Origin of the sequence: Saccharibacillus alkalitolerans, from assembly GCF_011090185.1 — a bacterium.
Classification (GTDB): Bacteria; Bacillota; Bacilli; order Paenibacillales; family Paenibacillaceae; genus Saccharibacillus; species Saccharibacillus alkalitolerans.
Genome location: NZ_JAAFGS010000003.1, coordinates 172439 through 230109, shown reverse-complemented (window position 1 = coordinate 230109; position 57671 = coordinate 172439). Strand labels below are relative to the sequence as shown.

Here is a 57671-nt window from a genome sequence, read left to right as displayed (position 1 = left end):
AGATTTGGGGCTCGACCTGATCCGTACCTACTCGATCGATCAGGAAGCCGGCAAGCTGGTTCCGCAGGGCGACACGCGCACGGCCAAAGGAGCGGGACCTCGCCATCTGGCTTTCCACCCGGGCGGCAGATTCGCGTTCGTCATCAACGAACTGAACTCGACGATCGCCTCGTACCGCTATAACGCGGAAGACGGGTCGCTGAGCGAGATCGAAGTCGTGCCGACGCTTCCTTCCGATTACACGGGAGAGAACGGCTGCTCGGAAATCGCGGTATCGGCCGACGGGCGCTTCGTTTACGGAGCAAACCGCGGTCATGACAGCATCGTCGTGTACGCTTTCGACGAATCGGGCGAAAAGCTGACGCTGGTGCAGCACATCTCGACCGAAGGCGGACATCCCCGCCATTTCGCGCTGACGCCAAGCGGTGACCATCTGCTTGCGGCGAACCGCGACGCCAACAACATCGTCGTGTTCGCCGTCGACAAGGAGTCGGGCCGCTTGACGTCGACGGGCAATACGGTAAGCGTATCGAAGCCCGTCTGCGTGCGCCCTTACTACGTATAATTGCTCGAAGCCGGGCTTCGGATCGGCCGCGCGCCGACATCGGACGGTTTCTCCGCACCGCGGAGAGCCGTCTTTTGTTTTGCGGCTAACTTTCGGTCGATAAAAAGGCCGGAATCATGGTACCCTGGATAAGGCGCGAATGAAACGATTTCGCGAGAAGAAGCATAAGGAGGGGTTGGAAAAGATGGACAGTTTGCCGACCCATGCGCCGAATTGGGCACATATTGTCGACGAGCTTAGATCGTCGGTTACGATTACGGACGCGACCGATCCGGAGCAGCCGCTTATTTTCGTTAACGAGCATTTTTTGCGGCTGACGGGTTATTCGCGCGAAGAGGTCATCGGACGGAACTGCCGTTTTTTGCAGGGTCCGGATACCCGAAGCGAAACGCGCCGGGAGATTCGCGAACGGTTGGAGCTCTGCCTGCCGGTACGCACCGAGATTTTGAATTATAGGCGGGACGGAAGCCCGTTTTGGAACGAAATCAACATCGATCCGATTTTCGACGCGGAAGGACGCTGCATTATGTTCGTCGGCCTGCAGTACGACGTGACCGACCGCAAGCTGCTGGAAGAAGAAGCGGCGCGCACGGCGCAGGTCGCTCATGGCCAGAGCCGCAAACTGCTCGAATTTTTGGGCAAGCTTAACCATGAATTGCGAAATAACCTGAACGGCATGCTGGGCCTGCTCGACATTGTGCTGATGGACGAAAGCCTGCCGGACGATGTCCGCGAACATCTTCGGCTTGCCCGGGGAAGCGGCGATACGATGCTTACGATCGCCAACGATGCGCTTGATCTGGCGCGCGCCGCCGACGGACGCATGAAGCTGGAGCGGATCGAGTTCCGCTTGAGACAGATGCTGGAGTCGATTCTTTACATCCATCGGCTGCGGAGCGAAGAGAAGGGACTGGAACTTCGTTTGGAAGTCGGAGAAGAGCTGCCGCAGCGCGTGTACGGCGATCCGCACCGTCTTCGGCAGGTGCTGGACAATCTCATCGGCAACGCTTTGAAGTTCACGGAACGGGGAAGCGTAACGTTATCCGTCGAAGAATTGGAAGGAGCGCCGGAAGGGAATGCGCGATTGTTCCGTTTCACGGTCCGGGACACGGGAATCGGCATTTCCGCCGAACGGATGGACGGGCTCTTCGAAGCGTTCAGCCAAGCGGACGTTTCCCATGCGCGCCTCTACGGCGGCGCGGGGCTCGGTCTCAAAGTCTGCGAAGAGCTGGTGACTTTGATGGGCGGAACGCTGTCCGCCGAAAGCCGGGAAGGCGAAGGCAGCGTATTCCGCGCTGACATTCCGCTTCTTCCGGGGGAAGAAAACGGCGCGCTCGCTTAACGGCCTGCGTCCCATCGGCGAAATGAAGCGGCCGCAGGCGGACCTTTTACATAGCGAGAAAGGTTGATCGGATAGAAAAAAGCCCGTCCTCCGTGGACGGGCTTTCGGTATTTTCGGTCCGGGAGACGATTTCAGGGCGCCGTCCAGACGAGCAGCACCGGCAGCAGAGCGAACGAGGCTAGCGTCGTCCAGAGAATGCAGCGCGAGACGAACTTCGGCGACGCGCCGAACTGTTCGGCGAGAATGACCGCGTTGACGGCCGTCGGCATGGAGGCCAGCACGAGCAGCACCCCGAGCAGCAGCGGCTCCGCGCCGAGCAGCAGCAGGATCAGCCAGCTCAGCAGCGGAGCGACGAACAGACGAAGCGCAAGCCCGGCGCGGAACGCCTTTTGCAGATTGGGCTGCCATTCGCCGTGCGCCGCCCCGATCATCTGCGCGCCCAAAATGATCAATACGACGGGCGAGTAAGCGCCGGACAGCAGATTGATGCCGGTCTGCATCACGTCGGTCAGCTCGATCCCGGTCAGCCGCAGCAGGCCGGCCAGCGCGGCGACATAGAGCGCCGGCAGCTTGAGCATGGCGGCCCCCGCTTTTCGGACGGAAAAGTGAGAACGCGCCGCAAAGAATACCCCGACCGTGTTGACGATAATGATCTGCATCACGACATAGACGGCCGCTTTGTCGAGTCCCGCCTGCCCGAAGGCCAGCAGCACGAGCGGCAGGCCGTAATTGACGCAGTTCGTGAAGGAGGCGACCAGCGTCAGACCGGCTTTTTCCGCGTCTTCGAGTTTCAGCAGGCGGCCGAGCAGCAGCGACACGCCCCACATTGCCAGCAGATTGATTACGCTGAACGCGATCGTGATTCCGACGTCGCCGGCGGAGACGCGCGCGTTGATCAGCGTCGTGAAGATGATGGCGGGGCTCAGCACATAGAGCGAGAGCACGGACAGCGGCTTGGTGTCGAGCCCTTTGAAGCGGCGCAGCAGAATGCCGGCCAGCACCGGAAGGGACAGCGGCAGAAACACGTGATACAGCGTAACGAGAAGAGACAGCAGCATGGGCAACCTTCCTTCGATGGCCGGACGGGTTCGGAAGCGGCCGGAATTCGCCGATGCGAGCCGCTTGCCGGGGGCCCGGCGTAATGAACTTTACTTTAACGCGGCAGTGGGGATTCGTCCAATATTCGCTGCCTATGCGGTTATAGGCTTAACGGCTTCTGCGCTCCACGAAACGCTCGAGCTGGCCGAACAATCCTTCGCGCCGCAGAATCTCCGCCTGCTTGGCTCCGATCAGGTCGAAGTGCGGATAACGGTCGCGGCGGTGAATATAGGCGGGGCTGAGTCCGTTGTCCAGACACCAGCGGGACAGCCGGCCGAGATCCGAGCAGCCGACTTTGGTCACCGACGTGACGCCGGGAAAACGGGGGTCGAGCCAAAAGTGGGTAATATAAGCGATTTCGCCGCGTTCGACGGCTTCTTTCCAACGGGCGAGCTCCTGTCTGTCGATTCCGAATGCCATGGCGTTCCCTCTTTTCTTCAAACGTTCTTCCATTATAACAGCGCGCCGCGTGCCGGAACCACCGCCGGAGGCGATAGGCTTGTCCGCAGGGAATTTAGCGCGTAAACTGGAAGAAGCTTGATGATAACGCATTCAAAAATGGCGAGGCATCGGCTGCGGCCGCAGGACAGCAGCGTCGGACGGTGCCGAAGGAGGAGACAAAGCATAATGCGAAGCAATCGGGTAGACGTGGTCACGCTCGGGGAAAGCATGATTTTGTTTCAATCGTACAACCAGGGGGCGCTGCAGTACGAGCCGTTGTTCACCAAGTCGCTGGCCGGAGCCGAATCGAACGTGGCCATCGGATTGTCGAGGCTGGGCAAAAAAGTGCGCTGGATCGGCCGTCTCGGCGGCGATCCGTTCGGCGATCTGGTGCTGACTACGCTGGCGGGGCAGGGGGTCGACGTATCGCATGCGGTTCGCGATTCCGAGGCGCCGACCGCCGTTTACTTCAAGGATTTCAAGCGCTACGGCGATCCGGCGGTCTATTATTACCGGAAAGGCTCCGCGGCAAGCCGGCTGACGCCGGACATGATCGACGAAGCCTGGCTCGAAGGGGCGGGGCATCTGCATGTGACGGGCATTACGCCGGCGCTCGGCGAGCATACGGCGGCCGCGACGCGCAGGCTGATGGAGCTGGCGCGGGAAAAAGGGCTGACCGTTTCGTTCGATCCCAACTTGCGGCGCAAGCTGTGGAGCGAGGAACTGGCGCGGAAGACGCTGCTGTCGCTGATCCCGCTGTGCGACATTTTCATGCCGGGCGACGAAGAAGCGGAGTTTTTGCTCGGGGGAATGGAGATCGAAGCGTACGGAAAGGCGTTTCTGGACATGGGACCGAAGCTTGTGGCGATGAAGCTGGGCGCGGAAGGTTCCATCGGCTTTACGGAAAAAGCGTGCGTGCGCGCGGAACCTTTTGCGGTAGAGCGGCTGATCGATACGGTCGGCGCGGGCGACGCGTTCGCTTCGGGTCTGCTGTCGGTGCTGCTGGAGCATCGGGAGGAATTGGCGGGCGGACTCGGCGAGGAGGCGCTGCACGAAGCGCTGCACCGCGCCAATCTGCTCGGTTCGATGGCGACCCAATTCAAGGGAGACTGGGAAGGGCTGCCGACGCTTTCGGAAGTGCGCGCGATTCTGGACGGGGAGAAGCATGTTACGCGCTGAGCCTGCGCCGGATAAATCGATTTGTTGAACGAAGGGGAGGAGTTACATAATGACGCAAAACGTGCTGGTTCTTGGAGGAACGCGTTTTTTCGGCAAAATTTTGGTGGAAAAGCTGATCGGGGCGGGACATGCGGTCACGATCGCGACCCGGGGAAGAACGGAGGATTCTTTCGGAGACCGGGTGGAACGCATCAAAGTGGACCGAGCGGACGAAGCCGCGCTCGCCGCCGCGGCGGAAGGGCGGTATTGGGATGTGGTCTACGACAACATCTGCTATACCGCCGACGAAGCGCGCGCGGCGATCCGCGTATTCGACGGCAAAGTCGGCCATTACGTGCTGACGTCCAGCCTGTCGGTATACGGAGCGGGCTCGGCCGACATGCCGGAAGAGCGGGTGGATACGGCTTCTCTCGACGTTCCGCCGAGTCCGGTCGGCAAAGTGCCGTACGGCGAAGGCAAGGCGCAGGCGGAAGCCGTCTTTTTCCGCGAAGCGCCGTTTCCGGCGGCGGCGGCGAGGTTCCCGATTGTGCTGGGACCGAACGATTATACGAAAAGACTGCACTTTCACGTGGACCGAATCAAAAACGGCGTTTCGTTCGTGATGCCGAACACGCAGGCTTGCATCTGCTTCATTTATGAGGAAGAAGCCGCCGATTTCCTGAAGTGGCTCGGCGAAACGGGTCAGACCGGGCCGTTCAACGCAGCGTCGGCCGGCAAGCCGAAGCTGCGCGAACTGCTGGCGCTCATCGACCGGGAAACGGGCGGTTCCGCGATCGTGATGTCGGAAGGGCCGGAAAGCGAGGCGTCGCCGTTCGGCATCGAAGACGACTGGGCGATGGATACGTCGCGCGCCGAATCGGCGGGCTTCGTCTTCCGCAGTCTGGACGACTGGCTGCCGCCGCTGGTGCGCGAGCTGGCGGCGCCTGAAGCTTAAGAGCTCCCTTTACCGCTGCCCGGTCAGGCATCCAGCCGACCGGGCAGCGGAGCGATCGGAGCGGCGGAAGCCCAGGTGCTGCGCCATCTCAGCTGCATGACGACAAGCAGACCGAGCGCGAGCAGGACGACTCCGCTGAGGCAGACGAATCCGGGCGTGTAGCTTCCCGTCATCTGATACAGCTTGCCGAGAAGCATCGGAAGGGCATAGCCGCCCAGACCGCCGGCGGCGCCGACAATGCCGGTCATTAAACCCAATTCGCTGCCGAAGCGCTGCGGCACGAGCTGGAACACCGCTCCGTTGCCGGCGCCCAGACACATCATGCCGACGAACAAGATGACGATGACCGCGGCCAGAGGCGGCATGGGAGCGACCAGGGCGAGCATGATGCCGGCGCCGCAGTACAGGACGGTCAGCATCCGGATGCCTCCGAAGCGATCGGACAGATAACCGCCCAATGGGCGGAAGAAGCTTCCCGCAATGACGCACAGCGTCGTGAAATCGGCAGCTCTGACGGCGGACAATCCGTACTGGGCGTTGAAGAAGATGGTCAGATAGTTGGAAAGCCCGATGAATCCGCCGAACGTGACGGCATAGAAGAGGCAGAACACCCAGGCATCGCCCTGCCGCAGCACCGACGCGTACTGGGACATTTTTTTGGGAGCGGGACGGTGCGGACTGTTGCGGGCGAACAGAGTGAACAGAATGAAGACGACGGAGATCGGGATAATGGCCAGTCCGAACACGACTTCCCAGCTTCCGAAATGCTGCGCGATCCGGTTGGCGAACAGCGTGGAAATGACCGTTCCGCTGTTGCCCGCTCCGGCGATCCCCATGGCCAATCCCTGATGCTCCTTCGGGTACCACTGGCCGGCGAGGGGCAGCGCCGCGGCGAACGAAGCTCCCGCTATGCCTAGCAGAAGAGCGACGATATACAGCTGATCGAGCGAGTGGACGAACTGCCATCCGATAACGAGAGGGATTAAGGTAAAGACCATTCCGATTTGCCCCGTCAACTTAGGCCCTATGTAATCGGTCAAGGCGCCGAGCACAAGCCGCAGAATCGACCCGCCCAGAATCGGAAGGGCGACGAGCTGCGCTTTTTGCAGAGGATCCATCGGATAGTCGGCCGCAATGACGACAGCCAGCGGACCGATCATCACCCAGACCATGAAACTCATGTCAAAGTACAAAAACGCGCTTAACAACGTCGGGGTATGTCCGCTTTTCCAAAAACTTTTTTTCTCTGTCTCCATCGTCTCTCATCTCCTCGTGAATGGGTTGTAAGCTTTGACACATCCGAAAAAGGCCGCAATTCGCCCTTTGGGAGGAACGAATCGCGGCCTCGTTGCCGGATGAAGAGCGCACAGCGTTGTGCGGCCTTTGGAATAAGCAAAGTATAAAAATTTAAATGACTCGTGTCAATATACCTGACTAAAAAATAAAAGAAGCAAGTGATTTTTACTGTACAAGAGCCTTTTTGCTTTATTGAATCTCTATTTGTGTTAATTAATATAACATAATTATTGACTTCGCATGAATCATCGCCTACTCTATGAGTAGTCATTCGGTACAATGGAGTACCGTATTGCATCGGCAGCGCAGCCTACTCTTCTTTCCTTCGGGATAGGAGGTAGGCTTTTTGTGTCCGAATTTGCCGCAAGATGAATCTTTAAGGACAAGTGAGGGATGAAGCATGCTTAAGCAAAAACCCAGGCTGGTTGTCATCGGAAACGGCATGGCGGGAATCCGCTGTCTGGAAGAAATTCTGAAGCTGGATCCCGATCGGTTCGAAATTGCGGTCATCGGGGACGAACGTCGCCCCAATTATAATCGCATCATGCTGTCGAAGGTGCTTCAGGGGAGCGCTTCTCTCGAGGATATCGTGCTTAACCCTTACGAGTGGTACCGGGAACACGGCATTGCGCTGCATACCGGCGAACGGGCCGTCCGGATTCATGCCGGAGCATGCCGGGAGGTCGAGACGGCCTCCGGCATGAGACTGCCCTGGGATCGGCTGATCGTCGCCACGGGATCGTCCGCGTTTGTTCCGCCGATTCCCGGGACGGATAAAAAAGGGGTGATCTCTTTCCGGAACCTGGAAGACTGCAATGCCATGATCCGGGCGTCTGAGGCGGGAGGACGCGCCGCCGTGATCGGAGGCGGCCTGCTGGGGCTGGAAGCCGCGCGGGGGCTGCTGAATCTGGGCATGGAGACGGAAGTCGTCCACAACGCTCCTTTTTTGATGAATAGGCAGCTTGACGAGACGGCCGCGAAGCTTTTGCGGCGGGAGCTGGAGAATCAGGGCATGCGTTTCCGAATGGGAGCCCATACCGAAAGCATTACCGGGCCGGGACGGGCCAGAGGGCTTCTTTTTTCGGACGGAACCCGGATGCGGGCCGACCTGGTCGTTCTTGCGGTAGGCATAAAACCGAACACGGAACTGGCGGCCGCAAGCGGAATTCGCAGCAGCCGCGGGATTCTGGTCGACGACGAACTGGAGACGAATCTGCCGGGCGTCTACGCGATCGGCGAATGCGCCGAACATCGGGGAATCGCCTACGGACTTGTGGCGCCGCTTTTCGAACAGGCCAAAGTGCTGGCCCGCCGTTTGTGCGAAGCGCCGACAGAGCCGTACCGGGGTTCGATTCTGTACGCGCAGCTCAAAGTTTCGGGCGTCGACGTATTTTCGGCGGGCGAGATTCGCGAATCCGAAGCCGACGTGGCGCAGCGCTGGGAAGACGGAATTCGGGGCGTCTACCGGAAGGTGACGATGAAGGAAGGCCGGATCGTCGGGGCGATTCTGTACGGCGATACGGCCGAGTCGGGGACGCTTCTGAAGCAGATCCGCCAGGAAGCGTTCGTCTCGGCGCTGCCCTCGGGCTCCGGCGGGCAGGGCGGTGCGCGGGAGGCGGCGGCCGCGCTGCCGGAAGGGGAGCGGATCTGCGCCTGCGGCGACGTCAGCAAAGCGGAGATCGTGCAGGCGGTCATGCGGGACGGATTGACGACCGCCGACCAGGTGAAGCAGGCCACGGGCGCTTCCGGCTCCTGCGGAGGCTGCCGCCCGATGGTCGCCGCCCTGGTCGAATACGCGAAATCGGGCGGGGCGGCGGCCGCGGCGCCCGCGGAAGAGCCGGAAGAAGAAGCGGTATGCGGATGCGTGCCGTTCGGGCGGTCCGGACTCAAGTCGGCGGCCAAAGCGGCGGGGCGCTCCCTCCCTGCGAACATAGGGGCCGCCGGTGCAAATGCCGCTGTTTTACGGGAAATCCGGCTGGTGCCTGAGAAAAATTGGGAGGGAGGATGCGGCGTGTGCCGTCCGGCCGTCCTTTATTATCTGTTCGGGCACGCTGAGACGGAAGTGGGCGACGAAGAGAAGGATAACCGGCGCGGAAGACGCGGGACGGCGGTTCGGGTGGCGGCTCCCGCTTATTCGTCCGCGGCGGCAGTCGAGGCCGGGGCGATCGGACGGCGTTGGTCCGAGCGGTGGGAGAAGATCGTCCTTCCCGGCCCGGTCGAAGCGGCGGTATCGGCCGGGCCCGATTATCCGGCCGGAGTACCGGTGCGGGATATCGGCTTAAGGCGATGTCCCGCAGGCTGGGAGTTCTATGCCGGCGGACATGCGGAGCATCCCGTGCGTCAGGGAGAACTGATCGGCATTATGGACAATGCGGAAGACGCCGCGGCGATCGGAGACGCCCTGCTGCAGCTCTACCGCGAAGAAGCTTTTTACGATGAACCGCTCTGGGAATGGTTTGGCCGAATCGGCCTTCGGACTGTCCGTGAAGTTCTGCTGGACCGCACGCTGCGGGAAGAACTCGCCCTGCGGTTCGAAAGGGAGTCGAAAGGCGTCGCAATGAGCGGCGCGGAACCAAGGTTCGAAGATTTCGGCTCGTTCCCGGAAAAAGCGGAAAAGAGTTTGGAGTCGGCTTCAAATTAATCGCTCGGCGAAGGAGGAAAGGATCATGTCCAGCAGTTTGATCGGTAAGACGCCCGGCGGAGAGCCGTTTTTCGCGGGACGCACGCAGTGTCCTTTTTGCAGCGTGCAGTGCAAAATCAGAATGGACGGCGAAGCGAAGCCGGAAGGGCTTTCGGCGTTCCGTGCGCATGGAGACGACAATGCCGCTTCCGAAGGCCGGCTCTGCGTCAAAGGACAGAACGCGCACCAGCATGCGCTGAGCGGGGAAAGACTTCTGCATCCCATGGTCCGGCGGGGAGGGAAGCTGGTGCGGGCAACTTGGGAAGAGGCGATGCGCACGGCGGTCGGCATGTTCGCCGCTTCCGCGGAAGAAGGCGGACCGGATGCCGTCGGCGTATACGGCGGAGGCTCGCTCTCCAACGAATCGGCTTACTTGCTCGGGAAGTTTGCCCGTCTGGCGCTGGGGACCCGATATATCGATTACAACGGCCGATTTTGCATGTCCGCCGCGGCTTCCGCCGGCAGCAAAACGTTCGGCGTCGACCGCGGGCTGACCTTTCGGCTTTCGGATATTCCGAAAGCGGAATGTATCGTGCTGGCGGGAACGAATCTGGCGGAGTGCCAGCCGACCCTTATGCCCTACTTCAACCGGGCCCGGGAGAACGGAGCTTCGATTATCGTCATCGATCCCCGGGCGACCGCGACGGCCGCGGCATCGGATCTTCACCTTCCGGTTCGGCCGGGTACCGATGCCGCGCTGGCGGCAGGCATGCTGAAGGTATTGATCGAAGAAGGACTGATCGACGAAGCTTTTGTCGAAAGCCGGACCCGGGGATTCGAAGAGCTGCGGGAACGCGCGGTCAATCAGATGACGCTGCCGCAGACGGCCGAATTTTGCGGTGTGCGCGAAGACTTGATCCGGCGGGCGGCCACGATGTACGGGCGCGCCCGTACGGGAATGATCATGACGGCCAGAGGCGTCGAGCAGCAGACGGACGGGCATCTGGCGGTCCGGGAATTTCTGAATCTCGTTCTCGCCACCGGCAAAATCGGACGGGAAGGCTGCGGATACGGCGCGATTACCGGACAGGGAAACGGACAAGGGGGCCGGGAACACGGCCAGAAAGCCGACCAACTGCCGGGGTACCGATCGATCGCGGATGAAGCGGACCGGGCTTACGTCGCTTCGGTATGGGGGGTGGAGCCCGAGCGCATTCCCGGACCGGGCGTGTCGGCTTACGAAATGATGGAAATGATTGATCGGCAAGAAATTCGCACGCTGCTTGTCATGGGCTCGAATCCGGTCGTATCCAATCCGAACGTTTCCCGGGTTCGGGAGGGCCTTGAAAAGCTTGACGGGCTGATCGTGGCGGACATGTTCCTGTCCGAGACGGCGCTGCTGGCGGACGTCGTCCTGCCGGTGACTTCGTACTTGGAGAACGAAGGGACGCTGACCAATCTGGAAGGTCGGGTGCTGCTGCGGGAAGCGGTGCGTCCGGCGCCGGGAGAATGCCGCCACGATTGGGCCGTCTTGGGCGACTTCGCGGAACGGCTGGGCCGCGCAGAGGGGTTCCGCTTCCGCTCCGCCGAAGCGATTTTCGACGAACTTCGGCTCGCCAGCCGGGGCGGCCGCGCGGACTATTACGGCATCACGTACGATCGGCTGCGCCGGGAAGAAGGCGTTTATTGGCCGTGCGGGGAAGCAGGCGGCGGCAGCGGGCTTATGTTCGAGCGTTCTTTCGCCCATGCGGACGGCCGCGCGGTCTTTTCCGCTCCTCCGCAGAATACGGAAAACGGAAGAACGACCTCTTCGGCTTATCCGCTGCTGCTGACCAACGGAAGGGTATTGGCCCATTATTTGACGGGCGTCCAGACGCACCGCAGTCCCGTGCTCGAAGCCCGGGAAGTGGCGAATTTTCTCGAAATTCATCCCGCTGCCGCGAAGCGGATACGCGTAAGGGACGGGGAATGGGCGCGGATCGATTCCGAAGCGGGCATGTTCTACGCGCGCTGCCGGGTGACCGACAAGATCCGGGAAGACACGGTATTCGCTCCCATGCATTGGAGCGGCTCGCAAAACGTCAATCGCGCGACGCTGCCCGATCTCGATCCCTACTGCAAGATGCCCGGCTTCAAGACGACCCCGGTTCGCGTCCTTCCCTATGGCGGGAGCTCGGAGGAAGACGACCGTTCGGGCCTATCCGCCGGGCCGGCAGCCTTGGTCTAGACGACTCGAACAAGGGAGTTCGCCGAACATAAAACGCCGCCCGTGCACACGCTGGTGCAGGGCGGCGTTTTGTACGCTCGGGCGCATCGGAGCCGGACGTTTCGTTCAAGTCGTTCGGCCGGCGGATTCCCGGCGGCGCAGCATTTGATTCAGCACTTCGGACAGCACGAGTCCCGCCGCGATGGCGCCCGCGATCATCAGCGTCTGCGCGCCGATCTGCAGCGCTTCGTCGTAACGGTTCTCGACGAAGCGGCGCATGGCATTGTAAGCCATGCCGCCCGGAACGAGCGGGATGACGCCGGCGACGCTGAAAATGATAACGGGCGTGCGGTAGATTTTGGCGAACAGCTGACACAGAATGCCGACCAGTACCGAGGCGGCCAGCGTCGCCGGCGCTTCGCCGATCTCGCCGCGGACGGAGACGTAAAGTACCCAGCCGAGCATGCCGACGAGCCCGCAGTGAAAAAGCGATTTTTTCGGCGCGTTGAACAGGATGACGAATGCGGCGGCCGCAAAAAAGCTGGTCAGAAAATGAGCCCACATAGGCGTTATCCTCCTATTCTAACGGAAAAAGATCAGCGCGACGGCAATGCCCGCCCCGATGGCGAAGGCGGTCAGGCAGGCATCGGCGCCCTTGGAAATGCCGGAGACGAGATGGCCGGCCATCAGGTCGCGGATCGCGTTCGTGATCAGCAGGCCGGGGACGAGCGGCATGACCGAACCGACGGCGATCCGGTCGAATTCGTGCCCGAAGCCCGCCCAAATGAACAGCAGAGCCAAGAGGCCGACCAGCAGCGCCGCCGAAAATTCGGCGAAAAATTTGACCTGCACCAGACGGTGCAGATAGACCGAGGCGGCGAAGCCGGCGCCGCCGGCGAGAAAAGCCGCCGGGAAGTCGTACCATCCGCCGCCGAACATAATCAGGAAGCAGGCGCTCGACAGCGCCGCGGCCAGAATCTGCACGGGAAGCTTATAATTCAACGAAGCCGATTGAGCCTGGAGCAGCAGCGCTTTGGCTTCCTGCGCCGTCAATTCGCCCAGCGCGATCCGCCGCGATATGGCATTGACCAAAGCGATTTTGTCGAGGTCTGTCGTGCGGTCTTCGATCCGGATCAGCTTGGCCGGCTGTTCGCCGCTGGTCGAGAAGATCAGCGCGGTCGGCGTGACGTAGCTGTGGCTTTCGCTCAGGCCGAAGGCGGTCGCGATGCGCACCATCGTATCTTCGACTCGGTACGTTTCCGCTCCGCTCTGCAGCATGATTTTTCCGGCCAAAAGACACAGCTCGATCGTTTCGTATATGGAAGTTTTCTGCTCCAAAACGTTCGTTCTCCTTCGTCGTTTCTTGGGTGGCAACTCATTGTAACATAACTGAAATCTGTTTTTCAGCTTGTCTTAAGCTTTCCCGTTTAATCTAAAAATACAACCCCCTTTGAAACATAAATTTTGGACCGTCGGCGCACAAACGCGCGGCGGTCCCTTTTTTTTGTTCGCGGACTTTGCGCCGCGGCCGATGCAGCGGTTATACTAGGAAATCAGGCGCTGCTTACTTCGTCTCCCGGAGCGGGTAATACTTGGGGATCGGAAGAATAACGGCAGCGGGCCCCGCCCGGCGGAATACGGCCCGTGCGGCTGCCTGCACGACAAAGGAGGAATCGGCGTGAATTTCGGCGCAAGGATGCTGAAAACGGGAATCGCGGTAACCCTGGCTCTTTATTTGACTATGCTGCTTAACCTGACGCCGCCCGTCATCGCGGCCATCGCGGCCATATTTGCCATGCAGCCCACCATTTACAAATCGTGGACGTACTTTCTGGACCAGCTGCTGACCAATACGCTCGGCGCCGTGGTCGCGGTGGCGGCCGGCCGCCTGCTGTCCAGCGAACCGATCGCGGTCGGCCTGACCTGCATCGTCATCATCATGATCTGCCTGAAGATAAAGCGCGCCGATACGATCGGCCTTACTCTCGTCACCGTTATTTCCGTCATGGAAGCGTCGGGACAGTGGGGATTCGCGCTCAATCGTTTCCTGATCAGCGTCGTCGGCATTTTCGCCGCGTTTATCGTCAACGTGGCCGTGCTGCCGCCCAATCCGCGGAGACAGTTCCTCGGGCAGATTCAGTCGACGTTCAGTCAGCTGTCGCTGCTGATGCGAACCGCCGTATCGGACGAAATCAAGGAAAGCGTGTTCCGCGATCAGCAGAAGGCGCTGGAAGGTTCGATCCAGTCGCTGGCGGACAAATACAATCTGCTCGAAGAAGATCAGCATAAGCGTCGGCGGCCTTCTTACACGGAGAGCCGGCATCTTGTCGTCTATAAGCAGATGCTGCATACGCTGCGCAAAGGAAGCGATGTCGTGGAAGCGGTAGAGGAGCACTATTTTCCCGCTTCCCGCACGATGATGCTCGACCAGCTGTTCGATAGTCAGCTCGAATACATGATCAAATATCACGAGCATGTGCTGCTGAAATTCGAAGGCAAGCTTAAGCCCGACGACCTGCCGTGGCAGAACCTCGAAGAGGAGAACGAACGCTTCGCGGTCACGATGCAGGAGTACATGCAGCAGCAGCAGGGCAGCACGATGCGGCTCTCCATCGTCGCGGCGGAGATCCATGCTTACGCGTATCAGCTGGAGAGGCTCAACCGTCTTGTCGAACATTACGGCGACAGCGAGCGGGGAGTCAAAAAGCCGTGGACGCACTGGCTGAATCCGGCAAATTGGCGCAGCAGGTAAGAAGGCGGAAGAAGAGGCAGAACTTCATGGAACCCTCGCCGGCTCCGTTTATGTCAAAAACCTCGGGGTAATAATAAAAGACGAATCGACCCCAGGCTGACAACAAGGAGGAGTGTTCGAATGACAAAAGAACAAATGCGCCAGTGCATCGACGAATGTCTGAAATGCATGGAAGTCTGCAACAACTGTTACGACGCCTGCCTGCAGGAAAAAGACGTAGCGATGATGCGCGATTGCATCCGTCTCGACCGGATGTGCGCGGATATGTGCGAATTTGCGGCCAGAGCGATGACGCAAAACAGCCCGTATGCGGCACAAATTTGCGCCCTGTGCGCGCAAATCTGCGAAGACTGCGGCAAGGAATGCGCCAAACACGATATGGATCACTGTCAGCGCTGCGCGGAGCAGTGCAAACGCTGCGCTCAGGTATGCCGGGAGATGTCCGGTCAGGTGGCATAAATAAGCATCCGAACGTAAAAAAAGGGAAGGAAAACCGGATGTCCGGCGATCCTTCCCTTTCTCTATGGCCGGAACTGCCGGCAGATTGAAAACAAGCGTTAAAACAAAAAAAACACCCCGAGGCCCGGTTGATTTCACCGGCTTGCAGGCGTACAATAAAAATCTATCGCGATAAATAAAGGGTTATATTAACATTTATGACACTAATTATATCATCATTTACGGGTGGTGTCAATAGCCAAGAGGGGGACGGAAGGATGGAAATTACGGATGTCGAATGGAAAAGGGAACAGAAGCGCGTCGACGACGTGACGGTCAAGATCGCCCGCCGCATCGCTTCTCTTGAAGCGCAGGTCGGCGAAATGCGGGGAGACGTCGTGGGGCTCCGCAAAGAATTCTGGGACGAAGTCACGATGAACTTTGCCGAACCGGACGACCTGGGCGAAACGTCGACCAGCATGCGGCAGCAGTCGCAGGTGCTGGCGGAGCGGGAATTCGGCCACAAGCGCGCCTATTCCCAGCTCGGCAAGCTGCGCCGTCTCAAAAATTCGCCTTATTTCGGACGGATCGACTTTCGGGAAGAAGGAGAAAATTCCGCCGAACCGATCTATCTCGGCATCGCCTCGATGCAGGACGACAATGAACAGGATTTCCTGATCTACGATTGGCGCGCGCCGGTATCGAGCCTGTATTACGACGGCTCGCCCGGCAGCGTCTCCTATCGCACGCCGGGCGGAAGCGTGGAAGGCGAAATGGAACTCAAGCGCCAGTACGTCATCCGGGACGCCAAGATCCGGGTCATGTTCGATACGGGCATGACGATCGGCGACGAGCTGCTTCAGGAAGTGCTCAGCCAGAGCGCCGACGACAAAATGAAAAGCATCGTCTCGACGATTCAGCGCGAGCAGAACGCGATCATCCGCAACGAGCAGAGCCGTCTGCTCGTCGTGCAGGGCGCCGCGGGCAGCGGCAAGACTTCCGCGGCTCTTCAGCGCGTGGCCTATCTTCTGTACCGCTACCGGGATACGCTGAGCGCGGATCAGCTGGTGCTCTTTTCCCCGAATTCGCTGTTCGGCAGCTACGTCTCGACGGTACTGCCGGAACTTGGCGAAGAGAATATGCTGCAGACGACGTTCCAGGCTTATCTGGAGCGCCGGATCGGCCGCGAATTCGAGCTCGAAGACGCGTTCGATCAGCTGGAGTATCTGCTGCGCGGCGATGTCGAGGAGGACGGGGAATACGAAGCGCGGCTGGCCGGCATCCGCTATAAGTCGTCGCTGGATTATTTGCGGGTAATTCGCGCCTACCGGGAACATCTGGCGGAGCGCGACATGATGTTCCGGCCGATCCGCTTCCAGGGGCACGAGATCGTCTCCGCCGAAGATATGCGCCGCCGGTTCTACGATTTCGATCCTTCCGTCAAAATTCCGAGCCGGATCGAGCAGATGGGCAAGTGGCTGCTGAAGGAAGTGAGCGAATACGGCAAAAGCCAGCGCGACGAGGAATGGGTGGACGACCAGATCCAACTGCTCGATTCCAGCGCGCTGCACAAAGCCTACAACCAGATGCGCCGCAAGCAAAAAGGGGCTGCCGATACGTTCGACGATTACGACCAGCAGCGTGAAGCGGCGGCCCGCATGATCGTCAACGACTGGTTGAAGCCGGTGCGCAAGTGGATCAAGCGTCAGCGTTTCGTCGACGTCAAAGGCATGTACCGCCGTCTCTACAAGGACGAAAGCCTGTTCACGCATCTGTCCGGAGGACGTTCTCTTCCGTATCTGTGGCATGAGTTCGCCCGGCAGACGCAGGATCGCTTGGCGAAGTCCGAGCTGATGTTCGAAGACGCCACGCCGCTGCTGCTGCTGCGCGAGCTGCTGCAGGGCTTCATCACCAACACGGCGATCCGCCACATCATCGTCGACGAGGTGCAGGATTATACCCCGTTCCAGCTGGAATTCCTGAAGCGCCTGTTTCCGCGCGCCCGCATGACGGCGCTCGGCGATCTCAACCAGGCGATCTACGGCCACGACTCCGCGCTGGACGATTACGATCCGCTGTTGAACCTGTACGGCCGCGAAGAAAGCATGGTGCTGCGGTTGACCCGCAGCTACCGGTCGACGCGCGAGATTACGGAGTTCACCAAAGCGATGCTGCCGGAAGGCGAAATGATCGTGCCGTTTACCCGCAGCGGGGAGAAGCCTCTGCTTCGCCGGTTCGCGGCGGATGCGGAAACGGACATGGAAGAAGCGATCGCCGCGGATATCGAAGAGCTGCGCCGAAGCGGCCTCGATTACACGGCGATCATCTGCAAGACGCAGAGCGAGTGCGGCGAGCTGCACAAGCGGCTGAAAGACCGGCTGAACACGCGGTTGATCACCAAAAACACGCCGGCGTTCGAGAAAGGAACGATCATCGTTCCGGCTTACTTGGCGAAAGGCGTCGAGTTCGACGCGGCGCTGCTGTATAACGCTTCCGCCGAGCGCTACTGCCGCGAATCCGAGCGGAAGCTGTTCTACACGGCATGCACGCGGGCGATGCACGTGCTGCGTTTGTATTCGCTGGGAGAAGAGAGCCCGTTCGTGACGGGCGTGGACCGCCAATTGTACGACGCGCGCTGACCGAAACTTTTGCGCAAAAAAGGCTCCCTCGGGGAAGCAGGCTTTTGCTGTCGCCTGCCTTCCGGGGGAGCTTTCTGCATGAATATAAGGAAAATCCGGCTTTGAGCGGAACTTTGCCAGGGATCAAATCTTGAACTGCTCGAGCAGTTCCTGCAGTTCCTGCACCATGGTGCTGAGCGACTTGGCGGAAAACGAAACTTCTTCCATGGCGGCCTGCTGCTGCTCGTTGGCGGCGGCCACGTTCTGGGTGGCGTCGGACGCGTCGCCCGAGATCCGGGCCAGCTCTTCCATCGTCGCGCTGATCTGCTGGGAGCCGGCCGACATTTGCTCGGAGACCGTGGATACTTCCAGAATCTGATGGACGATCTGCCGGATTTCTTCGACGATGCCGGTGAACGCCTTGCCCGCGTCTTCCACGAGCGCCGTGCTGGAGTAGACCGCTTTCGTTCCGTTTTCGACCGAGAGAGCGGCGGACCGCGTGTCTCCCTGCATCTCTTCGATGATTTCCCGGACTTTCTGGGCGGAATCGGTCGTCTTTTCGGCAAGCTTGCCGATCTCCGCGGCCACTACGGCAAATCCTCGTCCGTGTTCGCCCGCGCGAGCGGCTTCGATTCCGGCATTCAGCGACAGCAGATTCGTCTGCGTGCTGATGCCGCTGATCACGTCGATGATATTGCCGATATCGATCGAACGCGTTCGGAGCTGTTCCATGTGTTCGGAGGTCAGCGAGACGGCGCGGTTGGCTTCGCCCATGTCCCGGACGGCCTGCTGGATGATCTCGTTGCCCTGCGCAGCCTGCTCCGACGTATGGCGCGAGGCCTCGTGCAGAGCCGACGACGATTCCGAGATTCGCTGAATGCCCGCGGCCAATTCTTCAAGCGAAGTGGCGCTTTCGCGCGTTCCTTTGAGCTGCTGTTCGGCGCCGGCGGCGACTTCCTGAATCGTGTTCGAGATGTCTTCGGCCGCGGCCTTGGTCTCGTCTGCGCTGGCCGTCAGCTCTTCCGCGGTAGACGCCACATGCAGCGAATGCTCGGTGACTTTGCCCATCATTTTGCGCAGCAGCTCGCTTGTGCCGTTCAAATTTTCCGCCATTTTGCCGAATTCGTCCTGCGTTTTGACCGCGATCGTATAAGTGAAATCGCCACGGGCCAGATGTTCGGCCATCGAGTTGACGCGCGCCGTATGCGCCGTCAGATTGCGCGCGTACAGCAGAATGACCGCGACGATCAGCACGGTGCCGACCAGCAGGAAGATCAAAGCCTGCAGCAGCATGGAATTTATTTTTTCTTTCAGTTCCGCGTCCGGCAAAGCGAGAGCGACGATCCAATCGGTCTGCTCCAGCTTCGCGAAGTAGACGTGAACGATCCCGTCGGGAGAATCGTAGAAGGCGGAACCTTCGCCGTCCTGCAGAATCGTTTTGGCCAGAGCGGACAGGGCGGGGTCCGGGTCATCCTGGAGTTTGGCTTTCATGACTTTGTCCGTATCGGGCCCCGCCAGGTAAGTGCCGTCCCGGCCGAGCATGAACGCCCAACCGCTGCTGCCCACATGGGTTTCGGATACGATATTCTGCACCGTGTTCAAATTGATGTCGCCGGTAGTGACCGCCACGAACCGATCCTGACCGTCATAGACGGGAACGGCTGCCGTCACCATGGTCGTTTGGGTCGTATCGTCGTAAAAAGGGTCGGTATATTTGATTTCTTTTTGGTCGACCGCCAGCTTGTACCAGGGCTGTTCGGGATAGTTGTAACCCGGATCGCTGTAATCGTGCGTCACCTTAATTTGATCCTGTTCGCGGAAAGCGTAGGAGGAGAAAAATTCGGTGCCGGGAGCGTACAGTCGAGGTTCGAAATAAATGCCGACGCCGAACGTGTCTTTGTTGATGTCAAGCGCATTTTCGAGAGCCGCGTCGTAATCCGTCAGACTCAGCTTTTTATAGTGGCCCTGAATGGACTTGGCCAGCGTTTCCGGTACCCTTCCGTGGGAAGCGATCCGGTTTTGAATGCTTTGAGCGGTATTGCCCAGCTGTTCTTGCATGCCGATTTCCGTCTGCTGCAGGAGCAAACCGTGCGATTTGAAAATAACGGCGGCGGAAACACCGATCACAATCACCAGCAGCAGCGGCAGAATGAGCAGTAATGTTTTCGCTTTGATGCTTTTTACTCGCATAGATCCGGCCTCCGTCTCCAAAAAAATAACAATCTTCTCTAACTATATCGACGCCAAGAGAAATGATTTTAGAAGAAAATGTTAGTTTTTTGGAAAAGAGGGGCGGAAGATTAAGACTCGGCCGCCGCGGCTGCGCCTTCGGCCAGCCTTTTCCGATACTGCGACGGCGTGCATCCCTGATGCTGCTTGAATACGGAGATGAAGTAGCTCAGACTGTCGAAGCCGACTTCCATCGCGATCTCGACGATCTTGTGGCCGCTGGTTTCGAGCAGGCGGCAGGCCTGTTGGGTCCGGTAGCGGTTGAGATAGTCGACGGGACTTTTGTGCGCCATGCTTTTGAAAAAACGGCAGAAGTGCCCTTCGCTCATGCCGAGCAGCGCGGCCAAATCGCCGAGCTTGATCGGCGAAGCGTAGCGCTCGTGCATGAAGCCCAGCACCGTCTTCAGCCGCTCGACCTTCTCGCGGTCGGCGCTCGGAACGGAAGGGGCGTTTTCGCGCATATGCCCTTGGAGCAGCGCGAAAACCTGCAGCAGCCGGGCTTTCGTCGTCAGTTCGAACGCCGGGGCGGCCCGTTCGTTGTCGGCGATGACCGAGGCGATCAAATCCAAAATTTCGCGTTCCCATGCTTCGCGTCCGGTCAGATGCGGCGGAGGGAGCGCCTTTTTTTGCAGCAGGGGATCGATGAATTTTTCCTGAAGCGCGTCATATCCCCGACTCGACAAAAATTCCGCTCCGAACACGATCGCCGAAAACGCGCACGGTTCGTCGCCGATCCGGTAGCCCGCGTGCAGCTCGCCGCCGTGGACGAACATGGCTTCGCCCGCCCCCACTTCGTAATATTCCGTGCCGATCTGGAATTTGATCCGGCCGCGGGTAACGAGCGTGAATTCCCATTCTTCATGCCAATGGCAGTCCATGATGGTGGTGTAGTCGAGATCTTCCATGACATAGCTGCTGACCGGGTACATGGGGTTGCCGTGAATGCGTTGTTCTTTCAATAAAGCATGGTCCATAACGGGTCTCCTTTTCGACATTCTATGAAATCGTTTCCAAATAGTGGCGGGTAAGCAGCTTGGAGGAAACGGAAAAGATCAAAATCCTGATACTTTAGATCAAAATAGCGGAAGAAATTTAGCATAAAGATCAATATCATTATAAATGAAAAGACCGCCGAATGAAAAGCGGTCCCGAAGGTTCAGCTGCGGCCGCCGATAGGCGCCGGAGCGCTTCCACCACTGCCAAGGAGGCTATTATTCATGAAATTTACCGATGGATATTGGATGGTCCGCGAAGGATATAACATGCAGAGCCCGGTCGACATCCGCGACGTGGTTCAAAAAGGCGATTCGATGACCGTGTATACGGCCACGAAAAGAGTCGAAAAGAAAGGCGACACGCTCAACGCGACGCTGCTGAAATCGACGTTCAGCTCCCCGATGCCGAACGTGATCCGCGTCCGTCTGAACCGTCACGCCGGCGGCGTGAAGAAATCTCCCGAATTCGAACTGTACGAGTCGGAAACGAACGTGCAGATGACCCATAACGACGACGAGATCGCGCTGCAAAGCGGCGAACTGCGCGTCAGCATCAAGAAAAACACCGGTTACGCGACCGAGTTTCATTACGGGAACCGCCGCCTGACGGGCAGCGCGTTCAAGCGCGCCGCGCACATCGAAGCGAAAGCCGAAGGCAAAACGTACTTCCGCGAGCAGCTCGATCTGGGCATCGGCGAATACGTATACGGTCTGGGCGAGCGCTTCACTCCGTTCGTGAAGAACGGCCAAGTCGTCGACATCTGGAACGAAGACGGCGGCACGAGCAGCGAGCAGGCTTACAAAAACATTCCGTTCTACCTGTCCAACAAAGGCTACGGCGTATTCGTCAACCACCCGGAAAAAGTTTCGTTCGAAGTGGCTTCGGAGAACGTGTCGAAAGTCCAGTTCAGCGTCGAAGGCGAAACGCTGGAATACTTCATCATCGGCGGCGAAACGCCGAAAGACGTTCTCGACAACTACACCAAGCTGACCGGCAAACCGGCCCTTCCTCCGGCATGGACCTTCGGTCTGTGGCTGACGACTTCGTTCACGACGGATTACGACGAAGCGACGGTCAACCATTTCGTCGACGGCATGAGCGAGCGCGATCTGCCGCTGTCCGTTTTCCACTTCGACTGCTTCTGGATGAAGGAATACCAGTGGACGGACTTCGAATGGGACAAAGACGTCTTCCCGGACCCTGCGGGCCTGCTGAAGCGCCTTAAGGACAAAGGACTGAAGATCTGCGTCTGGATCAACCCGTATATCGCGGAGAAATCCGTTCTGTTCGACGAAGGCATGGAGAACGGCTATCTGGTGAAACGTCCGGACGGCAGCATCTGGCAGTGGGATCTGTGGCAGGCGGGCATGGGTCTTGTCGACTTTACGAACCCGGCGGCCGTCGACTGGTACAAAGGCAAACTGGCCGAGCTCGTCGATCAGGGCGTGGACTGCTTCAAAACGGACTTCGGCGAAAGAATCCCGACGGACGTCGTCTATCACGACGGCTCCGACCCGGTCAAAATGCACAACTACTACACGTTCCTGTACAATAAAGCGGTATTCGAAGTGCTGGAAGAGAAGCTCGGCAAAAACGAAGCGGCGCTGTTCGCCCGTTCGGCTACGGTCGGCGGCCAGCAGTTCCCGGTTCACTGGGGCGGCGACTGCTCGTCGAACTACGAATCGATGGCGGAAAGTCTGCGCGGCGGCCTGTCGCTCGGCGTATCCGGCTTCAGCTTCTGGTCCCACGATATCTCCGGCTTCGAAATGACGGCTCCGGCCGACGTGTACAAGCGCTGGGTGCAGTTCGGCCTGCTGTCCTCGCACAGCCGCCTGCACGGCAACGAATCGTACCGGGTGCCTTGGCTGTTCGACGAAGAAGCGGTGGACGTGCTGCGCAAATTCACGAAGCTCAAAAACTCGCTCATGCCGTATCTGTTCAACCAGGCTGCGGAATCGGCGGCGCGCGGCATTCCGATGATGCGTCCGATGTTCCTCGAGTTCCCGGAAGATCCGACCTGCGGACCGCTCGACCTGCAGTACATGTTCGGCGATTCGATTCTCGTCGCGCCGATCTTCAACGAGCAGGGCGACGTGACTTATTACCTGCCTGCGGGCAAATGGACGGGCCTGCTGGACGGCCAAACGAAAGAAGGCGGACGCTGGTACAGCGAAAACTACGACTTCATGAGCCTGCCGGTCTTCGTCAGAGAAGGCACGCTGTTGGCCGTCGGTTCCGACGACAGCAAACCGGACTACGATTACGCGAACGGCGTGACGCTGCATCTGTTCGATCTGGAAGACGGCAAAACGGCTTCCGCGAACATCATCGGCATCGACACGAAGCAGCAGCTCGAAGCTTCGGCCGCGCGCAGCGGAAACGAAATCAAAATCAGCGTGTCGGGCGGTCAGAACGTCAAGATCGTGCTGCGGGGCATTTCCTCCGCTTCGTCCGTGGACGGCGCTTCGAACGAAGCAAGCGAGCAGGGTCTCGTGCTGACGCCTGCAGGCGGCCGCGTGACGGTCACGCTCTAAAATATCGTACAGAGCAAGGGGTAAGGAGACGCTTCGGGAGAAGCGCTTCCTTACCCCGCTTGCGTATGGGGCGATCCTCGCCGCTCGATCGGTTTTTCGGCATACGCGGACGGATGAGAGTATACTAGCGGAAGCGCGCGGGAATTCGCGTCCCGCGCTTTCTTAAGCCGATTATGGAAACGCTTTAGTCGAAAGGAGAACAACAGATGACCGAATTGTATTTGGATGCTTCAAGACCGCTGGAAGAACGGGTGCGGGATCTGGTCTCGCGCTTTACGCCCGAAGAGAAGCTGTCGCTGCTTCCGACCCGGCAGGAAGCGGTAGAGCGGTTGGGCGTGCCCGCGTACAAAGTCGGCGGCGAAGCGGCGCACGGCGTAGCCTGGAAAGGCGTGGCTACCGTTTTTCCCCAGCCGATGGGGCTGTCGTCGACCTGGAACAAAGAGCTGCTGCGCGAGATCGGCTCCGTCATCGGCGACGAAGCGCGCAGCTATTACCGCAGCGAGCCGGAGACGCACGGGCTGACGCTGTGGGCGCCGACGGTCGATATGGAGCGGAATCCGCTGTGGGGACGCACGGAGGAAGCGTACGGCGAAGACCCGCATCTGGCGGGCAAGCTTGCGGCGAATTTGGCGCGCGGCATGCAGGGCGAGCATGCTTTTTATTTGAAAATGGTGGCGACGCTTAAGCATTTCTTCGCCAACAACAACGAAGTCGGGCGGCTGGACGGTTCTTCGAGCGTAACGCCGCGCAATATGCGCGAATATTATCTCGAAGCGTTCCGCATTCCGTTCGAGGAAGGCGGCGCCCTGTCGATGATGACCGCTTACAACTCGATCAACGGTACCCCGGCGATCGAAAGCCCTTACGTGCGGCGCTTCGTCAAAGACGAGTGGAAGATGGACGGCTTCATCGTCTGCGACGGCGGCGACCTGTCGCAGACGGTCAACTTTCACCATTATCGCGATTCGCATGCGGAATCGGTGGCGGGTGCCCTGCTCGCCGGCGTCGACAGTCTGACCGACGAGCCGACGCTTGTAATCGCGGCGGCGCGCGAAGCGCTGGAGCGCCGCCTGATCGGGGAGGAAGACGTCGACCGCGCGCTGGTCAACGTCTTCCGCATCCGGTTCCGGCTCGGCCAGTTCGATCCGGAACCGGACAATCCGTACGCGAGCCTTCCGGAATCGATCCTGTGCGCGCCGGAACACGCCGCGCTGGCGAAGCGGGCGGCGGCGCAGTCCGTCGTGCTGCTGAAGAACGACGGCATTCTGCCGCTGCGCCGCGCGGAGATCGAAAGCGCAGCCGTCGTCGGACCGACGGCCGACGCGGTGTGGACGGATTGGTACAGCGGCACGCTGCCTTACCGCGTGTCGATTCTGGACGGCATTCGAGCGAAGCTGGATGCCGAGGGCGCCGCGCGAGGCACGGGCGCGGCGGGCGAATCGGCGCGGCGGATTGCGGGCGCGGCGACGGTGCGGGAAGCCAACGAAGCCGCGGCGGCCGCCGCGGACGAGGCGGCCCGCTGGTTGGCCGTCCGGGCGAAGGCGGAGGGCGGCGCAAGAGCCGCTCGCGAAGGCGAGAGCAGGGCGGGCAGCGTTCGCTATGCCGAAGGCAGCGATACGGTAAGGCTGCATGATGCCGGCGGACAAGGCGTACTCGCCGTTCAGTCCGGCGAAGCGGGCACCTTGGCGCTGGAGCCGGACTTCGGAGAGAGCGGAGCCGACGCTTCGCGCTTCGAGCTGACCCGGTGGGGTTGGGGACAGCATACGCTTCGCGCCCATGCCAACGGCCGCTTCGTCAGCGCGCAGGATGCCCGGCCTCTCGCGGCTTCGGCCGAACAGATCGGCGGTTGGTTCGTGAAAGAATTGTTCGACCTGAAGGAAGGGCAGGGAGGCGAAGCGACGCTGCGCCAGTGGAACGGCGTGCCGATCGGCTGGAGCGAAGCCGATCGTTCGGCCGGGAATGCCCGGTCGATCGGGGAGGCGCGGTCGAACGAAGAGGCCGGAGCGGGACATGGCGCGAAGGAAGTCCGCACGCTGCGCGCCCTGGTCGTCGAGAGCGAAGAGGCGGCCGCGCCGCTGACGTTGGAAACGGTAAAGGACGGCATCGCGGAAGCGGCCGAAGCGGCCCGGCTCAGCGACATCGCGATTGTCTGCGTGGGCAACAGCCCGTACATTAACGGCAAGGAAGAAATCGATCGCCCTTCGCTGTCGCTGCCTCCGCGCCAGGAAGAATTGATTCGGGCCGTGCATGCCGCCAATCCCCGTACCGTCGTCGTGATCGTCGGCAGCTATCCGTTCGCCCTGGGCGAGATCGCCGATTCGGTTCCGGCGGTTCTGTACATGGCGCACGGCGGGCAGGAAATGGGATCGGCGCTGGCCGACGCGCTGTTCGGGGACTCCGCGCCGGCGGGAAGGCTCAGCATGACCTGGTACCGCTCCGAGAAAGATCTGGCCCACATGCTGGACTACGATATCGCCAAGAGCGGACAGACCTATCAATATTTCGCGGGAGACGTCCTGTACCCGTTCGGTCACGGCATCACGTATACGAGTTTCGATTACGGAACGATCAAGCTGGAGCGCGAATCGTTCGAGGCGGAGGATACCGTTCGTATCGAATTCGTGCTCACCAATACGGGCGGCACGGACAGCGAAGAAGTCCCGCAGCTCTACGTCCGGGCGGAAAATCCTTCCGCGAAGCGGCCGCTGAAGCAGCTGAAGGGGTTCGAACGGGTATTCGTTCCGGCGGGGCAGAGCCGTACGGTCGCGTTCGAGCTGCCCGTAAGCGAACTGGCCTTCTGGGATGTGTCGCGGGACAAGTTCTGCGTGGAATCGGGGGCCTATACGCTGATGGTCGGTTCTTCTTCGGCCGACATTCGCGCGAGTACGGTCATTGCGGTAAGCGGAGAGACCGTCCCGCCGCGAAATTTATACCAAACGACAAGGGCGGAAAATTTCGACGATTACGAGAACGCGCTGCTGGACGAGGGAGAGCGCGGTCAGACCGCCGTGCGCGTCGCGGACCCGACGCTGCCCGGCGAATTGACCTTCCGCGGCGTCGACCTTTCGCGGGGGATTGCCGGCTGGACGCTGCGCGTACGCAACGGCGGTACCGCCGGACGGATCGAACTTCGTCTGGGCGGAGCGGACGGCGCAGTCCTGGGCGTTTCGGATATCGCGGGCGCCAAGGAAGGCGAATGGAGCACGCTGCGCGGCACGTACGCTTCGAATAATCCGCTTCTTTCGGGGCCGGCCGAACTGCATATGTCGCTCTTCGGGTCGCTGCGGCTGGGCGAATTGGCTCTAATTCCGGCGCCCTTCGCTTGACACCTTCGAAGCCGCCCCTTATCGTCAAAGGGCGGCTTCTTGGCGCAGACGGAACCCCGGGAGATTCTTTTCTTCGCCCGAAGGCGTTCGAAGAAGCATAAATCAGCAGAACGGAGCGATCGAAGCATGGCTGTCAAGTCAATTACGGAGTCCATTCGGAGCGTGGGAGCATGGGTGGGAATCCCGATCCATGTCTGGATCGTGGCGGAGCAAGACGGAGTCACGCTGGTCGATACCGGCATGTCCTTTATGGCGAGGTCCATTTTGAAAGAGATCGACCGGCTGAACGCCGGTCCGCTCCGAAGAATCGTGCTCACACACGGCCATGCCGATCACGTAGGCGGACTCAAATCCGTTTTGCGTGAGCGCGACGTGCCGGTATACATGCATGCCGCGGAGATTCCTTATGCCGAAGGCGACCTGGCGTATCCGGGCAAAGACAGGGCGCATGCGCATGTGGAAAAAGGCATTTTGCGGCCGCTGTCCGCCGTTGAAGGGCGGGACGGCAGAGCGGAACGGATCGGCTCGCTGACCCCTTACTTTACGCCCGGTCACTCGCCGGGACATGTCGTTTATTTCCATGAAAAGGATCGGGTACTGCTCGCGGGCGACCTGTTCAATTCCAAAAAAGGACGGCTTGCGCAGGCCCGTTTTACTCCCGATCCCGATCTTGCGCTGCGCAGCGCGAATATTCTGCGCAGGCTCGATCCCGAACGGATGGAAGTCTGTCATGGCGATACGGTATTCCGGCCCGCGGGCCAGCTCGCCGATCTGGAAGCGGAAGTTCGGCAGACCCGCGAAGCGGAGGCCAGAATGCAGGCGTTGAAGGAAAAGAAGAAGAAGGGACGCCGGGGCTGACCGGGGCTTCGAGTCGGCGCCGGGCGGCCCGAACCGCATAAAAAAGCATTCCGCTGCCGGAATGCTTTGGTTATGGACGGGTGCCGCCGGTTGAAGACGGGCTGCCGGAAAAGATTGCGCCTATCTTCGCCCGCCATGCGGAGAGCTGCGGAATCGGGCTTATTCCGCGGCGGGAGCATCGTCGCCGTAGTGCTCCGTATTGCGCTCGATCTTGCGGAACGCCTCCATCAGCAGCTCAAGCTGCTCGGGCGTAAATCCTTCGATCATGGCGGCGTTATGATGGCGTTCGATGACGGCCGTCTCTTCGGTGACCTGACGGCCTTTGTCGGTCGGATAAATCAGATAAGCTCTTCGGTCCGCACGGTCGCTGCTGCGCATGATCAACCCTTTGCGGTGCAGCACGTTGAGAATGCGGGTGACGGTCGGCTGGTCTTTGACGGTGCGTTCGGCAATCTCTTTCTGATTCATGCCTTCCTTGAAACAGATGCAGCACATGACGGACCACTGTTCGGGCGTCAGGTCGTAATCCTTGAGGCGGGCGGCGAGCCGGTTGCTGACTTTGCGGTAGATGACGCCCAGTTGAAAACCGATGGAATCCTGCGGCTGATACAAGAATAATCCCCCTCTGGCGCGGCCGGATTCCGTCCCGCGGGCCGGTCGCTCGTTCTGTCTTTTGCTGCTTGCTCACGCAAGTATACGAAGTTCGGAAAGCGGTGTCAAATGTCTTGCGAACGAAAAAAGAACGATCCGAAAAAAAGGGGAAGGCCGGCCGGCGCGACCTTTTCCCCTCGCTTTTTCGGAGACGTCCGCTTCAGCCGCCGGCTTCCGTTTTGCTTTTGTTTGAGGACCGCGGCCTTCCGCCGGACTCGGCGGGAAAGCGCATCTCGATGAGCGTGCCTTCGCCCGGGGAGGATCGAACGGAGATGGTTCCTTTATGCGCCGTTACGACGGCATAGGCAATGCTCATGCCGAGGCCGGCGCCGTCCACGCCTTCGTCGGTGCTCGTTCCCCGGTAATAGCGGTCGAACAGGCGGGATTGCGTCTCTTCGTCCATGCCGACACCGTCGTCAAGGACGCTCACCCATGCTTCGTCCCCTTTTCGCCCTACGCTCAGCACAATATTCGTGCCCGCTTCGTTGTGCTTGACGGCGTTGGAAATCAGGTTGTCGAGCAGCCGCTGAAACCACTTGGCGTTAGCCGAAATCACGGTCGGCGCATCGGCTTCTTCGAATCCGAAGGAGACGCCGGACAGCGTGGCATCGTTGACGTAGCGCAGCACGGTACGGCGAACGAATTCGTTCAATTCCAGCGGCTCGAGCTTTTCGCCCGGCGTATGGTTTTTCAATTCGAACGTCAGCGAGAAATCCTGCAGCAGCTCCAGCATATAAGCGCTTTTTTCGCGAATGGTGACGCCCATGTCCCGCAGCTCTTCTTCGCTCCAGCGAAACTGCCCGCTCTCGAGCAGATGGCCGTAACCCTGAACCGCGGCAAGGGGCGTGCGCAGATCGTGAGAAATGCCCGCCATCCATTCTTCGCGGGACTTCTCCAGCCGCATCCGCTCGCTGCGCGCGTCGGCAAGCCGGCCGGCCATGTCCGAGAATCCGGCGATCACTTCGCGGTAAAGCTTGTAACGAACGCGGAAACGTCCGTTTTTGCGGAAAATTTTGCGGCGTTCCTTTTCCGTGAATACCTGCTCGTATTCGCCCCGGCCCATTCGTTCGAACCCGCGCATGAACAGCAGCAGGGGACCGCCGTAGCGATAACCGTGCCAGGCGGCCACGGCGAGCGCGAGCAGCAGAACGGCTCCGCCCACGAGAAACGACACCAACAGCACTTTGCGCAGCATAGGTTGTTCGGGATCCGCCATATTTTTCTTCGGCCCCTCCAGCAGCCAGGTGTAACCCGACCCCGAATCGTAATAGTAGGAAAACTTCGTGTCCGTCTCGGAAGGAGCGGAGCGGATCTTGACCAGATCCAGCGCTCCGTACGATCCCGAGCCGGATTCAAGCCCTAAGCTCTGCACGACATTTCCTTCCCCGTCGAGCACGCGGAGCGAAGCGCCCAGACGTTCCGTCTCGCCGGCGAGAAGGGTTCGCGCGCTTACGCCGGCAATTCGCCCGTTCTCGGCATATCGGTCGAACCAGTCCTGCAGAAGCTCTCCGTTCACGTCCCGTCGTCCGAGCAGATAGAGGCTGGGCGAGCCGTCCAATTCCTCATACAGCGTCGTCACTTCGTACCGGTCCATTCGGCGAGAATCGCCGATACGAAGCAGCTGCGAGGCGGAATAGCGAGCGGGCACGTCCTCGGGGACGTTGGCGGCATAAATCGTCTCGCCCCTCCCGTTGACGATCTGCAGCCAATAGCCCATATCCCGCAGCTGCTCCCGCCATAAGGAAGGCAGTTCGACGCTGTCTCCTTCGATAATCGTTTCCAGCGACACGGAATCCAAAATTTTGGCCGGCGAGTCGCTTCTGAGCTGCTCGCCGCCGATGGAGTAGATCAATATGAATAGGGCCACGAACACGGTCGTCAGCACGGACAGCCAGATCAGGAAAAATTGGACCGTGAAATGCAGCCCCAGCCGCCTGGCAATACGGCCGCTGCGAACTTCAGCGTTTTTTTTCATTCGTCGCTGCCTTTCACCAATTTATAGCCGAGTCCGCGGATCGTCAGCAGATAGCGGGGAGAACCGGGATCGGGCTCGATCCGCTCGCGGATTTTGCGGATATGCACCATGACCGTATTGTCGTCGCTTAAGCCGTCGAACCCCCATACCGACTCGTACAGCTGCGATTTGGAAAAGACGATGTTGGGGTTCCGGCACAAAAACAGCAGCAGCTGATAAGCCTGGGCGGGACACGGGACGGGATTTCCGCCGACGAGAAGTTCGCCCGCCGGCTCGTCGAGCACGAACCCGCCGAAATCGTGGCGCTTCCGGAGATCGGCCGCTGCCGAAGCGGCGGGAAGCGGGGCCGCTTCGACCGTTCCTCGGCGCAGCCTCGCTTTGATGCGGGCCGCGATTTCCAGCGGATTGAACGGCTTGGTCACGTAATCGTCCCCGCCCACGGCAAATCCGGTGAGCCGGTCGAGGTCGGTCGCCCGGGCGGTCAAGTAAATCAGGTGCGCGTCCGACTGAGCGCGTATTTGCGGGCCGAGCTCGAAGCCCGTGCGGTCGGGCAGCATGACGTCGAGCAAAATGACGTCCGCGCGGTGTTCGCGCAGCAGCGCCATGCCTTCTTCGGCGCTGCCCGCCGTATAAATATGTTCGAAGCCTTCTTTGCGCAGTACGATCTCGATCATCTGCACGATCGCTTTTTCGTCGTCCACGATCAGGATATTGGCCTTATGCACAGCGGCATTCCTCCTGCTTGTATCCGTATGTAGGTTTTGCTTCTGACAGTGTACCAAATAAACCTTAACGGCCGCTAAACGAAAAAAGATCCTTTTGCGTATCGTTAAGCAAATGTTAAGGAAGGCTTTATCCCCTGTTCAAGACGGTCCTTTAAGCTGAGTGCAGAGGTGATCGAATTGACCAATAAAAAAAGAATCCAATTTATCGACGGACTTCGGGGATTCAGCCTGTCGGGCATTGTTTTGGCCAACATGCTGATTTTTCAGTACGGCCTTTACGGCGAGGGCGAGCCTGCGTTGTTCGGCATTGCGGGCGCGGATTTGGCGTTTCACAGATTTCTGTTCATCGCGGTAGTCGGCAGCTTCATGCCGATCTTCGCCTTCATGTTCGGGTTCGGCATGGTGAAGCTGTCGGACAGTCTGAAAGCGCGCGAGCTGAGGCCGAAATGTCATTTGGCTCGAAGATTTCTGCTGCTTTTCGTTATCGGCCTGCTGCATGCGACGTTTTTATGGGAAGGCGACATTCTGACCTTCTACGGCATGACCGGATTTTTCCTGCTGCTGTTTTTGAACCGCCGTCCCGCAGCGCTGCTGGCGTGGGCGGTGCTTCTGATGGTTGCGGTGGGCGCTCTGGGCCTGGTTCCGAATGATCCTTCCGAGCCGGTGCCGGGAGATTCCGCCCATACCCGGAACTATATCATGCAGAGCCGCGATGTGTACGGCAGCGGAACGTATGCGGAAATCATGGATTTTCGGAATAACGCCGATCCGCTGGAGGAAAAAGATGGCTTGACCTTGGCGATTCTCAGTCTTCTCGCTCCGATCCTGATCGCCCCGATGTTCCTGCTGGGCATGAGAGCGGCCCGCAAAGGAACGTTCGACGATCCGCGGGCGATGCGCGGCGTCTACGCGCGGCGGGCCGCGATCTTCGGAGGAACGGGCCTGCTGACCAAAGCGTACGGCGTACTGGCTCCGCAGCTAGGCGGGAACGGTCTGCCGGGCCTCGGCGTCGGCGATGCGCTCGGAGGATCTCTGCTTGCGCTCGGCTATATTTATGCTTTCGCGCTGCTGTACGCAGGCCTCCGCCGCTTCGCCCTGCTGGAGAGGTTCGAAGCTGTCGGGAAGCTGTCGCTGACGAACTATTTGCTGCAGACCGTGATCTGCACGACGATTTTTTACGGCTACGGATTCGGGCTGTTCGGCCGTGCCGGCGTGTTCGCCGGGGCGGTACTCGTGCTGGCCGTCTATGCCGCGCAGCTGTGGCTGAGTCCTTTATATCTGAAAAAGTTCCGTACCGGTCCGGTGGAGAAAATTTTGCGGGTCTGGACTTATTTATCCTGGAAAGGACAGCCGCGAAAACGGAGAAAGCCGCGGGCCTCTGCCGACGGAGCGCTCAAAGTTTCGTAGCGTCCGAAGAAAAAGGGGACAGCGGCGCGCACCAAAAAGCCCGCTCCGGGAGGAGCGGGCTTTTTTTGCCGGAAAGGTCTGCCGCGAGGGCTTCTTTCCTTATGCTTTCGTATCGGCTTCTTTTTTGACCGCGTCGGCGGCTTGAGGTACGGTTTCCCAGTCTTTCAGGAACTGCTCGATGCCTTTGTCGGTCAGCGGATGTCCCCACAGTTTCGGCAGAATGGAGCCCGGAATCGTGGCGATGTGCGCGCCGGCGAGAGCCGCCTGCTGCACGTGGCCGATATTGCGGATGCTGGCCGCGATGATCTCGGATTTCAATCCGTGAATATCGAGAATGCTGCGCAGATCGCTGATCAGCTGCATGCCGTCCAGGCCGATGTCGTCGAGACGCCCGATGAACGGGCTGATGAACGTCGCGCCCGCTTTGGCGGCCATAAGGCCTTGGGCCGCGGAGAAGATCAGCGTCACGTTGGTGCGGATGCCTTTTTGCGTCAACTGATGGCAGGCGTAAAGGCCTTCTTCCGTCATCGGCAGCTTAATGACGACGTTCGGCGCCCATTCCGCGATCTCGAGCGCTTCCGCGATCATGTCGTCGCCTTTGAGCGATACGACTTCCGCGCTGACCGGGCCCGGAACGATTGCCGTGATTTCCTTGATGACGTCCTTGAACTGGCGGCCTTCTTTCGCGATCAGCGAAGGGTTCGTCGTAACGCCATCTACCAAGCCCAAGCGGACGATCCGCTTGATTTCCTCCAGATTACCGGTGTCCAAGAAAAATTTCACGTCAATTCCTCCTCCTGTGATTTAGGAAACTTTCGTCAAATACGAAATCCCCGTACCTATATTTTTCACCTGTACGGACAACTTTGACGCATTTTTTTTCGAGAATGCCTGCAAGCTTGAATCATGGGGGCGAAACTCGATATAATCAAAGACAGTCGAGCCTTTTTTCGCCCGTCATGCCTGACGGCGAGATGAACGGCAAACTTGAGGATAAGGGGAAAAGGGATGAGCAAAAACAAAAAGCCGGCGCCGAAAAATAACGGCAAGCCGCAGGCGCAGGGGGCCAAGAGAAATACGGGAGGCGCCCAAAAGCCGCAGAACGGAAAACCGCAGAATCAAAACACGGCCGCTTCCCAGTGGACGTCGGGATCGAAGCGCAAGAAAAGCAATTTCAGCGCCATCGCGTTGGGATTCGTGGGCGTGGTCGTGCTGCTGATGGTCCTGATCTATGTATTGACGAAAGTCGGAGAAAACCAGACCTCCACTTCTTCCGCGGAGCCCGTCGTGCTGACCGGCTACGAGGCTTCGAATCAGCCGACGCTGGGCGATCCTGCTTCGGACGTGAAGATCGTGGAGTTCGGCGATTTCAAATGTCCGGACTGTAAGGTCTGGACGGAAACGGTGCTGCCGGAGCTGCAGGCCAAGTACCTCGACACGAACGAAGCGTCGTTCCAGTTCGCGGACTATCCGTTCCTGGCCGACGATTCCACGCTGCTCGCGCTGGGCGGACAGACGCTGTACGAGCAAAATCCGGATTATTTCTGGCCTTACTATAAAGCGGTCTACGCCAACCAGGATGCAAGCAAGGTGCGCGAGAGCTGGATCACGGAAGACTATATCGTCGATCTGGTCAAGAAGACCGTGCCGGATGCCGATATCGAGAAGTTTGCGAGCGACCTGAAAAACAAAACGCATCAAGCCAACGTCGACGCCGACGTCAAAGCCGGCGACGACAGCAAAATTACGGGCACGCCGACCATTTTCGTCAACGGAACGAAGGTCGACAACCCGACGCTCGAAAACGTGGAAGCGGCGATCGAGGCTGCCAAAGCAAGCTAAGATGCTTCGAACAGCCCGGCGAGGGCGGAACCGAACGTTTCGGATTCCGCATCCGCCGGGTTTTTTGTGCCGTCTTTTCGGGAAAGGAATCTCTTTCGGCCGAAACTATTCCTGCCGGGAAGGCGTTATTAATAAGCATCAGGCAGATATCGATAAGGAGGCATGAAGATGGGCGGCAGTACAGATCTACAATCGGTTTCTTTCGAGGAGCCCGGCTTTACGGACATGATGGGCGGATTTTTCGGCGATGCGCCTCTATGGTTCTCGATACCGTTCGTTTCTATTTTCGTGTTGGCGATCGGCTCGATCGTCTACGCGATCATAAAAGGCATGGCGGAGCGCGCGAAAAACAACGCTTCGGAAGTGCTGACCGTTCCCGTGAAGCTGATCGCCAAACGCACGGAAGTCTGGGGCGGAAGCGGCGATTCGAGAGCCCGCACGAGTTACTATCTGACGTTCGAAGCGCAAAACGGCGACCGCAAAGAAATGGAAGTGACGGGAGAACAATACGGCCTCAGCATGGAAGGGGACGAAGGCATGCTCACGTTCCAGGGGACGAGATTCAAAAAGTTCGAGCGCAGCATGCAGGCATGAAAAAAAGCCCGGGCAAGCGACACCCCGATATCCGGGTAATTGTGTCGTAAACGACGATGCGGGAGGGAAAACGATCATGGAAAAAACGATAAACGGAGTGCGAGTGAACCTCGTCCGCGGCGATATCACCCGATACGAGACGGATGCCATCGTCAACGCGGCCAATTCGTCGCTGCTCGGAGGCGGAGGCGTGGACGGGGCGATTCACCGGGCGGGCGGCCCGGCGATTCTGGAAGAATGCCGCAAAATCCGGAACCGTCAGGGCGGCTGCGAGACGGGAGACGCGGTCGTCACGACGGCGGGGCGGCTGCCGGCGAAGTTCGTCGTGCATACGGTGGGACCGGTATACCGGGACGGACGAAGCGGGGAAGAGGAACAGTTGAAAAGCTGCTACGTCCGCTCGCTGGAAGAAGCCGCGGCCGCCGGAGCGAGAAAGATCGCTTTTCCGAATATCTCGACGGGCATTTACGGCTATCCGAAAGACAAGGCTGCGGAGGCGGCCTGGACGGCCGTGCAGGATTGGACGGCCGGCCGATCTTCGGAAGACGGCGAAACGTTTCTGGAAGAGATCGCTTTCGTCTGCTACGATGAAGAGAACGAACGACTTTACCGGCGGCTGCTGGAGCGGAAAGACCGGTAAATCGGCAAAAGGAGAACGAGAACAGCGATGAGCAATGCGATCGAAGCGCGGATCGGCGATCTGGAGCGCTATATTCCTTCGTTGACGGCGGAAGCGGATTTGGACGAGTTTTGGGAACGGACGTTGGCCGAATACGCGGGCAAGCCGCTTAACGGCACGAGAGAACTTGTACAAACGCCGATGAAAGGCATGAATGTGTACAAGGCAGCGTACGAAGGCGCCGACGATACGCCGCTGCACGCCTGGTATTTGACGCCTCAAGCGGAAGAAGGGACCCGGTTTCCGTGCGTCGTGCATTATCACGGCTACACGGGCAGCAAAGGGATGCCGGAGCATTTCGCCCACTACATCCTGATGGGCTTCGCGGTGCTGTCGATCGACGTGCGCGGGCAGGGCGGAGACACGGGCAACCGGCTTCACCAGCACTACGGCGCGGTCAAGGGCTGGCTGACCCCCGGCATCCTGGACCGCGAGACGGCCTATTATCGGGCGATCACGATCGACGCGATCCGCGCGGCGGAATGGGCGGCGGAGCAGCCGGAGACCGACCCGGAGCGCGTGCTGCTGATCGGCGGCAGTCAGGGCGGCGGGCTTGCGCTGATCGTGTCCGCGCTGAGCGCTCTGCCGAAAGCGGCGGTCGCGCATATTCCGAACATGTGCCATATGGACTTCGGCATTCTGAATTCGAACAGTTCGCTGTCCGAAGCGGCGGATTTCGTCAGCCGACATCCCGAGCATCTGGGCGCGGTGCTGAAAACGCTGAGCTATTTCGACAACTTGAACCTGGCGCCGCGCATCCGGATTCCGGTTATGGTGTCCTGCGGCTTGAAAGATCCCTGCTGCATGCCGGAGACGGTCTACGCGGCGTACAATCGGATCGAGTCGGAAAAGGAGATGCGTGTCTATCCGTTCGACGGCCATTGGGTATCGGACGGGCAAAACCGCTTGGCGATGGAATTTCTGGCCCGTCATGCGGGACTGGCCTAGACTTGCCTAGAATCGAAGTTCCTTTGCGGCAAACGCCCGGAACAAAGAGAAAGAAGCCGGAAGGCGCAAAAGAAGAAGGCTTACGGGACTCGCCGAGCGTGCGGGACCGGTAAGCCTTCTTTTTTGCAGATAATCGAGGGCACGACCAAATTCAGGAATGAGGGGTTATTTAACTCACATACTTTACTTTTCTCACAAACTATATTATTATAGATTCAACAGAAATATTACTTATATCAAATAAAAAGTAGTATAGATAAAACAGGAGGTTAGTAAGATGAGCAGCTATCGCATTCATCCCGAAGCGCATATGGGGCGGGTTCAACTGAAAGTCAGCCAAATCGAACGGTCGATCCGATTTTACGGCGAGGTCATCGGCCTCAAACTGATCGCTCAGACGGACAAAACGGCCGAGTTCGGCGTAAAAGGAAGCGGCGTGCTGCTGGGCCTCGAGGAAACGGAGGATGCCCGCATCCTGCCTCCGCAGTCGGTGAGCGGCTTGTATCATTTCGCCATTCTGCTGCCGAGCCGCGAGGCGCTGGGGACGGCGCTTCGCCATCTGGCGGGCAGCGGGGTCGCCATCGGGCAGGGAGACCATCTGGTCAGCGAAGCGTTTTATCTGGACGACCCGGACGGCAACGGCATCGAAATCTATGCGGACCGTCCGCGTTCGCAGTGGCAAAAAGACGCGAACGGCGAGTATGTCATGGCGACCGACCCGGTCGATGTGGAGTCGCTGCTGCAGCTGGCGGGCGAATGGAACGGACTGCCGGAAGGAACGGTCATCGGCCACGTCCATCTGCATGTCGGCAATCTGCCGGAGGCGCGCAGGTTCTACGTGGACGGTCTGGGCTTCGACGTCATGCTGCACTTCGGCGGCGCCGCGCTGTTCGTGTCGGCGGGCGGCTACCATCACCACATGGGGCTCAACACCTGGGCGGGCGTCGGCGCTCCGGCCGCTCCGGCGAATGCCGTCGGGCTGCGCTACTTTACGATCGTGTACCCGAATATCGAAGAACGGGATCGCGCGGCGGGCGCGCTGCGCGAGGCGGGTTTCGACGTGGAGGACACGCCGGAAGGCCCGTCCGCGCTTGATCCGTTCGGCAGCCGCGCCGTGCTGGTTTCGGCCTGAAGAAGCGGCGGGATCCGGGGCGGGGACGGGATTCTTCGGCCCGGTTAACAAGCTTTCGACAGACCTTCCCCGGCGGGGAGGTCTTTTTCTTTGCCGCCGGGCTGGGCTATAATGCGAAGGGAAGCCTGACCCGCAGACGGCAGGCAAATTTTCGGCAAAGGACTTGAACCTTATGAAACCGATTTTTACGAACGATTGGGCGGACATCCTGCATCCCGAGATGGAAAAGCCTTATTATCTTAAGCTTCGGCGCAGTCTGGCGGAGGAGTATCGAACGCGAACCGTCTATCCGGACATGTACCGGATCTTCAGCGCGTTTCATCTGACGTCGTTTGCCGACACGCGCGTCGTCATTCTGGGGCAGGATCCGTATCACGGTCCGAACCAGGCGCACGGGCTGAGCTTCTCGGTGCAGCCGGGCGTCAGCGTTCCGCCGTCGCTGGAGAACATTTACCGCGAACTGCACGACGATCTGGGCTGTCCTCCGGTTCGGCACGGGTTCCTCGAACATTGGGCGAAGCAGGGCGTGCTGCTGCTCAACAATGTGCTGACCGTGCGCCGGGGAGCGGCCGCTTCGCACCAGGGGCTGGGCTGGGAAGCGTTCACGGAGGCGGCGATCGCGGCGATCAACGAACGCGAGACTCCGGCCGTATTCATTTTGTGGGGGCGCAGCGCGCAGGAGAAGGGAGCGTTTATCGACGGAAACCGGCATTTGATCCTCAAGTCGGCGCATCCGAGCCCTCGGTCGACGGATCGCGGATTTTTCGGCAGCCGGCCTTTCTCGCGAACGAACGATTTTCTGCGCTCGAACGGCCTGCCCGAGATCGATTGGTGCCTGCCGGCCGTGCCTGAAGGATTAAAGGAAGAAGGGAAGACGAATTCATGAAAAAGTATCGCTATATTTTGTTCGACGCGGACGACACGCTGCTGGATTTCCGCCGCTGCGAACGGGAAGCGCTGGCCGGGGCGCTGGACGAAGCCGGCTTCGGCTTGGCGTTCGACGAATGCCTGGCCTGCTACTCCGCGATCAACCGGGGGCTGTGGCTCGATTACGAGCAGAATCGGATCACCCAGCGGGAACTGCGAAGCGAACGCTTCCGCCGGATGTTCAAGCAGCTCGGCATCGGGAGCGACCCGGAAGCTTTCGGCGCGGTATATCTCCGGCATTTCGCCGGTGGGTCGTTCCTGACTCCCGACGCGCTGGCCGTGTGCGATGCGCTCAAGCCGTCGTTCGACCTGTCGATTCTCACGAACGGCATCCGCGACGTACAGTTTTCCCGCATTTACGGATCGGAGCTGAAAGACCATTTCGATCATATCGTCGTCTCCGACGATGTGGGCTTTGCCAAGCCGGCGCCGGAAATTTTCGATTACGCGCTGAAGCGCATCGGCTGCCCGGACAAATCGCAGGCGCTGATCGTCGGCGATTCGCTGTCTTCGGACATTCGCGGCGGGCATAATTACGGCATCGATACGTGCTGGTACAACCCGGAACGGCTCGAGAACGGCAGCGGCATTGCGCCGACGTACGAGATCGCGGAGCTGACCGAGCTTCCGGAGCTTCTGTTCGGAGAACGATAGGACGTTTCCGGCCCTTCGGGCCGGACGACCGGAAATTGACGAAAGGCGTCGTGCGCCGACTCAGCGGCCGGACACCCGGTAATGATGCCCGGCCGCGATGTCGAAGCCGAGATTTCGATACAGCGTCACCGCGGGGAGGTTGTCCCTGAGCACCTGCAAATACAGCTCTTCCGCACCTCTCTCGGTCGCCCAGCGGATCAGCTCCGCCATCATCGCGGAGGCCAATCCGCGGCGGCGGAACTTCGGCGTCACCGTCAGATTGCTGACATAAGCGAATCTTCCCTGAGCGACGATCGTTCCGAGCGCCGCCGTCTCCCCGGCGATCCGCAGGCGGGCGAAGGTGTGATCCGAACGAATCGCGCCGAAGATCGCGGCGTAGGCCGCTTCGCGTTCCGGCGGCACTCCCTTGATCGAAAGGAATTCCCGCAGCCACTCGCCGTTTTCTTCGGTGCGGTCCGCGCCCGGAAGGGAAACCTCGAAACCGTTCTCCTTCGCCGGACGGACGGAAAGGCGTTCCGACGCCGACCCGGTGGACCCGGTCATCAGATAGCAGGGCTCGGTCAGGAGGTAGCCCTCGTTCGCGAGACGCTCGTCCAGGCCCGCGGGCGAGGTGTCGCTGACGTAGAAGCAGGGCGGGATGCCGCTGCGCACGGCGAACGACTCGGCATGCTCCAGCCAGTCTCCCGTCTCCGATTCGGGAAAAGGAGCCGCCGTCCAGACGCTGTTCCCCCGGCGGCTGACGCCGCCCGACGCTCTCAGCATCCAGCCGCCCAGCGGTTCTCGGACAATCGGAGGCCAGGCTTCGATCGCGAGCCGCTCCAGCAGGCGGACATGCTCCAGACGTTCCGGATTTTCCTTCGTACTATTGTTCATCCCCAACCTTGATCGCCCCCGTGATAAAATTTAACGGTTCCGATTATAACGCGGCATCGCCTTTTCCGGCAATTTTTCCTCTTTCTCGGTAAAATATTTGGCATCAAGCTATCTTTTTGACTCTTGAAAACGCTACAATTACAATTGGAATGTGACCATTTTGTGATAGCGACGAAGGAGGAGACGGATTTTGGATTATCGGATCGAAAAAGATACGCTTGGTGAAATGAAAGTGCCCGCGGATAAAATGTGGGGGGCGCAAACGCAGCGAAGCAAAGAGAACTTTCCGATCGGCCAGGAGAAGATGCCTTCCGAAGTGATCCGGGCTTTCGCCATCCTGAAAAAATCGGCGGCGCTCGCCAATCGCGATCTCGGCAAACTGTCCGAGCATAAGGCGGGCGCGATCGCCCAGGCCGCCGACGAGATCCTCGAAGGACTGCTGAACGAACAGTTTCCGCTGGTGGTCTGGCAGACGGGCAGCGGCACGCAGTCCAATATGAACGTCAACGAAGTCATCGCTTACCGGGGCAATCAGCTGCTCGAAGAAAAAGGCCTTCAAGACGAGCGCCTGCATCCGAACGATCACGTGAACATGTCCCAGAGCTCGAACGACACGTTCCCGACCGCTCTGCACGTCGCCGGCGCGATCGCCGTCGAGGATAAGCTGCTGCCGGCGATCGCCGTACTGAAAGCGACGTTCGACGAGAAATCCGAAAAATTCAAAGACGTGATCAAGATCGGACGCACCCATCTGATGGATGCGACTCCGCTGACGCTGGGCCAGGAGATCAGCGGCTGGTCCGCCATGCTGGAGAAGAGCGGGAACATGATCAAGGAGAGCGTGCAGCATATGAAAGAGCTGGCGATCGGCGGCACGGCGGTCGGCACCGGCATCAACGCGCATCCGGAGTTCGGCGACCGCGCGGCGGCTTACATCTCCCAGTTTACCCAGTCCAAATTCACGTCCGCCAAAAATAAATTCCATGCGCTGACGAGCCACGACGAGGCCGTCTACACGCACGGCGCGATCAAAGGGCTGGCGGCCGACCTGATGAAGATCGCCAACGACGTGCGGTGGCTGGCGAGCGGACCGCGCAGCGGCCTCGGCGAGATCCGCATTCCGGAGAACGAGCCGGGCAGCTCGATCATGCCGGGCAAGGTCAACCCGACCCAGCCGGAAGCGATCACGATGGTCGTCGCTCAAGTCTTCGGCAACGATACGACGATCGGCTTTGCCGCCAGCCAGGGCAACTTCGAGCTGAACGTGTTCAAGCCGGTGCTGATCTACAACTTCCTGCAGTCCGTCAACCTGCTGGCCGATTCGATCATCGCGTTCAACGACAAATGCGCGGTCGGCATCGAAGCCAATCTCGACAAGATCGAGCACAATCTGCGCAACTCGCTGATGCTCGTCACGTCGCTGAATCCGCATATCGGCTACGAAAACGCGGCGAAGATCGCCAAGAAAGCCCATGCGGAAGGCACCACGCTGAAAGAAGCGGCGCTCGAGACGGGACTGCTGACGGAAGAAGAATTCGATCGTTACGTCGATCCGAAAAAAATGATCTAAAAAGAGAGCTTTAGAGGAGGAAGAAACCATGACTGAACCATTCGTCGACGAAACCGAACTGGAACGTCTGCGCTATCCGATCGGACGCGCGGACGACGCCCTCGAATCGAATGAGGAGCAGCTCGAAGAATGGACCGAGCAGATCCGCCGCCTGCCGGACCGGCTGGAAGAAGCGATCGAAGGTCTGAGCGAGGAGCAGCTCGATACGCCGTACCGCCCGGGAGGGTGGACGGTACGGCAGGTCGTGCATCATCTGGCGGACAGCCACATGAACGCGTATATCCGGCTCAAGCTGGCGCTGACCGAGGAAGGTCCCACCATCAAGCCGTACGAAGAAGCCGTATGGGCGGAGCAGGCGGATTCCAAAGGGCTGGCCGTAGGGGCTTCCTTGATGCTGCTGCGCGGCCTGCATATGCATTGGTCGTTCCTGCTGGAATCGCTGACGCCGGAGCAGCGGGCGAGGACTTTCTATCATCCGGAGTCCGGGAACTGGACCCGCCTCGACACGCAGACGTCGCATTACGCCTGGCACGGCCGGCATCATACGGCCCAGATTGCGGCGCTGCGCGAACGCTCGGGCTGGTAATATGCAAAAAAGGATCTCGTTTCCCGCTTATCCGGGAAATGAGGTCCTTTTTGTATGCCGCATAAATAGCGTCTGCCGTAGAGGACAGACTGTGTTTCGTCCTCGATTATGGTTTAGCGGAAAGTGCCGCTTTCGGCGGAAGCTTTTTGGCTGCCGCTGCCCGAAGCAGAAGTCGTTCCCGAAGAAGCGCTTTGCGCATCGGCATACGTCGTGTTCGGAATAACCGAATTTTTGCCGATCAGCCGCTCGAAGGACACCATGCCGTACCCGTATTGAGGGTCGCGCCCCCGCGGGCCGAGGTCGATCGCGCCGCGCTGGAGGGAAGTGCGGATCTGATCCGCGGAAAGGTTCGGATAAGCTTGTTTGAGAACGGCGACCATTCCGCTGACGAACGGAGCGGCAGCGGAAGTGCCGTCGCTTAGTTTGTATTTGCCGGAAAGGCTGCTGCTGACGACGCCTACGCCAGGAGCGGACAGTTCGACTTCGTCGCCGGTGCCGGAGAAAGCCGCGCGTTTCAGATCGGAGTCGACAGCCGCGACCGTGATGGTTTCCGGCGACTTGGCGGGGAAAGCGAGCGTATTGCCGCTGCCGTCGGAATTGCCGGAGTTGCCTGCGGCCACGATGACCGTGATGCCTTTGGCGGCCGCTTTTTCGAGCAGCGCGTCGATCGCCGGGGAATTCTGCGGGAAGGACAGCGACAGATTGATGATGTCCATACGCTGGCGGATCGCCCAGTCGAGTCCTTTCGCCAGTGATTCTGTCGAGCCGTTGCCGTCCTTGTCCATGACTTTGACGGCGTAGATCGAAGCGTCCGGAGCGATGCCTTTATACGCTTTGCTTTTGGCGCCGATGATGCCGGCCACGAACGTACCGTGGCCGTTATCGTCTTCGTAAGAAGAAACGCCGTCGACGGTCGAGACGCCGCCGCTGATATTCAAAGCGGATTTTTCGGAAACGCCGGTGTCGAGTACGGCGATCTTGATGCCTTTGCCGGTGAAACCGGCTCTGACGGCGGCCGAAGCTTGGATAGCGCTGTATCCCCACTGTCCCTGCTTGAGCTTGGAAGCGGAAGAAACCGGAACGGCCGGGGCGTTCCGATCGTTCGAGAACGTCGTGCTTTGCGGGAGGCTCTTATAGTCCTTGCTCAATTCGATCGACAGGATAGAATCGTGGCGGCTTAGTTTGGCGAGGCCGTCCGCGTTCGTGCGCAGCGACATCATGTTTGTCTCCCAATAGATATGATAGTCGAGATCGTGCGTGACGTTCAGCGCCTCGCGCTCGCCGCTTTGATCGGCGTATTGGATGAAAATAGAGAAAACCGGCTTGGACTGCACGATGCTTGTCGGTTCGTTTGTCGAATTTTTGTTTGTTTGTTCGGAACGGTTCGAAAAAGTCAAAAAATGAAAGACAGCTGTAAAACTAAACAACAAAAATATGAAAAGTGTAGAAAAAAAGCAGTGTTTTATCCATCTTTTTATGCAGCATACAGTTACACCTGCCTCTAACTTGATTAATTTCGACTTAATTCGATATTTTTTATATCGGATAGCGCACAATTTATTTGATGGATTCTTATTCGAAAAAGAAAAAATAATCCAATAATCGATTAAATTCGACAAAAAAAGTAACAATCTTTATAACGAAGGCGGGAAGCTTTCAGATCACGCGAAATAAAGACTGTCGCAACCATTTTTTATGCCTTACAATGAACAAGGAAGGTTTTTTCCAAAATGTCGAATCGGGACGGAGTGGTGGAGATGAATACGAAGAAACTGGCCGCCGAACGGGCGGTAGAAGCGATAGAAGATGGAATGACGGTCGGTCTCGGAACGGGATCGACGGCTTATTTCGCGATCGAGAAGCTCGGTCAGCGCGTGAAGGAAGGGCTTTCGGTCCGCGCGGTCGCCACGTCGAAGCGTTCGGAAGAGCAGGCCGTAGGGCTGGGCATTCCGATCGTTCCTTTTTCGGAAGTGGGAAGAATCGACATCACGATCGACGGGGCGGATGAAGTGGACCGGCATCTGCAGCTGATCAAAGGCGGCGGAGGCGCGCTGCTGCGCGAAAAAATCGTGGCGGCGCGCAGCGACAAAATGTTCGTGATCGTCGGCGAAGACAAGCTGGTGGATACGCTGGGCGCGTTCCCTCTGCCGGTGGAGATTGTTCCTTTCGCGCACGAGTGGACGATGGATGCGCTGAAAGCGCTCCATTTGAATCCCGAACTGCGTCTTGCGGAAGGCGAGCCTTATATAACGGACAATGGCAATTACATAGCCGACTGCCGCGCCGATTCGATCGCCGATCCGGCCTCGCTGCACGCAAGTCTCAACGCGATTCCGGGCGTAGTCGAAAACGGCCTGTTCGTCGACATGGCGCACACGGTCATCGTGGGCCGGGAAGACGGAAGCATCGATACGCTCGCGCGATAAGCCGTTCGGCCCTATCCGGTTCCGAGTGAACGGACAACCAAGCGGCGCAGGCTCCCGGGCGGCGCCCTACTCGAAACGGAAAGAGGGTTTACGAACAGATGGATAAGAAGCAAAACGCGAACGATAAAGACATGAACGCAAATGCGGCAGCGCAGCCGTCGGCGTGCGAAAGAAGCGGCCGGACGCTGCTGGAGGGCGAAAGAGTGCGGCTGCGAAGCGTCATGCCGGCCGATTACCGCGAACTGTACGATCTGATCCATTCGGAGAAGGACCGGACATGGACGGAATGGGACGCGCCTTATTTCAAGGATGAAGAAGAGGAAGAGACGTTCGAGGAATTCGCGCAGGGATACGAAAGCCTCAGAGCGCGTAATCTGCCCTGGGAGCCGCGGCTGCTGATCGAGACGATAGAAGGGCGCATGCTGGGCACCGTCAATTCTTATTGGGAGCATAAGCCTTCCAATTGGCTGGAATGCGGCATCGTGCTGCTTCGATCCGATACATGGAGCCGGGGATGCGGGACGGAGGCGCTGCGCTTGTATGTCGGCTATTTGTTCGCGAGTCTGGACGTGCCCAGGGTCGGCATTACGACCTGGTCGGGCAACGAGCGCATGATGCGGGCCGCCGCGCGAATCGGCATGCGGCTCGAAGGCCGGGTGCGGCGCTGCCGGATCGTGCGCGGAGAGCTTTACGACTCGATTCGGATGGGCGTGCTGCGGGAGGAATGGGAGGACCTTTACGGCCCTTCAGGCCGCGCGTGATCCTGCTGCGAGGTTGCGCATCTCCGCCCGTTATGGGAAGATGAACCCAAGGATCGAAACGGAGTCGGCAGAACGGCAGGATAGTTGGGAGGGATGCGCAGTGCCTAAGAAAGCGGAATGCAGTGGGCTTTTCCGCATTCGAAGCGGGCGGTTCGCATGACGACATGGAACGACGAGACGCTGTTCTCGGAGATCGAGTCTCTTGCGCTCGACGTGACCGAAGAACAGTACAGAATTCAACCGGACTTGATGGACAGATACGGTCGTGCGGGATTTGAAAAATCGCGCCGCGACACCGTCTATACGTTGAACTATTTGGCGGAGGGCGTGCTGATGGACAGCCCTTCGCTGTTTTTGCATTATATCGGCTGGCTGAAGCAGCTGCTGGCGGGTTACGGGCTCACCGAGGCGGACATCCGCAAAAAGTTGGAATTGATCCTGGACCGCGTCCGTGCCGGACGACAGGGCGAGATGACGGAGCGAACGATCCATATTTTGGAGATGGGGATCGAGCGAACGCGGGAACCGGCCGAAGTGCCGCCTTTCATCGCCGAAGACCGCTTGTTCGGACGGGAAGCGCGGCGTTATCTGGATGCGCTGCTGCGAAGCGACCGTCTCGGCGCCTACGGCGTAGTCGACGAGATGTTCGAACGCGGCGAAACCATACGCGACATTTATCGATACGTCTTCCAGGCTTCGCAGTACGAAGTCGGACGGTTGTGGCAAACTCAGCAGATCAGCGTCGCCGACGAACATTACTGTACGGCCATTACGCAGAGCGCCATGTCCCGGCTGTATGCGCATTGGATCGGCGGAGAACGCCCGAAACGCGGCAGCGTACTCGTATCGGCCTGCGTCGGCGGAGAAATGCACGAGATCGGGCTGCGGATGCTGACCGACGTGTTCGAGTTGGAAGGCTGGGACACCTACTACATGGGCGCGAACGCCGACGAAGATCGGCTGGCCGAAACGGTCGCGCGCCGCGGAGCGGATATCGTCGCCTTGTCGGCAACGATGACGTTTCACGTTCGTCTAATGAAGAAATTGATTGCGCGGCTGCGTGCCGACGAACGCTTGACAGGCGTCAAAATCATGGTCGGCGGCCTGCCTTTCAACGTCGATCCTTTCTTGTGGAAGCGGGTCGGAGCCGACGGCTATGCGCCAGACGCGGAAGTAGCGCTGCAGGAAGCGGATCGTATTCTGAAGGAACGGACGATCGTCGCCACGCCGGAAGAAGCCGGAGAACATCCGGAAGCGGAAGGAGGCCATCAACTTGGAAGCTGAATTGCAGCGAGAGATCGAACGGCTGCGCGCGATTGTCGAAGCGCTTAACGACCGGATCGTGCGGGGGCAGTTGAAGGAAGAACAGATTTTGAACGAATTTTCGTCGATGAATAACGAGATGGTCACGCTTCAGCGTAAGCTGGCCAAGAGCAACGCGGAATTGGAAGAAGCCGTGAAAGAAGCGGAGCGGGCGAACGAGGCGAAAAATCAATTTTTGGCCATGATCAGCCATGAATTCAGAACGCCGATGAACGGCATTTTGGGCATGACCGAGCTGCTGCGGGGCAGCGCGCTCGGCGAGGAGCAGCGAAGCTGGACGGGATTGATCGAAGAGTCGGCGGAATCGCTGCTCGGCATGGTGAGCGATCTGCTGGATCTCTCCAAGAGCGAAGCGGGGATGCTCGATATCGAAGAGAAAACGTTCGACCTGCGCGAAGTGGTCACGCATGCGGTGCAGCTGCTGCAGCCGCGGGCGGGCGCCAAGTGCAACCGGATCGAATGCGACATCGACGCTTCGGTCGCCTCTTCCTTGAAGGGCGATCCGACGCGGATCCGTCAGATCCTGATCAACTTGATCAATAACGCGAATACGTTCACCGAAAACGGGACAATCCGCGTGACGGTACGCCCGGCCTCCTCGGGTTCCGACCTGCTGAGCTTCGAAGTCCGGGACAGCGGCATCGGCATTTCGCAGCCGAACATCGAAAAATTGTTCAAGCCCTACTCGCAGACCGAAGCCGGAAAGGCCAAAGCGGGAACCGGTCTCGGTCTGATGATCTGCAAGTCGCTGGTAGAAGCGATGCAGGGCGAGATCGGCGTCGTCAGCCGCGAAGGCGAAGGCTCGACGTTCTGGTTCCGCCTGGCGCTGCCGGCGGCGTCCGTACCGACGCATGAAGGCTCGTCGGCTTCGCTGAGGGCGGTGCCCGTCTTCGGAGCTCCAGGCGGAGAGATTCCGATTCTGGTCGCGGAAGACAATCCGATCAACAGCCGGGTGATCCGCATGCAGCTGAAAAAGCTGGGACTGGACGCCGTCGAAGTCGTCGGCGACGGAAAGGAAGCGGTCGCGGCCTTCCTCAGCCGTCCGTATGCCGTGATCCTGATGGACAAGCATATGCCGGTGATGGACGGTCCGGAAGCGGCGCGAAGAATCCGCGAATTGGAACGGGACGAAATGCGCCGCCCGATCCCCATTATCGCCTTGACGGGAGACTCGCTCGAGAGCGAGAAGGAAGTTTGCCGGAAGGCGGGCATGAACGATTTTCTCGGCAAGCCGGTCAGCATGGAGGCGCTGGGGTCCATGCTGCAAAAGTGGCTTCCGCGGGCTTCCGACAAAGCGCTCGATTCCCAAGTCGTCCGAGAAATCATCGAATTGGACGAGGGCGAGGAGCCGGAAATTTTCCGTGCCCTGCTTGAGACTTACGAAGAGGAAACGCCGGGCAAGCTGGAACGGCTCGAGCGCTTCGTGCTGGAAGGCGACTGCATAAAAGGAATGAGGGCCGCCCACGATTTGAAATCGGGCAGCCTCAGCATCGGTGTTCATTACTTCGCCAACCTGCTCGAGACGATCGAGCATGCGTTGAAAGACGGCGACACGGATACCGCGCGGGACGTGCTGCCGAAGCTGAACGGCGCCTACGAAGCCGCCCGCGAAGAACTGCACCGGTTTGCCTGAATCCAGGCGGGCCGGTTGTTTCATCTAAAGACATAAACAGGAGGAACGACATGCTGCAATCCGTCAAACGACAAGTGCGCGACCCCGAAGTCGCCGCCCTGCTGGAACTGGCCGTATTTCCCGATCCCGAACATGTGGAGCGGGCGATCCGGCTGTATGAGGAACAAGAAGAGGTTCAACTGCTGGCTTATGTCGAAGAAGGGGAAACGCTCGGCATCATCGGCTACAGACCGACCGGAACGGGCGAGATTACGATTACGCATATCGCCGTCGAACCGGAAAGCAGGGGTCTGGGCTACGGCCGGGGCATGATGCTCGAGCTGATGGTGATGGAGAAGCCCGAACGGGTGATCGCGGAGACGGACGAAGAAGCCGTCGACTTTTACCGCAGCATCGGCTTCGCCGTGATCGGCCAGGGTCTGTCTTCGTCGGGACTGGAAAGGTTCCGCTGCGTCTACAGCGTGGACGAAGACGAGGAAGAATAAAGGCCGGATTTCGATCGCCGGGCGGATAGACTCGTCGAAAAACGCGTAAGGAGGAACCGGGGATGGCAACGCTGTTGATTCAAGGCGCTCAAATCGTGACGATGAACGATAAACAGGAAGTGCTGACCGGCGACGTGTGGATCGAAAACGACCGCATCGTCCGGATCGGCGGCAATTTGTCGGGCATGCAGGCCGACCGCGTCATTGAGGCTCGGGGAAAAGTGCTGCTTCCGGGGTTTATCCAAACGCATGTGCACTTATGCCAGACGCTGTTCCGCGGCCGTGCGGACGACCTCGAACTGCTGGACTGGCTTCAGAAGCGGATCTGGCCGCTCGAAGCGGCGCACGACGAGGAGTCGGTCTACTATTCGGCGATGCTGGGCATCGGCGAGCTGATCTCCAACGGCACGACGACGCTGCTCGACATGGAGACGGTGCATCATACCGAGTCGGCGTTCCGCGCTATGGCCGAGACCGGCATCCGCGCGGTGTCCGGAAAAGTCATGATGGATCACGGAAGCCAGGTGCCGGAGGCGCTGCAGGAAGATACCGCCCGTTCCCTGGAAGAAAGCGTGCGTCTGCTGGAACGATGGAACGGCTGCGACGGCGGGCGCATCCAATATGCGTTTTGTCCGAGGTTCGTCGTGTCCTGCACGGAGGAACTGCTGACCGGCGTGCGCGACCTGTCGGAGCGCCATAAAGTCCGCGTACATACGCATGCTTCGGAAAACCGCGGCGAGATCGAGGTCGTGGAGCGCGAACGCGGCATGCGCAATATCGAATATCTCGATCATATCGGGCTCGCCAAGCCCAATCTGATTCTGGCCCACTGCATTTGGCTGAACGAGCGGGAAAAGCGAATAATCCGCGAGCGCGGAGTCAAAATGACGCACTGCCCGGGTTCCAACCTCAAGCTGGCTTCGGGAATCGCGGAAGTTCCCGATATGCTGAGCCGTCACGTCCCGGTCGGACTGGGTGCGGACGGCGCGCCTTGCAACAACAATCTGGACATGTTTCAGGAAATGAAGCTGGCCGCGCTGATCCACAAGCCGGCGCACGGACCGACGGCGATGGACGCCCGGACCGTGCTGCGCATGGCCACGATGGGCGGGGCGGAAGTGCTCGGCATGGAAGACGAAATCGGCAGTATCGAGCCCGGCAAAAAGGCGGATCTGGTGCTGCTGGATCTGTATGACTTTCATACGTTTCCTTCGTTCGAGGTCGACGTTTACTCGCGCATCGTCTACTCGGCGGCGCGCGGAAACGTCGATACGGTCGTCATTGACGGCAGGATTGTCATGGAAAACCGAGTCGTCCGCACGCTGGACCGCGACGTCGTCCTGCGCGAGGCCGATCGTTCGATCGAGCGTCTGGTCAAAAGGATTTGAACCGAGCCGTCAAGGCGGAAAACCGTTGACGGAAGAACAACGCCCGAAAACAAAGTCCGAGGAAAGATGCTTCGGCATATCAAGTAACGGGAAACCCGGCTCTCCAAACGGAGGGCCGAGTTTCTTTTTTTTGCGTTTTCAATCTCGAGCACCGGCTGACTTCGGCGTTATGTTGACAGGGATGCGGAAAAACTTTATAGTTTCATAGGTGAATAGTTTCATTATCGAACAATTCGATTGAAGAACCAATTCGGGGAGGGAGCGAAGCGAGATGGAGGAATCGACCCGCGCGTCCGGCGAACCGATCACGGGGAACGCCAAGCAGCTGATTGACCGCTTTTTGGGGTCCTGGCTGTCGATCGAGCGGGAATTCGGCGCGCTCGTCCGCAGCCAGATGCAGGAGGATATGACGAGCGACCAGTATTATTTGCTGCAGACGATCATTCAGCGGGGACCGTGCACGTCGTCCGAGCTGGCCGATGCGTTCAAGGTGGTCAAAAGTTCGATTACCGCGATCGTCACGCGTCTGGTCGACCGGGGACTGATCGAGCGGACGCGAAACGAACAGGATCGCCGCGAAGTGTATTTGACGCTGACCGAGCGCGGGCGCGAAATGGCCGTGCAGGCGGAGCAGCGGATTACGGAATCGTTTGCCAAGTATTTGAAGCATTTCAGCGAGGATGAAGTGGAAACCGTTCTGGCCGCGTTCGACCGATTGGCGATGCTGGTCAAGGAAGATGGAGGCAGAGAGAAAAAATGAGAACCATACTGAAAGCCAGATGGCTGGTCCTGCTGCTCTGGCTGGCGGCGGCGGTCGGATTGTTCCTGACCGCGCCGTCGATGTCGGATCTGGTGCGCGAAAAAGGCGGTTTTTCCGTTCCGGAAGGATATACGTCCACGGAAGCCGCCAAAATCTTGGATGAGCTGGCCGCCCAGGAGGGGGGCACGGAGGGGACGACCATCGCGCTCGTGTTCCATAATCCGAACGGATTGAGCGCCGAAGAGAAGGAACAGGCGAAGCAGGCGGTCGAAGCTCTCGACAAAAACAAAGAAAGCCTGCATATCACGTCGATTCTCAGTCCGTTCGAACAGAGCGAACTTGAAGGCCAGATGATTTCGGAAAACGGACAGACCGTTCTTGTCTCGCTCGGCGCCGAAATCCCCGAGGGCGAAGTGACCGAGGTGCAAAGCGGCATCGAGCAGACGCTCGAACCGTACCAGGTCGAACATTACCTGACGGGCGAGTCGCTTATCAGCGAAGATACGGTCCGCAGCTCGGAGGAAGGCCTGAAGAAATCGGAATATATCACGGTCGTCTTCATCCTGCTGATTCTGGTGCTCGTATTCCGTTCCGTCGTGGCGCCGTTCGTGCCGCTGCTGACCGTGGGACTCAGCTACATCGTATCGCAGAGCATCGTGGCGTTCCTCGTGGACCGCTTCGACTTTCCGCTGTCGAACTTCACGCAGATCTTCATGGTCGCGGTCATGTTCGGAATCGGGACGGATTACTGCATCCTGCTGATCAGCCGCTATAAAGAAGAAATGGGACGGCAGGACAGCAAATGGGACGCGATCGTCGAGACGTACCGGACGGCGGGCCGCACGGTTTTGGTTTCCGGCCTTGCAGTATTGGTCGGATTCGCGGCGATCGGTCTGTCGCAGTTCATGCTGTACCGTTCGGCCGTCGCGGTCGCCGTCGGCATCGCGGTGATGCTGCTGGCCATGATCACGGTCGTGCCGTTCTTCATGGCTGTGCTCGGCGAGAAGATGTTCTGGCCTTCGCGCAAAGCGATCGGCCACAGCGAGAACAAGCTGTGGGGCTGGGCGGGCCGATTCTCGCTCAAGCGGCCTTGGGCGGCGATGCTGATCGTGCTGGCCGTTACGCTGCCGTTCCTTCTGACTTACAGCGGCAAGCTGTCGTTCAACAGCCTTGAAGAGATTCCGGCGAACTACGAATCGGTCGAAGGCTTCAATATCATTTCCGACAGCTTCGGCGCGGGTCAGGCCATGCCGGCCAAGATCGTCATCAAAAACGACGAAGCGATGGATAACGCGGAATACGTGGCTCTCGCGGAACGGATCAGCCGCGAGGTAGGCAAGGTGGACGGCGTCGATACGGTACGCAGCGCCAGCCGGCCGACCGGCGAAGAGATTCAGGATTTCAGCGTGGCCGATCAGGCCGGGACGCTGAAGGAGGGGCTCGGGGAAGCGGGCGAAGGGCTGACGAAGATTCAAGACGGGCTCGCCGACGCCAGCAAGCAGCTGAGCGATAACGCGCCGCAGATTCAGGAAGCGGCTTCCGGCGCCGATCAGCTCGTCAGCGGTACGGAAGATCTCAAGACGGGAATCGCGCAGCTCGGCGACGGGCTGTCGCAGATCGAAAACGGCATTCGTTCCGGCGCTTCCGGCGCGGGCGAACTGCAGTCGGGACTCGCGCAGATGAAAGCGAGCGCGCAGCAGCTGCAAAGCGCGCACGAACAGCTGCTGGCGGGCTATCAACAGGTCGGCACGGGTCTCGGCGCTCTAAACGGCGGCATGTCCCAGCTGGGCGACCAGCTGACGGCGCTGTCGGGCGCGCTCGGCAGCGTGCAGGGACGCTTCGGCAGCCTGGAGGGCAAGTTCCCGGCGCTGCTGCAGGATGAAGACTACTTGACGATACGCGGCACGGTCACCCAGACGGGCCAAGGCGCGGCGGCGCTGGCCGACGCTTTCGGTCAGGTGCAGGGCCAGGTCTCGCAGGTCGCCGCCGGCATCAATCAAGCGAACGAAGGCTATGCGCAGGCGATCAACGGACAAAGCCAGCTGACGGGAGGCTTCGATCAGCTGATTGCAGGCATCGAACAGCTGCAAAGCGGCCTGAACCAGGCCGCCGACGGTCAGGGAGAAATCGTCGGTCAAGTTCCGTCGATCACCGACGGTCTCGATCAGCTGCAGGACGGCCAGCAGCAGCTGGGTCAGGGGTTCAAAGATCTGTCCGATCAGCTGACGCAGCTGACCGACGGTCTCGATCAGAGCGTCGACGGGCTGAAACAGGTCGGAGACGGTCTGGGTTCCGCGGAGGATTATCTGGCGCAGCTGCAGAACGATTCGGATGCGGAGCTCGGCGGATGGTTCATTCCGCAGGAGGCGCTGGAGAACGAAGACTTCCAGCAGGTATTCGACACGTATATGTCCAATGACCGCAAGATCATGACGCTCGACGTGGTGCTGGCGGACAATCCGTACAGCACGCAAGCGCTCGCCAACATCGACGACATTCGCGCCGCCGTCGACCGCGGCACGCAGGGGACGAAGCTGGAGCAGGCCGACGTGGCGATCAGCGGCGTAACCAGCACGTTCGCCGACCTGCAGACGGTATCGAACGAAGACTACAGCCGGACGGTCTATCTGATGATGGGCGGCATTCTCATCATCTTGATTCTGCTGCTGCGTTCGATCATCATGCCGGTGTATCTGATGCTGTCGCTGTTCGTGACGTATTACGCGGCGCTCGGCGTGACGGAAGCGATCTTCGTCCATCTGCTCGGCTACTCGGGCATCACGTGGACGACGCCGTTCTTCGGCTTCGTCATGCTGATCGCGCTCGGCGTCGATTACAGCATCTTCCTGATGGACCGCTTCAACGAGCACCGGGACATGAGCCCGAAAGACGCGATCGTGCATGCGATGCGGAACATGGGCACGGTCATTCTGTCGGCCGTGCTGATCCTCAGCGGGACGTTCGCTTCGATGATTCCTTCGGGCGTGCTCTCGATGATGCAGATCGCCACCGTCGTGCTGGCTGGACTCGTCATCTATGCGCTGTTCATGCTTCCGTTCTTCGTGCCGGTGATGGTGAAGACGTTCGGGAAGGCCAACTGGTGGCCGTTCGGGATGAGGGAAGACAAGGAGTAGTAGGTGAGGGGGGAGCTTGAGAGGCGCTTGGGGGCGCTCGGGAGCCGCTTCGGAGCCGCTCGGGAGCCGCTCCGGAGCTGCAGGGCCTTCGATCGCTGTTTCAATTGGATTCCCTTGATTGTAGAAGGGTAAGGGGGGAATCCAATTTCAAAGGCGACCACTTCGTTTCTTCGGCTCCTGCAGCTCCTCCGCTCACCGCTTTGGCGTGGAGAGGTACAACGTATTCCCTCATCCCGTTTGTGATGAGGGTAGAATAAAAGAAGGCCCGTTCCCTTGGATTAAGGGAACGGGCCTTCTTTTGTTAAGTTGCGGAGCTGCCCAAGTTGGATCTGCGCGTCCAAAGTAAAGGCGGGAAGAGCGGCGTGTGCTCTGCACAACGCAAGAGCGGAGTGCATGGCGTGTGCTCTGCACAACGCAAGGGCGGTGCGAGGCGTGTGCTCTGCACAACGCAAGAACGGAGTGCGGGGCGTGTGCTCTGCACAACGCAAGGGCGGAGTGCGCGGCACAACGAGGGTCGAAGGGGCGTAAGCGCTTAGCGATTATAAAGCGCTGCGGGCGCTTAGGATATACTTCGCTTCGTCGAGCGGGTTGATACCGATCCGAGGGCGCGAAGCTTCGGTTCCTTCGGGAGCTTCTTGATAGCCTTCGAAAGAAGCGGTCATGACGCCCTTGCCGCCGCTGAAGGATCGCAGGGAGGCGGAATAATCCATCGAAGTCGAAGCGGGAACGGTGCCTTCGACGACGAAACGGCCGGCTTCGGCGGAAGGGGCGGAGAATTCGGCCCGCATGCGGGACAAATCGCTCAAGACGCGGCCGGCGTGTTCTTCGGGTACGGAGATACGGAAGCGAAGCATAGGCTCAAGCAGCTTGGTGCCGCCGGAGGCCAGTCCGTTCATGATGCCCATCGGCGTGGCGATGACAAAATCGAGCGGATGGGTGTGCCAGACGTGAGACTGTCCGTAGGTCAGGGTGACGATCAGGTCGGTCACCTCCCAGCCGTGCAGGCCCTGCTTCAAAGCTTCCGGCACCCGGCGTTCGACCTCGTTCTGATACGCCGGAAGAATGTCGTCGGCGCGGGCTTGCGAGCGGTAAACGAGACCGCTGCCGCGTTCGCCGGGCTCGATCCTGAAATGCAGGATCGCCCAGCACGGCTTGGGAGCCAGGTAGGCGACGCGGCCTTCGCAGACCTGCGCAGGCGTTTCTTTGTAGATAACGGCCGGAGGGCCGAAGCCGACGTTCAATCCGAAGCGGGAACGCAGCATGCTGGTCAGCACTTCGAGCTGAATGGCGCCCATCATGCGCACGTGCAGTTCGCGCACTTCGGGCAGCCAGGCCAGATCGAGCAGGGGATCTTCGTCGGTCAGCTCCTGCAGCGCTTCGGCGGTCCGGACGTAATCGGCTTCGCTCTCCGGCAGCACGCGAGCGGTCAGCAGAGGCACGGCCATCTCCGGAGCTGACGGTACCCGAGCCGGATCGCCGACGATATCGCCGATCGCCGCGCCCAGAAGGCCGTAGACGGCGGCGATGTCTCCCGGGCCGATCTCGCCGGCATCGATTCTTTTGAGTCCGTCCAACATGCGGATCTGCGTGATTTTGTGTTCCTCTTCGCGCCCGTTCAGCCGCACGGTATCCCGGTTGCGCAGCGTGCCGCCGTACAGGCGGATCCAGGCGGCGCGGCCCATCGAACGTTCGCGTTCGATCTTGAACACGATGCCGGCCAGCTCTTCTTGAGGCGTCGGAGCGGGCAAAAAGGCCAGCACGGCATCGAGAAGCTCGTCGATCCCGATGCCTTTTTGCGAGCAGCCGCAGCAGACGGGGAACAAACGTCCGGCCGCGGAATGTCCGGCCAGCAGCGCCGCCGTTTTCGCCGGGTCGGGAAGATCGCCTTCGATATAGCGCAGCATCAGTTCTTCGTCGAAGTCGGCCATCGTTTCGACCGCTTCCGTGCGAAAGGCGTCGATCCGTCCGCGCAAACCGAGGATTTCGGATTGCGCGTCAAGCGAAGGATTAGGACCGCTCGGAGCCGGATCCGCTTTCGAATCGGCGCCGACGGCCTGCGGTTCTTCCCCGCGCATCGGCGCGCCGGAGACCTGCCACAGTTCCCGCACGCCCGCGAACGCGTCTTCCTCCGTATACACCGGGATTTGTACCGGCAGCGCCGCAGGAGAGAGCAGGAGCCGAATGTCGGCAAGCGTCCGATCGAAGGAAGCGCCGACCCGGTCGAGCTTGTTGATGTAAATCAGCGTCGGAATGTTCATGAGCCGCAGCGCCTGCCACAGCACTTCGGTCTGGGCCTGGACGCCTTCGGCGGCGGAGACGATCAGCACCGCGCCGTCCATGACGCCGAGCGAGCGCTCGACTTCGGCCAGGAAATCAGCGTGACCCGGCGTGTCGACCAGGTTGATTTTGTGTCCTTTCCAGGTCAAAGAAGCCGAAGCGGCTCTCACGGAAATGCCCCGTTCCCGCTCGACGTCGAGGAAGTCGGTGGAGGTGGTGCCTTCGTCGACGCTGCCGAGCGAGCGGATGCTTCCGCTGTGGTACAGCATATATTCGGTCGTGGTCGTTTTGCCGGCGTCGATATGGGCAAATACGCCGATATTGCGAACGGATGAAGAGGTGTTCAACGAAACATCAGCCTCGATTCTGCGGAAAGTAAAAAGAAATAAAGCGGTTTCGGTCGAAATCCGCGTTTCCGCGCTTTTGCGCCGGGAGACCGGCAGAGCGAAAGCGCGGTTATTGTATTGTACCATGCGCGGTGCGAACGGCCGAAGAAAGCAGACAAAAAAACGGCGCTGCCGCCGATCCGCATCTTCCAGGAAATACGTTTGACCCCGGCCGTCTATGATCGTCGTTTCGTTCGATATTCCCGTCTTTTTCGAAAAAAAGTTCTCGATCGGACCGGAGAAATTCCCTCCGTTTTTTGGCTGGCGACAAATTTCGAAAGTTGCCGATTCTTCCGCTCAAGTTTCCGCTTTCTGGGTAATTGGGTTAAGACAGGGCTTGCTCGCCGACGAGGCGTCAAGGCCGGCATCAGCGAACAGCGGGGAGGAATGGAGACGAATGGAACGGACTTTTTGGAAAGAAGCGGTCGTGTATCAGATTTATCCGCGCAGCTTCATGGACAGCGACGGGGACGGCGTAGGCGATCTGCGGGGCATTATCATGAAGCTGGATTATTTGAAGGAACTCGGCGTGGACGTGATCTGGCTGTCGCCGGTTTATAAGTCGCCCAACGACGATAACGGCTACGACATCAGCGATTACGAAGACATCATGGACGAGTTCGGCACGATGGCGGACTGGGACGAACTGCTGGCGGGGCTCCACGAACGCGGCATCAAACTGATGATGGACCTGGTGGTGAACCATACCTCGGACGAGCATGCCTGGTTCGTGGAATCGGTACGCGATCCAGACGGGGAATACGGCGACTACTATGTCTGGCGCGACGCGGCCGAAGGCGGCGGCCTGCCGAACAACTGGGAGTCCTTTTTCAGCGGTCCCGTGTGGGAGTACAGCGAAGAACGCGGGCAGTATTATCTTCATTTGTTCTCGAAAAAGCAGCCGGATCTCAACTGGGAAAACGAAAAAGTGCGCCGCGCCGTTTACGACATGATGACGTTTTGGCTCGACAAAGGCGTCGACGGATTCCGCATGGACGTCATCAACCTGATCTCCAAAGTGGAAGGGCTGCCTTCCAACGGAACGGCTCCGATCGCCGACGGCAGCATGTACTACACCGACGGTCCGCGCATTCACGAATTTT

At 59.5% G+C, this 57671-nt stretch carries 45 protein-coding genes (2 of these 45 running past the window's edge); 31 read left to right on the top strand and 14 right to left on the bottom strand.

Going from position 1 to position 57671, the window contains the following annotated elements; all coding sequences use genetic code 11:
- A protein-coding gene (locus GYN08_RS09760) for a lactonase family protein (RefSeq protein ID WP_166274026.1) crosses the window boundary here: on the top strand, positions 1 to 565 show its 3' portion. It extends 494 nt beyond the left edge of the window; only the last 565 of its 1059 coding nucleotides appear in the window; the start codon falls outside the window, past its left edge; its stop codon occupies positions 563 to 565.
- A gap of 184 nt (positions 566 to 749) precedes the next feature.
- Positions 750 to 1907 (top strand): sensor histidine kinase, encoded by a 1158-nt coding sequence (locus GYN08_RS09755; protein ID WP_166274025.1) that lies wholly within the window; start codon positions 750 to 752, stop codon positions 1905 to 1907.
- A 131-nt stretch (positions 1908 to 2038) separates the two neighbouring features.
- On the opposite strand, the gene GYN08_RS09750 is transcribed toward GYN08_RS09755, so the two are convergent.
- Together GYN08_RS09750 and GYN08_RS09745 are read right to left on the bottom strand one after the other, a co-directional pair.
- A complete protein-coding gene (locus tag GYN08_RS09750) occupies positions 2039 to 2965 on the bottom strand; it encodes an AEC family transporter (protein ID WP_166274024.1) in 927 nt (308 codons plus the stop codon).
- Positions 2966 to 3113: 148 nt separating this feature from the next.
- Positions 3114 to 3425: a hypothetical protein gene (locus tag GYN08_RS09745; protein WP_166274023.1), complete on the bottom strand. Its 312-nt coding sequence runs from the start codon at positions 3423 to 3425 to the stop codon at positions 3114 to 3116.
- Between the two features lie 207 nt (positions 3426 to 3632).
- Here GYN08_RS09745 and GYN08_RS09740 point away from each other — a divergent pair, with 207 nt between their 5' ends.
- On the top strand, positions 3633 to 4625 hold the full coding sequence (locus GYN08_RS09740; protein WP_166274022.1) for a sugar kinase: 993 nt from the start codon (positions 3633 to 3635) through the stop codon (positions 4623 to 4625).
- Positions 4626 to 4674: 49 nt separating this feature from the next.
- Entirely contained in the window at positions 4675 to 5559 is an 885-nt protein-coding gene (locus tag GYN08_RS09735) for an NAD-dependent epimerase/dehydratase family protein (RefSeq protein WP_166274021.1), read from the top strand.
- A 23-nt stretch (positions 5560 to 5582) separates the two neighbouring features.
- Here GYN08_RS09735 and GYN08_RS09730 read toward each other — a convergent pair whose 3' ends face one another.
- The gene (locus GYN08_RS09730; protein WP_166274020.1) at positions 5583 to 6815 is read right to left on the bottom strand and encodes a nitrate/nitrite transporter; all 1233 of its coding nucleotides are present in this window, start codon (positions 6813 to 6815) and stop codon (positions 5583 to 5585) included.
- A 440-nt stretch (positions 6816 to 7255) separates the two neighbouring features.
- On the opposite strand from GYN08_RS09730, the gene GYN08_RS09725 reads away from it, so the two are divergent.
- On the top strand, positions 7256 to 9496 hold the full coding sequence (locus GYN08_RS09725; RefSeq protein WP_166274019.1) for an FAD-dependent oxidoreductase: 2241 nt from the start codon (positions 7256 to 7258) through the stop codon (positions 9494 to 9496).
- Positions 9497 to 9521: 25 nt separating this feature from the next.
- On the top strand, positions 9522 to 11702 hold the full coding sequence (locus GYN08_RS09720; RefSeq protein ID WP_166274018.1) for a molybdopterin oxidoreductase family protein: 2181 nt from the start codon (positions 9522 to 9524) through the stop codon (positions 11700 to 11702).
- Between the two features lie 105 nt (positions 11703 to 11807).
- On the opposite strand, the gene GYN08_RS09715 is transcribed toward GYN08_RS09720, so the two are convergent.
- On the bottom strand, positions 11808 to 12245 hold the full coding sequence (locus GYN08_RS09715; protein WP_166274017.1) for a threonine/serine exporter family protein: 438 nt from the start codon (positions 12243 to 12245) through the stop codon (positions 11808 to 11810).
- A gap of 18 nt (positions 12246 to 12263) precedes the next feature.
- Positions 12264 to 13019, bottom strand: coding sequence for a threonine/serine exporter family protein (locus tag GYN08_RS09710; protein ID WP_166274016.1), 756 nt, complete (start codon positions 13017 to 13019; stop codon positions 12264 to 12266).
- 340 nt (positions 13020 to 13359) lie between these two features.
- Here GYN08_RS09710 and GYN08_RS09705 point away from each other — a divergent pair, with 340 nt between their 5' ends.
- From GYN08_RS09705 to helD, 3 genes are all read left to right on the top strand, one after another.
- A complete protein-coding gene (locus GYN08_RS09705; protein WP_166274015.1) occupies positions 13360 to 14433 on the top strand; it encodes an FUSC family protein in 1074 nt (357 codons plus the stop codon).
- A gap of 120 nt (positions 14434 to 14553) precedes the next feature.
- Entirely contained in the window at positions 14554 to 14892 is a 339-nt protein-coding gene (locus GYN08_RS09700) for a four-helix bundle copper-binding protein (protein WP_166274014.1), read from the top strand.
- Positions 14893 to 15149: 257 nt separating this feature from the next.
- Positions 15150 to 17510, top strand: a complete 2361-nt coding sequence (gene helD / locus GYN08_RS09695) for an RNA polymerase recycling motor HelD (RefSeq protein ID WP_166274013.1) — start codon at positions 15150 to 15152, stop codon at positions 17508 to 17510.
- A gap of 123 nt (positions 17511 to 17633) precedes the next feature.
- On the opposite strand, the gene GYN08_RS09690 is transcribed toward helD, so the two are convergent.
- Positions 17634 to 19679, bottom strand: a complete 2046-nt coding sequence (locus tag GYN08_RS09690; protein ID WP_166274012.1) for a methyl-accepting chemotaxis protein — start codon at positions 19677 to 19679, stop codon at positions 17634 to 17636.
- Between the two features lie 110 nt (positions 19680 to 19789).
- Positions 19790 to 20692 carry a helix-turn-helix transcriptional regulator gene (locus GYN08_RS09685; protein ID WP_166274011.1) on the bottom strand — a complete coding sequence of 301 codons (903 nt, stop codon included), beginning with the start codon at positions 20690 to 20692 and terminating at the stop codon, positions 19790 to 19792.
- Between the two features lie 243 nt (positions 20693 to 20935).
- On the opposite strand from GYN08_RS09685, the gene yicI reads away from it, so the two are divergent.
- The 3 genes from yicI (at position 20936) to GYN08_RS09670 (ending at position 27432) form a co-directional block, all read left to right on the top strand.
- The gene (gene yicI, locus GYN08_RS09680) at positions 20936 to 23248 is read left to right on the top strand and encodes an alpha-xylosidase (protein WP_166274010.1); all 2313 of its coding nucleotides are present in this window, start codon (positions 20936 to 20938) and stop codon (positions 23246 to 23248) included.
- A 206-nt stretch (positions 23249 to 23454) separates the two neighbouring features.
- Entirely contained in the window at positions 23455 to 26574 is a 3120-nt protein-coding gene (locus GYN08_RS09675) for a glycoside hydrolase family 3 protein (protein ID WP_166274009.1), read from the top strand.
- A gap of 126 nt (positions 26575 to 26700) precedes the next feature.
- On the top strand, positions 26701 to 27432 hold the full coding sequence (locus tag GYN08_RS09670) for an MBL fold metallo-hydrolase (protein ID WP_166274008.1): 732 nt from the start codon (positions 26701 to 26703) through the stop codon (positions 27430 to 27432).
- Positions 27433 to 27591: 159 nt separating this feature from the next.
- On the opposite strand, the gene GYN08_RS09665 is transcribed toward GYN08_RS09670, so the two are convergent.
- The 3 genes from GYN08_RS09665 to GYN08_RS09655 form a co-directional block, all read right to left on the bottom strand.
- Positions 27592 to 28044 carry a MarR family winged helix-turn-helix transcriptional regulator gene (locus GYN08_RS09665; RefSeq protein WP_166274007.1) on the bottom strand — a complete coding sequence of 151 codons (453 nt, stop codon included), beginning with the start codon at positions 28042 to 28044 and terminating at the stop codon, positions 27592 to 27594.
- Positions 28045 to 28243: 199 nt separating this feature from the next.
- Positions 28244 to 30058 carry a sensor histidine kinase gene (locus GYN08_RS09660; protein WP_166274006.1) on the bottom strand — a complete coding sequence of 605 codons (1815 nt, stop codon included), beginning with the start codon at positions 30056 to 30058 and terminating at the stop codon, positions 28244 to 28246.
- On the bottom strand, positions 30055 to 30783 hold the full coding sequence (locus tag GYN08_RS09655) for a response regulator (RefSeq protein ID WP_166274005.1): 729 nt from the start codon (positions 30781 to 30783) through the stop codon (positions 30055 to 30057). The genes GYN08_RS09660 and GYN08_RS09655 overlap by 4 nt, the downstream gene beginning before the upstream one ends.
- Positions 30784 to 30954: 171 nt before the next feature.
- Between GYN08_RS09655 and GYN08_RS09650 the strand changes: the two genes are divergently transcribed.
- Positions 30955 to 32190, top strand: coding sequence for a DUF418 domain-containing protein (locus GYN08_RS09650; RefSeq protein ID WP_166274430.1), 1236 nt, complete (start codon positions 30955 to 30957; stop codon positions 32188 to 32190).
- A gap of 99 nt (positions 32191 to 32289) precedes the next feature.
- Here GYN08_RS09650 and fsa read toward each other — a convergent pair whose 3' ends face one another.
- Positions 32290 to 32973: a fructose-6-phosphate aldolase gene (gene fsa, locus GYN08_RS09645; RefSeq protein WP_166274004.1), complete on the bottom strand. Its 684-nt coding sequence runs from the start codon at positions 32971 to 32973 to the stop codon at positions 32290 to 32292.
- A 225-nt stretch (positions 32974 to 33198) separates the two neighbouring features.
- Between fsa and GYN08_RS09640 the strand changes: the two genes are divergently transcribed.
- The 7 genes from GYN08_RS09640 to GYN08_RS09610 all read left to right on the top strand — a co-directional run bounded on the left by GYN08_RS09640 (position 33199) and on the right by GYN08_RS09610 (position 38966).
- Positions 33199 to 34032 carry a DsbA family protein gene (locus GYN08_RS09640; protein ID WP_166274003.1) on the top strand — a complete coding sequence of 278 codons (834 nt, stop codon included), beginning with the start codon at positions 33199 to 33201 and terminating at the stop codon, positions 34030 to 34032.
- A gap of 168 nt (positions 34033 to 34200) precedes the next feature.
- Positions 34201 to 34626 carry a DUF2500 domain-containing protein gene (locus tag GYN08_RS09635; RefSeq protein ID WP_235946107.1) on the top strand — a complete coding sequence of 142 codons (426 nt, stop codon included), beginning with the start codon at positions 34201 to 34203 and terminating at the stop codon, positions 34624 to 34626.
- A gap of 97 nt (positions 34627 to 34723) precedes the next feature.
- Positions 34724 to 35266 (top strand): O-acetyl-ADP-ribose deacetylase, encoded by a 543-nt coding sequence (locus tag GYN08_RS09630; RefSeq protein WP_328802932.1) that lies wholly within the window; start codon positions 34724 to 34726, stop codon positions 35264 to 35266.
- 27 nt (positions 35267 to 35293) lie between these two features.
- Positions 35294 to 36253, top strand: coding sequence for an acetylxylan esterase (locus tag GYN08_RS09625; protein WP_166274001.1), 960 nt, complete (start codon positions 35294 to 35296; stop codon positions 36251 to 36253).
- 277 nt (positions 36254 to 36530) lie between these two features.
- On the top strand, positions 36531 to 37385 hold the full coding sequence (locus tag GYN08_RS09620; RefSeq protein ID WP_166274000.1) for a VOC family protein: 855 nt from the start codon (positions 36531 to 36533) through the stop codon (positions 37383 to 37385).
- Between the two features lie 172 nt (positions 37386 to 37557).
- Positions 37558 to 38271 carry a uracil-DNA glycosylase gene (locus GYN08_RS09615; protein WP_166273999.1) on the top strand — a complete coding sequence of 238 codons (714 nt, stop codon included), beginning with the start codon at positions 37558 to 37560 and terminating at the stop codon, positions 38269 to 38271.
- On the top strand, positions 38268 to 38966 hold the full coding sequence (locus tag GYN08_RS09610) for a YjjG family noncanonical pyrimidine nucleotidase (protein WP_166273998.1): 699 nt from the start codon (positions 38268 to 38270) through the stop codon (positions 38964 to 38966). Before GYN08_RS09615 ends, GYN08_RS09610 begins: the two co-directional genes overlap by 4 nt.
- A 60-nt stretch (positions 38967 to 39026) precedes the next feature.
- Here GYN08_RS09610 and GYN08_RS09605 read toward each other — a convergent pair whose 3' ends face one another.
- Entirely contained in the window at positions 39027 to 39839 is an 813-nt protein-coding gene (locus tag GYN08_RS09605; protein ID WP_166273997.1) for a GNAT family N-acetyltransferase, read from the bottom strand.
- A 190-nt stretch (positions 39840 to 40029) separates the two neighbouring features.
- Between GYN08_RS09605 and fumC the strand changes: the two genes are divergently transcribed.
- On the top strand, positions 40030 to 41409 hold the full coding sequence (gene fumC, locus GYN08_RS09600) for a class II fumarate hydratase (RefSeq protein ID WP_166273996.1): 1380 nt from the start codon (positions 40030 to 40032) through the stop codon (positions 41407 to 41409).
- A 28-nt stretch (positions 41410 to 41437) separates the two neighbouring features.
- Entirely contained in the window at positions 41438 to 41995 is a 558-nt protein-coding gene (locus GYN08_RS09595; RefSeq protein ID WP_166273995.1) for a YfiT family bacillithiol transferase, read from the top strand.
- Between the two features lie 113 nt (positions 41996 to 42108).
- On the opposite strand, the gene GYN08_RS09590 is transcribed toward GYN08_RS09595, so the two are convergent.
- Entirely contained in the window at positions 42109 to 43392 is a 1284-nt protein-coding gene (locus GYN08_RS09590) for a S8 family peptidase (RefSeq protein WP_166273994.1), read from the bottom strand.
- Between the two features lie 360 nt (positions 43393 to 43752).
- On the opposite strand from GYN08_RS09590, the gene rpiA reads away from it, so the two are divergent.
- The 8 genes from rpiA to GYN08_RS09550 all read left to right on the top strand — a co-directional run bounded on the left by rpiA (position 43753) and on the right by GYN08_RS09550 (position 53905).
- Complete coding sequence (rpiA, locus tag GYN08_RS09585) at positions 43753 to 44421, top strand: ribose-5-phosphate isomerase RpiA (protein WP_166273993.1); 669 nt, start codon at positions 43753 to 43755, stop codon at positions 44419 to 44421.
- Between the two features lie 98 nt (positions 44422 to 44519).
- Positions 44520 to 45182: a GNAT family N-acetyltransferase gene (locus GYN08_RS09580; protein WP_235946106.1), complete on the top strand. Its 663-nt coding sequence runs from the start codon at positions 44520 to 44522 to the stop codon at positions 45180 to 45182.
- A gap of 156 nt (positions 45183 to 45338) precedes the next feature.
- The gene (locus tag GYN08_RS09575) at positions 45339 to 46466 is read left to right on the top strand and encodes a cobalamin-dependent protein (RefSeq protein ID WP_166273992.1); all 1128 of its coding nucleotides are present in this window, start codon (positions 45339 to 45341) and stop codon (positions 46464 to 46466) included.
- Positions 46456 to 48138: an ATP-binding protein gene (locus GYN08_RS09570; protein ID WP_166273991.1), complete on the top strand. Its 1683-nt coding sequence runs from the start codon at positions 46456 to 46458 to the stop codon at positions 48136 to 48138. Before GYN08_RS09575 ends, GYN08_RS09570 begins: the two co-directional genes overlap by 11 nt.
- A 50-nt stretch (positions 48139 to 48188) precedes the next feature.
- Positions 48189 to 48623 carry a GNAT family N-acetyltransferase gene (locus GYN08_RS09565; RefSeq protein ID WP_166273990.1) on the top strand — a complete coding sequence of 145 codons (435 nt, stop codon included), beginning with the start codon at positions 48189 to 48191 and terminating at the stop codon, positions 48621 to 48623.
- Between the two features lie 62 nt (positions 48624 to 48685).
- Entirely contained in the window at positions 48686 to 50011 is a 1326-nt protein-coding gene (locus GYN08_RS09560) for a 5'-deoxyadenosine deaminase (protein ID WP_166273989.1), read from the top strand.
- Positions 50012 to 50282: 271 nt separating this feature from the next.
- Positions 50283 to 50771, top strand: a complete 489-nt coding sequence (locus GYN08_RS09555) for a MarR family winged helix-turn-helix transcriptional regulator (protein WP_166273988.1) — start codon at positions 50283 to 50285, stop codon at positions 50769 to 50771.
- Positions 50768 to 53905, top strand: a complete 3138-nt coding sequence (locus tag GYN08_RS09550; RefSeq protein WP_166273987.1) for an MMPL family transporter — start codon at positions 50768 to 50770, stop codon at positions 53903 to 53905. Before GYN08_RS09555 ends, GYN08_RS09550 begins: the two co-directional genes overlap by 4 nt.
- A 539-nt stretch (positions 53906 to 54444) precedes the next feature.
- On the opposite strand, the gene GYN08_RS09545 is transcribed toward GYN08_RS09550, so the two are convergent.
- Complete coding sequence (locus GYN08_RS09545) at positions 54445 to 56529, bottom strand: GTP-binding protein (RefSeq protein WP_206023680.1); 2085 nt, start codon at positions 56527 to 56529, stop codon at positions 54445 to 54447.
- 436 nt (positions 56530 to 56965) lie between these two features.
- Here GYN08_RS09545 and GYN08_RS09540 point away from each other — a divergent pair, with 436 nt between their 5' ends.
- Positions 56966 to 57671, top strand: partial view of a glycoside hydrolase family 13 protein gene (locus tag GYN08_RS09540; protein WP_166273985.1) — the beginning only. It continues 962 nt past the right edge of the window; 706 of the gene's 1668 nt are visible here — the first part of the coding sequence; the start codon lies at positions 56966 to 56968; the stop codon falls past the right edge of the window.

What these genes read in the sequence shown, in the direction of transcription:
- GYN08_RS09755 (WP_166274025.1), top strand. Translation starts at nt 750, where the DNA reads ATGGACAGTTTGCCGACCCATGCGCCGAATTGGGCACATATTGTCGAC.
- GYN08_RS09750 (WP_166274024.1), bottom strand. Translation starts at nt 2,965, where the DNA reads ATGCTGCTGTCTCTTCTCGTTACGCTGTATCACGTGTTTCTGCCGCTG.
- GYN08_RS09745 (WP_166274023.1), bottom strand. Translation starts at nt 3,425, where the DNA reads ATGGCATTCGGAATCGACAGACAGGAGCTCGCCCGTTGGAAAGAAGCC.
- GYN08_RS09740 (WP_166274022.1), top strand. Translation starts at nt 3,633, where the DNA reads ATGCGAAGCAATCGGGTAGACGTGGTCACGCTCGGGGAAAGCATGATT.
- GYN08_RS09735 (WP_166274021.1), top strand. Translation starts at nt 4,675, where the DNA reads ATGACGCAAAACGTGCTGGTTCTTGGAGGAACGCGTTTTTTCGGCAAA.
- GYN08_RS09730 (WP_166274020.1), bottom strand. Translation starts at nt 6,815, where the DNA reads ATGGAGACAGAGAAAAAAAGTTTTTGGAAAAGCGGACATACCCCGACG.
- GYN08_RS09725 (WP_166274019.1), top strand. Translation starts at nt 7,256, where the DNA reads ATGCTTAAGCAAAAACCCAGGCTGGTTGTCATCGGAAACGGCATGGCG.
- GYN08_RS09720 (WP_166274018.1), top strand. Translation starts at nt 9,522, where the DNA reads ATGTCCAGCAGTTTGATCGGTAAGACGCCCGGCGGAGAGCCGTTTTTC.
- GYN08_RS09715 (WP_166274017.1), bottom strand. Translation starts at nt 12,245, where the DNA reads ATGTGGGCTCATTTTCTGACCAGCTTTTTTGCGGCCGCCGCATTCGTC.
- GYN08_RS09700 (WP_166274014.1), top strand. Translation starts at nt 14,554, where the DNA reads ATGACAAAAGAACAAATGCGCCAGTGCATCGACGAATGTCTGAAATGC.
- helD (WP_166274013.1), top strand. Translation starts at nt 15,150, where the DNA reads ATGGAAATTACGGATGTCGAATGGAAAAGGGAACAGAAGCGCGTCGAC.
- GYN08_RS09690 (WP_166274012.1), bottom strand. Translation starts at nt 19,679, where the DNA reads ATGCGAGTAAAAAGCATCAAAGCGAAAACATTACTGCTCATTCTGCCG.
- GYN08_RS09685 (WP_166274011.1), bottom strand. Translation starts at nt 20,692, where the DNA reads ATGGACCATGCTTTATTGAAAGAACAACGCATTCACGGCAACCCCATG.
- yicI (WP_166274010.1), top strand. Translation starts at nt 20,936, where the DNA reads ATGAAATTTACCGATGGATATTGGATGGTCCGCGAAGGATATAACATG.
- GYN08_RS09675 (WP_166274009.1), top strand. Translation starts at nt 23,455, where the DNA reads ATGACCGAATTGTATTTGGATGCTTCAAGACCGCTGGAAGAACGGGTG.
- GYN08_RS09670 (WP_166274008.1), top strand. Translation starts at nt 26,701, where the DNA reads ATGGCTGTCAAGTCAATTACGGAGTCCATTCGGAGCGTGGGAGCATGG.
- GYN08_RS09660 (WP_166274006.1), bottom strand. Translation starts at nt 30,058, where the DNA reads ATGAAAAAAAACGCTGAAGTTCGCAGCGGCCGTATTGCCAGGCGGCTG.
- GYN08_RS09640 (WP_166274003.1), top strand. Translation starts at nt 33,199, where the DNA reads ATGAGCAAAAACAAAAAGCCGGCGCCGAAAAATAACGGCAAGCCGCAG.
- GYN08_RS09635 (WP_235946107.1), top strand. Translation starts at nt 34,201, where the DNA reads ATGGGCGGCAGTACAGATCTACAATCGGTTTCTTTCGAGGAGCCCGGC.
- GYN08_RS09625 (WP_166274001.1), top strand. Translation starts at nt 35,294, where the DNA reads ATGAGCAATGCGATCGAAGCGCGGATCGGCGATCTGGAGCGCTATATT.
- GYN08_RS09620 (WP_166274000.1), top strand. Translation starts at nt 36,531, where the DNA reads ATGAGCAGCTATCGCATTCATCCCGAAGCGCATATGGGGCGGGTTCAA.
- GYN08_RS09615 (WP_166273999.1), top strand. Translation starts at nt 37,558, where the DNA reads ATGAAACCGATTTTTACGAACGATTGGGCGGACATCCTGCATCCCGAG.
- GYN08_RS09610 (WP_166273998.1), top strand. Translation starts at nt 38,268, where the DNA reads ATGAAAAAGTATCGCTATATTTTGTTCGACGCGGACGACACGCTGCTG.
- GYN08_RS09605 (WP_166273997.1), bottom strand. Translation starts at nt 39,839, where the DNA reads ATGAACAATAGTACGAAGGAAAATCCGGAACGTCTGGAGCATGTCCGC.
- GYN08_RS09595 (WP_166273995.1), top strand. Translation starts at nt 41,438, where the DNA reads ATGACTGAACCATTCGTCGACGAAACCGAACTGGAACGTCTGCGCTAT.
- rpiA (WP_166273993.1), top strand. Translation starts at nt 43,753, where the DNA reads ATGAATACGAAGAAACTGGCCGCCGAACGGGCGGTAGAAGCGATAGAA.
- GYN08_RS09580 (WP_235946106.1), top strand. Translation starts at nt 44,520, where the DNA reads ATGGATAAGAAGCAAAACGCGAACGATAAAGACATGAACGCAAATGCG.
- GYN08_RS09575 (WP_166273992.1), top strand. Translation starts at nt 45,339, where the DNA reads ATGACGACATGGAACGACGAGACGCTGTTCTCGGAGATCGAGTCTCTT.
- GYN08_RS09565 (WP_166273990.1), top strand. Translation starts at nt 48,189, where the DNA reads ATGCTGCAATCCGTCAAACGACAAGTGCGCGACCCCGAAGTCGCCGCC.
- GYN08_RS09560 (WP_166273989.1), top strand. Translation starts at nt 48,686, where the DNA reads ATGGCAACGCTGTTGATTCAAGGCGCTCAAATCGTGACGATGAACGAT.
- GYN08_RS09555 (WP_166273988.1), top strand. Translation starts at nt 50,283, where the DNA reads ATGGAGGAATCGACCCGCGCGTCCGGCGAACCGATCACGGGGAACGCC.
- GYN08_RS09550 (WP_166273987.1), top strand. Translation starts at nt 50,768, where the DNA reads ATGAGAACCATACTGAAAGCCAGATGGCTGGTCCTGCTGCTCTGGCTG.